The organism is Mesorhizobium sp. NFR06, assembly GCF_900115245.1.
Lineage (GTDB): Bacteria > Pseudomonadota > Alphaproteobacteria > Rhizobiales > Rhizobiaceae > Mesorhizobium.
The window spans coordinates 1-54,266 of the sequence record NZ_FOVT01000005.1 but is presented as its reverse complement, the minus strand read 5'-3'; the positions used below and the strand labels follow the sequence as shown (position 1 = coordinate 54,266).

59 protein-coding genes and 1 pseudogene (1 of these 60 running past the window's edge) are annotated in these 54,266 nt (G+C 63.9%); 22 read left to right on the top strand and 38 right to left on the bottom strand.

Annotated features, from left to right (window positions below; all coding sequences use genetic code 11):
* The 5 genes from aztB to F3H96_RS11070 all read left to right on the top strand — a co-directional run.
* Positions 1-557: the 3' portion of a zinc ABC transporter permease AztB gene (gene aztB / locus F3H96_RS11090; RefSeq protein WP_149801788.1), read on the top strand. 319 nt of this gene lie to the left of the window's left edge; the window shows 557 of its 876 coding nt (coding positions 320-876); the start codon falls outside the window, past its left edge; it ends in the stop codon at positions 555-557.
* Positions 558-583: 26 nt separating this feature from the next.
* Complete coding sequence (gene aztC, locus F3H96_RS11085; RefSeq protein WP_149801787.1) at positions 584-1,525, top strand: zinc ABC transporter substrate-binding protein AztC; 942 nt, start codon at positions 584-586, stop codon at positions 1,523-1,525.
* Positions 1,526-1,651: 126 nt separating this feature from the next.
* The gene (locus tag F3H96_RS11080; protein ID WP_149791989.1) at positions 1,652-2,074 is read left to right on the top strand and encodes a YeeE/YedE thiosulfate transporter family protein; all 423 of its coding nucleotides are present in this window, start codon (positions 1,652-1,654) and stop codon (positions 2,072-2,074) included.
* A gap of 3 nt (positions 2,075-2,077) precedes the next feature.
* Positions 2,078-2,515 carry a DUF6691 family protein gene (locus tag F3H96_RS11075; RefSeq protein ID WP_149791988.1) on the top strand — a complete coding sequence of 146 codons (438 nt, stop codon included), beginning with the start codon at positions 2,078-2,080 and terminating at the stop codon, positions 2,513-2,515.
* An 87-nt stretch (positions 2,516-2,602) separates the two neighbouring features.
* On the top strand, positions 2,603-2,941 hold the full coding sequence (locus F3H96_RS11070) for a TIGR01244 family sulfur transferase (RefSeq protein ID WP_149791987.1): 339 nt from the start codon (positions 2,603-2,605) through the stop codon (positions 2,939-2,941).
* Positions 2,942-3,039: 98 nt separating this feature from the next.
* On the opposite strand, the gene F3H96_RS11065 is transcribed toward F3H96_RS11070, so the two are convergent.
* Positions 3,040-3,507 carry an Lrp/AsnC family transcriptional regulator gene (locus F3H96_RS11065; RefSeq protein WP_149791986.1) on the bottom strand — a complete coding sequence of 156 codons (468 nt, stop codon included), beginning with the start codon at positions 3,505-3,507 and terminating at the stop codon, positions 3,040-3,042.
* A gap of 138 nt (positions 3,508-3,645) precedes the next feature.
* Between F3H96_RS11065 and hppD the strand changes: the two genes are divergently transcribed.
* Complete coding sequence (gene hppD / locus F3H96_RS11060) at positions 3,646-4,761, top strand: 4-hydroxyphenylpyruvate dioxygenase (RefSeq protein WP_149791985.1); 1,116 nt, start codon at positions 3,646-3,648, stop codon at positions 4,759-4,761.
* 138 nt (positions 4,762-4,899) lie between these two features.
* Here the strand turns inward: hppD and F3H96_RS11055 are convergent, their stop codons facing one another.
* Genes F3H96_RS11055 through hmgA form a run of 4 tightly spaced genes read right to left on the bottom strand, consistent with a single transcriptional unit; the run spans position 4,900 to position 8,668 of the window.
* Positions 4,900-5,436 (bottom strand): DinB family protein, encoded by a 537-nt coding sequence (locus F3H96_RS11055; protein WP_149791984.1) that lies wholly within the window; start codon positions 5,434-5,436, stop codon positions 4,900-4,902.
* A 9-nt stretch (positions 5,437-5,445) separates the two neighbouring features.
* Positions 5,446-6,459, bottom strand: a complete 1,014-nt coding sequence (locus F3H96_RS11050) for a fumarylacetoacetate hydrolase family protein (protein WP_149791983.1) — start codon at positions 6,457-6,459, stop codon at positions 5,446-5,448.
* Entirely contained in the window at positions 6,456-7,358 is a 903-nt protein-coding gene (locus F3H96_RS11045; RefSeq protein WP_149791982.1) for an MBL fold metallo-hydrolase, read from the bottom strand. Before F3H96_RS11045 ends, F3H96_RS11050 begins: the two co-directional genes overlap by 4 nt.
* Entirely contained in the window at positions 7,355-8,668 is a 1,314-nt protein-coding gene (gene hmgA, locus F3H96_RS11040; RefSeq protein WP_149791981.1) for a homogentisate 1,2-dioxygenase, read from the bottom strand. Before hmgA ends, F3H96_RS11045 begins: the two co-directional genes overlap by 4 nt.
* Before the next feature lie 129 nt (positions 8,669-8,797).
* Here hmgA and F3H96_RS11035 point away from each other — a divergent pair, with 129 nt between their 5' ends.
* Entirely contained in the window at positions 8,798-9,238 is a 441-nt protein-coding gene (locus tag F3H96_RS11035; RefSeq protein WP_149791980.1) for a MarR family transcriptional regulator, read from the top strand.
* Positions 9,239-9,717: 479 nt separating this feature from the next.
* On the opposite strand, the gene tdh is transcribed toward F3H96_RS11035, so the two are convergent.
* Genes tdh through F3H96_RS11020 form a run of 3 tightly spaced genes read right to left on the bottom strand, consistent with a single transcriptional unit; the run spans position 9,718 to position 12,458 of the window.
* Positions 9,718-10,752: an L-threonine 3-dehydrogenase gene (gene tdh, locus F3H96_RS11030; RefSeq protein ID WP_149791979.1), complete on the bottom strand. Its 1,035-nt coding sequence runs from the start codon at positions 10,750-10,752 to the stop codon at positions 9,718-9,720.
* Positions 10,753-10,798: 46 nt separating this feature from the next.
* Positions 10,799-11,242 carry an SRPBCC family protein gene (locus tag F3H96_RS11025; RefSeq protein ID WP_149791978.1) on the bottom strand — a complete coding sequence of 148 codons (444 nt, stop codon included), beginning with the start codon at positions 11,240-11,242 and terminating at the stop codon, positions 10,799-10,801.
* A gap of 28 nt (positions 11,243-11,270) precedes the next feature.
* Positions 11,271-12,458: a glycine C-acetyltransferase gene (locus F3H96_RS11020; RefSeq protein WP_149791977.1), complete on the bottom strand. Its 1,188-nt coding sequence runs from the start codon at positions 12,456-12,458 to the stop codon at positions 11,271-11,273.
* Between F3H96_RS11020 and F3H96_RS11015 the strand changes: the two genes are divergently transcribed.
* From F3H96_RS11015 to F3H96_RS11005, 3 genes are all read left to right on the top strand, one after another.
* Positions 12,446-12,694 (top strand): hypothetical protein, encoded by a 249-nt coding sequence (locus tag F3H96_RS11015; protein ID WP_149791976.1) that lies wholly within the window; start codon positions 12,446-12,448, stop codon positions 12,692-12,694. The two genes, F3H96_RS11020 and F3H96_RS11015, sit on opposite strands and share 13 nt — an antisense overlap.
* A gap of 64 nt (positions 12,695-12,758) precedes the next feature.
* A complete protein-coding gene (locus tag F3H96_RS11010; protein ID WP_149791975.1) occupies positions 12,759-14,828 on the top strand; it encodes an EAL domain-containing protein in 2,070 nt (689 codons plus the stop codon).
* A 260-nt stretch (positions 14,829-15,088) separates the two neighbouring features.
* Complete coding sequence (locus F3H96_RS11005; protein ID WP_149791974.1) at positions 15,089-15,814, top strand: polysaccharide deacetylase family protein; 726 nt, start codon at positions 15,089-15,091, stop codon at positions 15,812-15,814.
* Here F3H96_RS11005 and F3H96_RS11000 read toward each other — a convergent pair.
* The 3 genes from F3H96_RS11000 to F3H96_RS10990 all read right to left on the bottom strand — a co-directional run bounded on the left by F3H96_RS11000 (position 15,805) and on the right by F3H96_RS10990 (position 17,021).
* A complete protein-coding gene (locus tag F3H96_RS11000; protein WP_149791973.1) occupies positions 15,805-16,263 on the bottom strand; it encodes a type II toxin-antitoxin system VapC family toxin in 459 nt (152 codons plus the stop codon). The genes F3H96_RS11005 and F3H96_RS11000 overlap by 10 nt on opposite strands.
* A 15-nt stretch (positions 16,264-16,278) precedes the next feature.
* Positions 16,279-16,521 carry a type II toxin-antitoxin system Phd/YefM family antitoxin gene (locus F3H96_RS10995; RefSeq protein WP_149791972.1) on the bottom strand — a complete coding sequence of 81 codons (243 nt, stop codon included), beginning with the start codon at positions 16,519-16,521 and terminating at the stop codon, positions 16,279-16,281.
* Between the two features lie 68 nt (positions 16,522-16,589).
* Positions 16,590-17,021: a MarR family winged helix-turn-helix transcriptional regulator gene (locus F3H96_RS10990; RefSeq protein ID WP_149791971.1), complete on the bottom strand. Its 432-nt coding sequence runs from the start codon at positions 17,019-17,021 to the stop codon at positions 16,590-16,592.
* Positions 17,022-17,163: 142 nt separating this feature from the next.
* Between F3H96_RS10990 and F3H96_RS10985 the strand changes: the two genes are divergently transcribed.
* The gene (locus F3H96_RS10985; protein WP_149791970.1) at positions 17,164-17,571 is read left to right on the top strand and encodes a hypothetical protein; all 408 of its coding nucleotides are present in this window, start codon (positions 17,164-17,166) and stop codon (positions 17,569-17,571) included.
* A 121-nt stretch (positions 17,572-17,692) separates the two neighbouring features.
* Here the strand turns inward: F3H96_RS10985 and F3H96_RS10980 are convergent, their stop codons facing one another.
* The 8 genes from F3H96_RS10980 to F3H96_RS10945 form a co-directional block, all read right to left on the bottom strand.
* Complete coding sequence (locus tag F3H96_RS10980; protein WP_149791969.1) at positions 17,693-18,475, bottom strand: ABC transporter ATP-binding protein; 783 nt, start codon at positions 18,473-18,475, stop codon at positions 17,693-17,695.
* A gap of 13 nt (positions 18,476-18,488) precedes the next feature.
* The gene (locus F3H96_RS10975; protein WP_244619975.1) at positions 18,489-19,283 is read right to left on the bottom strand and encodes an ABC transporter permease; all 795 of its coding nucleotides are present in this window, start codon (positions 19,281-19,283) and stop codon (positions 18,489-18,491) included.
* 92 nt (positions 19,284-19,375) lie between these two features.
* The gene (locus F3H96_RS10970; protein ID WP_149802035.1) at positions 19,376-20,377 is read right to left on the bottom strand and encodes an ABC transporter substrate-binding protein; all 1,002 of its coding nucleotides are present in this window, start codon (positions 20,375-20,377) and stop codon (positions 19,376-19,378) included.
* 285 nt (positions 20,378-20,662) lie between these two features.
* Positions 20,663-21,394, bottom strand: coding sequence for a histidine utilization repressor (gene hutC, locus F3H96_RS10965; protein ID WP_149791967.1), 732 nt, complete (start codon positions 21,392-21,394; stop codon positions 20,663-20,665).
* Between the two features lie 42 nt (positions 21,395-21,436).
* Complete coding sequence (locus tag F3H96_RS10960) at positions 21,437-22,459, bottom strand: alcohol dehydrogenase catalytic domain-containing protein (protein ID WP_149791966.1); 1,023 nt, start codon at positions 22,457-22,459, stop codon at positions 21,437-21,439.
* A 13-nt stretch (positions 22,460-22,472) separates the two neighbouring features.
* Positions 22,473-23,795, bottom strand: a complete 1,323-nt coding sequence (gene hisD / locus F3H96_RS10955) for a histidinol dehydrogenase (protein WP_149791965.1) — start codon at positions 23,793-23,795, stop codon at positions 22,473-22,475.
* Between the two features lie 165 nt (positions 23,796-23,960).
* Positions 23,961-24,734 carry a glucose 1-dehydrogenase gene (locus F3H96_RS10950; RefSeq protein ID WP_149791964.1) on the bottom strand — a complete coding sequence of 258 codons (774 nt, stop codon included), beginning with the start codon at positions 24,732-24,734 and terminating at the stop codon, positions 23,961-23,963.
* Between the two features lie 199 nt (positions 24,735-24,933).
* On the bottom strand, positions 24,934-26,979 hold the full coding sequence (locus tag F3H96_RS10945; RefSeq protein ID WP_149791963.1) for an NADH:flavin oxidoreductase: 2,046 nt from the start codon (positions 26,977-26,979) through the stop codon (positions 24,934-24,936).
* A gap of 126 nt (positions 26,980-27,105) precedes the next feature.
* On the opposite strand from F3H96_RS10945, the gene queF reads away from it, so the two are divergent.
* Complete coding sequence (gene queF / locus F3H96_RS10940) at positions 27,106-27,567, top strand: preQ(1) synthase (RefSeq protein WP_112129828.1); 462 nt, start codon at positions 27,106-27,108, stop codon at positions 27,565-27,567.
* A 221-nt stretch (positions 27,568-27,788) separates the two neighbouring features.
* Here the strand turns inward: queF and F3H96_RS10930 are convergent, their stop codons facing one another.
* The 4 genes from F3H96_RS10930 to F3H96_RS10915 form a co-directional block, all read right to left on the bottom strand.
* Positions 27,789-28,385: a hypothetical protein gene (locus F3H96_RS10930; protein ID WP_149791962.1), complete on the bottom strand. Its 597-nt coding sequence runs from the start codon at positions 28,383-28,385 to the stop codon at positions 27,789-27,791.
* Positions 28,386-28,389: 4 nt separating this feature from the next.
* On the bottom strand, positions 28,390-28,863 hold the full coding sequence (locus F3H96_RS10925; protein ID WP_149791961.1) for a DUF3828 domain-containing protein: 474 nt from the start codon (positions 28,861-28,863) through the stop codon (positions 28,390-28,392).
* A gap of 90 nt (positions 28,864-28,953) precedes the next feature.
* Positions 28,954-30,603 carry an ABC transporter substrate-binding protein gene (locus F3H96_RS10920; protein WP_149791960.1) on the bottom strand — a complete coding sequence of 550 codons (1,650 nt, stop codon included), beginning with the start codon at positions 30,601-30,603 and terminating at the stop codon, positions 28,954-28,956.
* Positions 30,604-30,663: 60 nt separating this feature from the next.
* Positions 30,664-32,214, bottom strand: coding sequence for a trimethylamine methyltransferase family protein (locus F3H96_RS10915; RefSeq protein ID WP_149791959.1), 1,551 nt, complete (start codon positions 32,212-32,214; stop codon positions 30,664-30,666).
* Between the two features lie 89 nt (positions 32,215-32,303).
* On the opposite strand from F3H96_RS10915, the gene F3H96_RS10910 reads away from it, so the two are divergent.
* Both F3H96_RS10910 and mutL read left to right on the top strand, forming a co-directional pair.
* Positions 32,304-33,206 carry a LysR substrate-binding domain-containing protein gene (locus F3H96_RS10910; protein WP_149791958.1) on the top strand — a complete coding sequence of 301 codons (903 nt, stop codon included), beginning with the start codon at positions 32,304-32,306 and terminating at the stop codon, positions 33,204-33,206.
* Between the two features lie 115 nt (positions 33,207-33,321).
* Complete coding sequence (gene mutL, locus F3H96_RS10905) at positions 33,322-35,196, top strand: DNA mismatch repair endonuclease MutL (RefSeq protein WP_149791957.1); 1,875 nt, start codon at positions 33,322-33,324, stop codon at positions 35,194-35,196.
* A 21-nt stretch (positions 35,197-35,217) separates the two neighbouring features.
* Here mutL and F3H96_RS10900 read toward each other — a convergent pair whose 3' ends face one another.
* Both F3H96_RS10900 and F3H96_RS10895 read right to left on the bottom strand, forming a co-directional pair.
* On the bottom strand, positions 35,218-35,943 hold the full coding sequence (locus F3H96_RS10900; RefSeq protein ID WP_149791956.1) for a hypothetical protein: 726 nt from the start codon (positions 35,941-35,943) through the stop codon (positions 35,218-35,220).
* Positions 35,944-36,087: 144 nt separating this feature from the next.
* Complete coding sequence (locus F3H96_RS10895; protein ID WP_149791955.1) at positions 36,088-36,981, bottom strand: EamA family transporter; 894 nt, start codon at positions 36,979-36,981, stop codon at positions 36,088-36,090.
* A 90-nt stretch (positions 36,982-37,071) separates the two neighbouring features.
* Here F3H96_RS10895 and F3H96_RS10890 point away from each other — a divergent pair, with 90 nt between their 5' ends.
* A complete protein-coding gene (locus tag F3H96_RS10890) occupies positions 37,072-37,995 on the top strand; it encodes a LysR substrate-binding domain-containing protein (protein WP_149791954.1) in 924 nt (307 codons plus the stop codon).
* 6 nt (positions 37,996-38,001) lie between these two features.
* Here F3H96_RS10890 and F3H96_RS10885 read toward each other — a convergent pair whose 3' ends face one another.
* Complete coding sequence (locus F3H96_RS10885; RefSeq protein ID WP_149791953.1) at positions 38,002-38,613, bottom strand: hypothetical protein; 612 nt, start codon at positions 38,611-38,613, stop codon at positions 38,002-38,004.
* 113 nt (positions 38,614-38,726) lie between these two features.
* On the opposite strand from F3H96_RS10885, the gene F3H96_RS10880 reads away from it, so the two are divergent.
* The 3 genes from F3H96_RS10880 (at position 38,727) to F3H96_RS10870 (ending at position 40,911) form a co-directional block, all read left to right on the top strand.
* On the top strand, positions 38,727-38,960 hold the full coding sequence (locus F3H96_RS10880; RefSeq protein ID WP_149791952.1) for a DUF2093 domain-containing protein: 234 nt from the start codon (positions 38,727-38,729) through the stop codon (positions 38,958-38,960).
* 57 nt (positions 38,961-39,017) lie between these two features.
* Positions 39,018-39,860, top strand: coding sequence for a glycosyltransferase family 92 protein (locus tag F3H96_RS10875; protein WP_244619960.1), 843 nt, complete (start codon positions 39,018-39,020; stop codon positions 39,858-39,860).
* Between the two features lie 109 nt (positions 39,861-39,969).
* Positions 39,970-40,911 (top strand): UDP-glucuronic acid decarboxylase family protein, encoded by a 942-nt coding sequence (locus F3H96_RS10870; RefSeq protein WP_149791950.1) that lies wholly within the window; start codon positions 39,970-39,972, stop codon positions 40,909-40,911.
* A 94-nt stretch (positions 40,912-41,005) separates the two neighbouring features.
* Here the strand turns inward: F3H96_RS10870 and lpxK are convergent, their stop codons facing one another.
* The 6 genes from lpxK to F3H96_RS10840 all read right to left on the bottom strand — a co-directional run bounded on the left by lpxK (position 41,006) and on the right by F3H96_RS10840 (position 46,665).
* Positions 41,006-42,034, bottom strand: a complete 1,029-nt coding sequence (gene lpxK / locus F3H96_RS10865; RefSeq protein ID WP_149802033.1) for a tetraacyldisaccharide 4'-kinase — start codon at positions 42,032-42,034, stop codon at positions 41,006-41,008.
* 74 nt (positions 42,035-42,108) lie between these two features.
* Entirely contained in the window at positions 42,109-43,425 is a 1,317-nt protein-coding gene (waaA, locus tag F3H96_RS10860) for a lipid IV(A) 3-deoxy-D-manno-octulosonic acid transferase (protein WP_149791949.1), read from the bottom strand.
* Positions 43,422-44,201 carry a lysophospholipid acyltransferase family protein gene (locus F3H96_RS10855; protein WP_149791948.1) on the bottom strand — a complete coding sequence of 260 codons (780 nt, stop codon included), beginning with the start codon at positions 44,199-44,201 and terminating at the stop codon, positions 43,422-43,424. Before F3H96_RS10855 ends, waaA begins: the two co-directional genes overlap by 4 nt.
* A gap of 5 nt (positions 44,202-44,206) precedes the next feature.
* Entirely contained in the window at positions 44,207-44,452 is a 246-nt protein-coding gene (locus F3H96_RS10850) for a DUF4170 domain-containing protein (protein WP_149791947.1), read from the bottom strand.
* A 73-nt stretch (positions 44,453-44,525) separates the two neighbouring features.
* Positions 44,526-45,335, bottom strand: a complete 810-nt coding sequence (locus F3H96_RS10845; protein WP_149791946.1) for a 3'(2'),5'-bisphosphate nucleotidase CysQ — start codon at positions 45,333-45,335, stop codon at positions 44,526-44,528.
* Complete coding sequence (locus F3H96_RS10840; protein WP_149791945.1) at positions 45,322-46,665, bottom strand: TldD/PmbA family protein; 1,344 nt, start codon at positions 46,663-46,665, stop codon at positions 45,322-45,324. Before F3H96_RS10840 ends, F3H96_RS10845 begins: the two co-directional genes overlap by 14 nt.
* 186 nt (positions 46,666-46,851) lie before the next feature.
* Here F3H96_RS10840 and F3H96_RS10835 point away from each other — a divergent pair, with 186 nt between their 5' ends.
* Complete coding sequence (locus tag F3H96_RS10835) at positions 46,852-47,268, top strand: VOC family protein (protein WP_149791944.1); 417 nt, start codon at positions 46,852-46,854, stop codon at positions 47,266-47,268.
* Positions 47,269-47,292: 24 nt separating this feature from the next.
* Here F3H96_RS10835 and epmA read toward each other — a convergent pair whose 3' ends face one another.
* Positions 47,293-48,339: an EF-P lysine aminoacylase EpmA gene (gene epmA / locus F3H96_RS10830; RefSeq protein ID WP_149802032.1), complete on the bottom strand. Its 1,047-nt coding sequence runs from the start codon at positions 48,337-48,339 to the stop codon at positions 47,293-47,295.
* A 129-nt stretch (positions 48,340-48,468) separates the two neighbouring features.
* Here epmA and efp point away from each other — a divergent pair, with 129 nt between their 5' ends.
* Entirely contained in the window at positions 48,469-49,038 is a 570-nt protein-coding gene (gene efp / locus F3H96_RS10825; protein WP_149791943.1) for an elongation factor P, read from the top strand.
* A 131-nt stretch (positions 49,039-49,169) separates the two neighbouring features.
* Here efp and F3H96_RS10820 read toward each other — a convergent pair whose 3' ends face one another.
* Positions 49,170-49,892, bottom strand: coding sequence for a phytochelatin synthase family protein (locus tag F3H96_RS10820; protein WP_149791942.1), 723 nt, complete (start codon positions 49,890-49,892; stop codon positions 49,170-49,172).
* 172 nt (positions 49,893-50,064) lie between these two features.
* The gene (locus F3H96_RS10815; protein WP_244619974.1) at positions 50,065-50,229 is read right to left on the bottom strand and encodes a DUF1127 domain-containing protein; all 165 of its coding nucleotides are present in this window, start codon (positions 50,227-50,229) and stop codon (positions 50,065-50,067) included.
* 250 nt (positions 50,230-50,479) lie between these two features.
* On the opposite strand from F3H96_RS10815, the gene F3H96_RS10810 reads away from it, so the two are divergent.
* Positions 50,480-52,465, top strand: a complete 1,986-nt coding sequence (locus F3H96_RS10810; RefSeq protein ID WP_149791940.1) for a BTAD domain-containing putative transcriptional regulator — start codon at positions 50,480-50,482, stop codon at positions 52,463-52,465.
* A gap of 20 nt (positions 52,466-52,485) precedes the next feature.
* Here F3H96_RS10810 and F3H96_RS31045 read toward each other — a convergent pair.
* From F3H96_RS31045 to F3H96_RS10795, 3 genes and pseudogenes are all read right to left on the bottom strand, one after another.
* Positions 52,486-52,625, bottom strand: a pseudogene (locus F3H96_RS31045) (ArsR family transcriptional regulator); the annotation flags it as partial.
* 139 nt (positions 52,626-52,764) lie between these two features.
* The gene (locus tag F3H96_RS31605) at positions 52,765-53,067 is read right to left on the bottom strand and encodes a hypothetical protein (protein ID WP_149791939.1); all 303 of its coding nucleotides are present in this window, start codon (positions 53,065-53,067) and stop codon (positions 52,765-52,767) included.
* Positions 53,064-53,324 (bottom strand): hypothetical protein, encoded by a 261-nt coding sequence (locus F3H96_RS10795; protein WP_149802031.1) that lies wholly within the window; start codon positions 53,322-53,324, stop codon positions 53,064-53,066. The genes F3H96_RS31605 and F3H96_RS10795 overlap by 4 nt, the downstream gene beginning before the upstream one ends.
* Before the next feature lie 482 nt (positions 53,325-53,806).
* On the opposite strand from F3H96_RS10795, the gene F3H96_RS10790 reads away from it, so the two are divergent.
* Positions 53,807-54,124: a co-chaperone GroES gene (locus F3H96_RS10790; protein WP_149791938.1), complete on the top strand. Its 318-nt coding sequence runs from the start codon at positions 53,807-53,809 to the stop codon at positions 54,122-54,124.
* Positions 54,125-54,266: the final 142 nt, after the last annotated feature.

The following is a 54,266-nucleotide window of genomic DNA, read 5'->3' as shown; positions in this document are numbered from 1 at the left end:
ACCTGATCTCGCTTGCCGTCGGCGTGCTGATGGTGTCGATCCGCGGCTCCAGCGTCGATCTCATGCATGTGTTGTTCGGCACGGTGCTGGCGCTCAACAATGAGGCGCTGATCCTGATCGGCGGCATCGTGGTGGTGACGCTGGTCAGCCTCGGCATCTTCTGGCGCGCCCTGGTCGCCGAATGCCTCGACCCATTGTTCCTGCGCTCGGTGAGCCGCATGGGCAGCCCGGTGCATTTCATCTTCCTCGGCCTGGTCGTGCTCAACCTCGTCGGCGGCTTCCAGGCCCTGGGCACGCTGCTGTCAGTCGGGCTGATGATGCTGCCGGCCGCGGCCGCCCGCTTCTGGAGCGTACGGGTCGAGCCGATGTGCGTGCTGGCGGTGCTGATCGGCTTTGCCTCCTGTATCGCCGGGCTGCTCTTGTCCTACCACGCTTCGCTGCCGTCCGGCCCGGCGATCATCCTGTCGGCCGGCGTCGTCTATTTCTGTTCGATCCTATTCGGCACGCGCGGCGTACTGCGCGCCCGCATCGTGCATCACCGTCACCGGACCGCCTAACCCAATCCCCAAGCAAGGAGACCCCAATGCTGAAATCCTTCCGCGCCGCGCTGACGTTGAGTGTTATAACATTAAGCGCCTTGGCAACGTCTTCGGCCTTCGCCGCGCCGCTCAAGGTGGTGGCGAGCTTCACGGTGATTGCCGACTTCGCGAAAAATGTCGGCGGCGACCGCGTCAAAATCACCACTATCGTCGGACCGGACGGCGACGCGCATGTCTATGAGCCGAGCCCGGCCGACGCAGTGGCGATGGCGGGCGCCGATGTCGTGCTGGTCAACGGCCTGCATTTCGAAGGTTTTCTGCAGCGCCTGGTCGACGCCAGCGCCACCAAGGCGGCGATCGTGACGCTCACCAAGGGGGTGACGCCGATCGACTTCAAGCCGGAATTCGCCGATGCGGACGCGGCCGAAGGGGCCGGCACTGGCGGCGGCAAGACCGTCACCGACCCGCACGCGTTCCAGTCGATCGCCAATGCCAAGATCTATGTGAAGAACATCGCCGATGCCTTTTGCACGGCCGATAGCGAAGGCTGCGACAGCTACAAGGCCAATGCCGCCGCCTACACCACCAAGCTCGACGCGCTGGAGACCGAAGTGAAGGCGGCGATCCAGTCGATCCCCGAGGCGAAGCGCGTCGTCATCACCTCGCACGACGCGTTCGGCTATTTCGAGCACGAATACGGCCTGACGTTCCTGGCGCCGCAAGGCATCTCGACCGATTCCGAGCCGTCGGCGGCCGACGTCGCCAAGCTGGTCGAGCAGGTCAAGCAGGACAAGGCGGCGGCGATCTTCGTGGAAAACATCACCAATCCACGGCTGATCGAGCAGATCGCCGGCGAGACCGGCATCAAGGTCGGCGGCACGCTCTATTCGGACGCGCTGTCGCAGCCCGACGGCCCGGCCTCGACCTATATCGACATGATGCACAACAACATCACGCAGATCAAAGGCGCGATCCTGGGCAGCTGAGCCCGCTTCGTGAGCCTGCGGGGCGGGTAAGACGCCGGTGTCTCAATCCAGCCGGGCCAAGTTCCGGCTGGATTCCCAGGCGAAAATGTCTATCTGCTGAAAGATACTTTCGCGGATTGGCTTTCCATGACTGACTTTACGCCTCTGCAGTCCCTGCTTGGCGGTGCCGTTATCGGCCTGTCGGCAGTGTTGCTGATGGTATTGCACGGCCGCATTGCCGGCATGACGGGGATCCTGACGGGCATCCTTCCGCCGGTGTCCTCCGACTGGCCGTGGCGTGCCGCCTTCGTCGTCGGCGCGATTGCCGCGCCTTTGCTGATGCTACTTGCCGGCAGGGAAATCCCCTTCAGGGTGCCGGTCTCGACACTGGCCCTCGTTGCCGGCGGCTTCCTCGTCGGTATCGGCGTGCATTTTGGTGGCGGCTGCCCGAGCGGACACGGCATTTGCGGCATGGCGCGGTTGTCACCACGCTCGTTCGTCGCGGTCGTCACCTTCATGGCCACCGCCTTCGTCACCGTCTTCATCATCCGCCATGTGATGGGAGGCTGACGCATGAACAAACTCGTCTCCGCCTTCCTGGTCGGCGGACTTTTCGGTTTGGGCATCGCCGTTTCCGGCATGATCAATCCGGCAAAAGTGCTGAATTTTTTCGATGTCGCCGGAACTTGGGATCCGAGCCTGATCTTCGTGATGGGCGGCGGCCTGGCAGTCGCCTTTACCGGTTACCGCCTCGTGTTCGGCTTGCGCAAGGCGCCGGTGTTTGAGAATGGCTTTGCGTTGCCGACCAAACGCGCCATTGACCGGCAACTGGTCTGCGGCGCGGCTCTCTTTGGCATCGGCTGGGGCATTGCCGGGTTTTGCCCCGGCGCCTCAATCCCGGCGCTTGGCCTTGGCTATTCGGCAACGCCGATCTTTGTCGCGGCGGTCATCGCCGGCATCGTCGTGGCCCGCTTCGCCAGGACTCGGTTCGCTCAGCCGGCCGCAGTGTAGGAACCAACGGAAGCAACAGTTGCCGGGCCGCTCGAGGAGTGGCAAAACGTCGGCCAAGCCACTGGGCATCAACTTTGCGAGGACATCATGGAATACCGCCAGATCAGCGACGACTATTCGGTTTCCGGCCAGATCCAGCCTGAGGACATCGCCGCCATCAAGGATGCCGGCTTCAAGAGCGTGATCTGCAACAGGCCGAACGACGAGCAGCCGGGCCAACCCTCGGCCGAGAGCATTCAGACCGCGGCCGAAGCTGCAGGGCTTTCGTTCCGCTACATCCCGGTGATCAGCGGCCAGATCACCATCGGCAATGTCGACGACCAGGCCGCCGCGCTCGACGAGCTTGAAGGCCCGGTCTTTGCCTATTGCCGGTCCGGCGCGCGCTGCACCAACCTTTATGGGCTGATCCAGCAGCAGCGGGGGTGAAAGCTTAGCGCGGCACGCCAATTGCGCAGCTTGGGCGTTCCTCGCGCCTCCCTCTGTCCTGCCGGAAAGAGGGGGCGCTGTTCCACCAATCCGCGAAACTAAATCGGCAGCGCGCCGGTTTCCTTGAGCGTCTCCAGCACGATCGCCGTCTTCACATGCTGCACGGATTCGTGCGGCAGCAAAACGCCATTGACGAATTCCGACAGTGATTTGAGATCGGGCGTCACCACCTTCAGGATGTAATCCATCTCGCCGGTCAGGGCGTGCGCCTCCTGCACTTCGGGCAGGCGAGCGACCAGTTCGCCGAAGCGCCGCGCATTGTCGCGGTTGTGGGTGGCCAGGGTCACCGAGATGACGTTGACCAGGGAGAAGCCCAGGCGGTCGCGGTCGAGCACGGCGCGATAGCCCTTGATATAGCCATCGTCCTCCAGCCGCTGGCGACGGCGCGAGCACTGCGAGGGCGAGAGGTTCACGCGCTCCGAAAGGTCGTTGTTGGTGAACCGTGCGTCGTCCTGCAAAAGCGCCATTATCTTGCGGTCAAACTGATCAAGACGCGCATTGTCCATGGATATTCCTCCAGCGATGCACAATCTTCGCAGATAATGCGCATTTCAAGCGGTTGAATGCAAGCACCGTGCGGCAGTCCCGCGTTATCATGACGAAAGATGGCCAAGTCAGGCCGCAACAGCTTTTGGAGGACTGCCATGGGCCCCTTCCCGCACGACGCACCGCCCGCCAGGATCAGCAAGCAAAACCCGGCCGGCACCGACGGCTTTGAGTTTGTCGAGTTCGCGCATTCCGAGCCTGAAAAGCTCGCCGAACTCTTCACGCGCATGGGCTATGTCGCGGTGGCGAAGCACCGCGCAAAGGACATCACCGTCTGGCGGCAGGGCGACATCAACTATGTCGTCAATGCCGAGCCCGGCTCGCACGCGATGAAGTTCGTCGAAAAGCACGGCCCCTGCGCCGCCTCGATGGCGTGGCGCGTGGTCGATGCCAAGCATGCTTTCGATCATGCCGTGTCGAAGGGCGCCACGCCCTATGAAGGCAAGGACAAGGCGCTCGACGTGCCGGCCATCGTCGGCATCGGCGGCTCGCTGCTTTATTTCATCGAGGCTTATGGCGAAAAGGGCTCGGCCTACGACACCGAGTTCGAGTGGCTGGACGAGCGCGACCCCAAGCCGGAAGGCGTCGGCTTCTACTATCTCGACCACCTCACCCACAATGTCTATCGCGGCAACATGGACAAATGGTGGGATTTCTACCGCGATCTGTTCGGCTTCAAGCAGATCCATTTCTTCGACATCGACGGCAAGATCACCGGGCTGGTCAGCCGGGCGATCACCTCGCCCTGCGGCAAGATCCGCATTCCGCTCAACGAGTCCAAGGACGAGACCAGCCAGATCGCCGAGTATCTGAAGAAGTACAATGGCGAGGGCATCCAGCACATCGCGGTGGGCACCGACGCGATATACGAAGCCACCGACAAGCTCGCCGCCAACGGGCTGAAGTTCATGCCCGGCCCGCCCGACACCTACTACGAGATGTCGCACGAGCGAGTGCACGGCCATGACGAGCCGATCGAGCGCATGAAGAAACACGGCATCCTCATCGACGGCGAAGGCGTCGTCGACGGCGGCATGACCAAGATCCTGCTGCAGATCTTCTCGAAAACCGTGATCGGACCGATCTTCTTCGAGTTCATCCAGAGGAAGGGTGACGAAGGCTTTGGCGAAGGCAACTTCCGCGCGCTGTTCGAGTCGATCGAGCAAGACCAGATCAAGCGCGGCGTGATCAAGCTGGACGGCAAGGCGGCGTAGGGCCTAAAGCTCGTTTGCGGCTCGACCGACTTTAACCTAAGTTTCGGTCATGTGAGGTCGAGCCGTGAATGACTCCATAGCGGAAGCTAGGGCGAAACTGTCGGAACTCGTAAGGCGCGCGAAGGCCGGTAGGAAAAGTCAGAGCCCGAGCCGCTCGACCTCGTCCTTCCTCGGCTTAGCGTCGTAATCGAGTAAAAACTCATCCAACTGCGGTGGCGCGACCGAGGTACCGGAGAGCATCGCGTGCACCTGGCCGCGGTGGTGGATGTCGTGCAGGAAGACGTGGGCGAGGATGTCACCGATCCGTTCGGGTATCATGCCGTCCTCGCGCCGGTCGGTGATGACACGGCGGTCGAGATCGGCTTCCGAGAGACCGTCGCAAAAAGCAATCAGCCTGCGGTCGAAATCGGCCTGGGCCGCCGCCAGGCTCGCCGCATCGTCGAACGGCACGAAATCGTCATAGGCGGCGGCGGCGCGACCGCCATCGGTCAAAAAATCGAAATAGAGACGATCGACCGCGAGGATGTGGTTCAGCGTCTCCTTGATCGACGGGAAGAAGCTGGTGCGCTCGGCCTCGAACTCACCGGGCTGAAGCGCAACCACGGCGCGGTAGACACGATCGTTCGACCACAGACTGTTGCGCGCCATGCGGCGCAGGTGCTCGAGCAGGGTCATCGTTCGGCCTCACCGATCGTATTTTTCGACCTTCTGCTCGATGGCGCCGAAGATCGAATGTCCGGTTTTGTCCTTCATCTCGATGCGCAGCGTGTCGCCAAAATGCAGGAAGGGCGTCTTGGGCTCGCCGCCTTCGATCGTCTCGATCATGCGCAGTTCGGCGATGCAGGAATAGCCGGCGCCGCCCGCCGAAACCGGCTTGCCCGGCCCGCCGTCGAGCTTGTTGGAGACGGTGCCGGAGCCGATGATGGTGCCGGCGGCGAGCGGCCGGGTCTTGGCGGCGTGCGCGATCAGCGCCGGGAAATCGAAGGTCATGTCGATGCCGGCATTGGCGCGGCCGAACGGCTTGCCGTTGAGGTCGACCAGCAGTGCGAGGTTGACTTTGCCGCCGTCCCAGGCGTCGCCCAGTTCATCCGGCGTCACCGCGACCGGCGAGAAAGCCGAAGATGGTTTTGATTGGAAGAAGCCGAAGCCTTTTGCCAGTTCCGGTCCGGTGACGGCGCGCAGCGTCACGTCATTGACCAGCATGACGAGGCGGATCGCGTCTCTCGCCTCCTTGAGGCTCGCGCCCATCGGCACGTCGTCGACGACGATGGCGACTTCAGCCTCCATGTCGATGCCGGAAGCCTCGTCCGCCATGCGAATCGGATCGCGTGGCGGAATGAAGGAATCGGAGCCGCCCTGGTAGATCAGCGGGTCGGTCCAGAAACTTGCCGGCATCTCGGCGCCGCGCGCCTTCCGCACCAGCTCGACATGGTTCACATAAGCCGAGCCGTCCGCCCATTGATAGGCGCGCGGCAGCGGCGAATGCGCGTCATGCTCGTGAAAGCGCGCCGAAGGCACGGCGTTGGTCTCCAGCGATTCCGCCATCGCCGCCAGATGCGGCGAAATCCGCCGCCAGTCGTCGAGCGCCGCCTGCAGCGTCGGCACCAGAAAGGAAGCGTCGGTGAACCGCGTCAGATCGCGCGAGACCACGACCAGTTTTCCGTCGCGCGTCCCGTTCTTCAATGTGGCAAGCTTCATGCGGTTTCCTCTCCAGATACGGCTTTATGGCCGCTTAACCCCACAACAAGGCCATCGCGGGCGATCGTCAAGTCGCCGGCCCAAGTTTTCCTGACAGCAGCGGTCCAGTCGGTCTCGCCGACGGCGGGATCGTCGGCTGGAATGAGATGGTTGAGCACCAGACGCTTCACGCCGGCATCGCTGGCGATGCGGCCTGCCTCTTCAGCAAGGCTATGACTGGCGAGGAGATGCTCGCGCAGCCGCGCGCCGTTGCCGGTCCTGGCGATCAGCCTTTCCACGCCTTCCGCGAGCATGGCTTCGTGGACGAGCATGTCGGCGCCACCCGCAAACCCGGCCAGCGGAGGAAAGAACGCCGTGTCGGCGGAGAACACCACGCTTCTGCCGCCATGCTCGAAGCGCAGCGCAAAACAGTCTGTCACCGGCGGATGATCGACGCGCAGCGCCCTCACGTTCAGACCGCCCTCATCCAGCACCGATCCCTCGCCGAACTCCTCGACCGAGACCAAACCTCTGATATCCGGCCGGCCCTCGTCAACGATGCGGATTTCGATGTCGAATTCCATCGCCTGGCAGAAACGCTGCCAGTGGTGGCCGGTGCCAGGCGGCCCGTAAACGGTCACCGGCGTCGCCAGGCCGGCGGTCCAGGCAGTGTGGATCAGCGGCCCGAGTTCCAGGACATGGTCGGAGTGAAGATGCGTGATGAAGACAAGGTCGAGCGCTTTCAGGCTCACGCCGGCGTCGACCAGCCCACGTGTCACGCCAAGCCCGCAATCGACGACGATCGCGCGCCCGCCAATCTCAAGCAGCGACGAACTCGGCCACGGGCCACCCGGCCGCAACGCCGGTCCGCCCTTTGAGCCGAGCAGAACGAGGCGGTCCACGACCCCGCGGGCGCTCAAGACCAGTCGCCCTCGGGCGTGCCATTAAAGCGCTTCTTCAGGTCGGCCCAACAGTCGATGTAGTTCTCCTGCAAGGTGCCGAGCTCGGCGGCGTAGCGCGTCAGCATCTGGGGAAAGCGCGTTTCGAACATGAACGCCAGGGTGTTGTCGAGCTTGACGGGCTTCAGGTCCGTGCGCGTCGCCTTCTCGAAGCCGGACGCGTCCGGCCCATGCGCCAGCATCTGGTTATGCAGGCTGATGCCGCCGGGCACGAACCCTTCTTCCTTGGCGTCGTACTGGCCATGGATCAGGCCCATGAACTCACTCATGATGTTGCGATGGTACCAGGGTGGCCGAAACGTGTTTTCCGCCACCAGCCAGCGCGGCGGGAAGATGACGAAGTCGACATTGGCCGTGCCCTCCTCGCCGCTCGGCGCCGTCAGCACGGTGAAGATCGATGGATCGGGGTGGTCGAACAGGATGGCGCCGACCGGCGAAAACGTCGCTAGATCATATTTGTAGGGCGCGTAGTTGCCGTGCCACGCGACGACGTCGAGCGGCGAATGGCCGAGCTCGGTGACGTGGAAGGAGCCGCACCATTTGACGATCAGCCGGCACGGCGTCTCCTTCTCCTCGAACCAGGCGCAGGGCGTCTTGAAGTCGCGCGGATTGGCCAGGCAATTGGCGCCGATCGGACCGCGATCCGGCATGGTGAATTTGGCGCCGTAATTCTCGCAGACATAGCCGCGCGCCTCCTTGTCGGCGAGCTCGACCTTGAAGACGAGGCCGCGCGGCAGCACGGCGATCTCGCCGGGACGAAGCTCGATCACGCCCATCTCGGTGACGAAGCGCAGCGCGCCGACCTGCGGCACGATGAGCAATTCACCGTCGGCGTTGAAGAAATGGTCGTCGACCATCGACCGGTTGGCGACATAGACATGGGCCGCCATTCCGGATTGTCCGACCGCGTCGCCGGCCGTGGTCATGGTGTGCATGCCGGCGATGAAGTCGGTCGGCTCGGTCGGCATCGGCGTCGGATTCCACCGGTACTGGCCGAGCGCCAGCTCGTGGTCGCCAAGGTTTGGTCCTGTCTTCCACAGGGGGTAGCTTGCCCGCTTGAAGCGGCCGGTGTGTTTTACGCTGGGACGGATGCGATAGAGCCAGGAGCGCTCGTTGGTGCCGCGCGGCGCGGTGAAGGGCGAGCCGGAAAGCTGTTCGGCATAGAGGCCATAGGCCGGCCGCTGCGGCGAGTTGCGGCCCTGCGGCAGCGAGCCAGGCAGCGTCTCGGTCTCGAAGTCGTTGCCGAAACCCGGCATGTAGGAAAAGGCCATCCGATCCTCCCTGATCCCGGTCTGCCGTTCCTTGGAAAGCGCGGCTTGCCGGCGATGTTGACCAAACTGGTTTCATTTGTAACCATCGAAAATGTAACTATCAACGGCTGACGGGTTTGCGGTGCGCTCATGGAAATCCTCGAGCTTGAAAACTTCCTGCCCTACCGGCTCTATCGGCTTGCCGACACCGTGAGCCGCGAATTCTCAAAGATCTATAAGGATCGCCACGGCCTGACGCGGCCGGAGTGGCGCACGCTGTCAGGCCTCGGCCAGCGCAGCACGATGACGGCGACGGAGCTCGGCGAGCAGTCGGCGATGCACAAAACCAAGGTATCGCGCGCGGTGGCCGAACTGGAACGCAGGCGCTGGCTGACACGCATGCCGGACGAGAGCGACCGCCGCGTCGAGCACCTGACGCTGACCAAGGCGGGGCTTGCCGCCTATCGCGAGATGGTGCCGCTGGCGCGGGCGTTTGAACAGGATTTGCTGGCGAGGCTTAGCGTGGAGGAGCGGGCAGCGATTGTGAGTGGGGTGGCGGCGCTGGAGAGGGCTTTATCAGCTTCGTCGTGAAGGAACGCCGTCCGATTCCTTCGTCATTCTAGGGCGAAGCAAGGAGCGAAGCGACGCGCGCAGACCCTGGAATCCATGCCGTTACCTCAGCCAAGAATGCAACGGTCCAGAATAGCCGCCGCCAAAGATCCCCAGATGACCGCTACGTCTACATGACCGCAAGCCAGAGAGGCGGCACGATCTATCGGTGTTACGAGCGATCTCGCCCGTCGGATGTCGACTGAAGCGCTGGCCGCGCCGATGGTAGATCGATCTGACAGGGAGGACCATTCCGGAATGGTTCGAGCTATTTCGCGGAATTGGCTGGTGATCGTTCCGCACTGTCGCGGCGCTCATGCGTCGCGGCATGGATTCTAGGGTCTGCGCGCGTCGCTTCGCTCCTTGCTCCGCCCTAGAATGACGAAGGATAGGCTGGCGCCCCCCTCTGTCCGGCAGGACAGAGAGGGCGCGAAGGAACTCTACGTCTCTATCAACGCACCCTACCAATCCATCACCACCTTGCCGGAACTGCCGCTCCGCATCGCATCGAATCCCACCTGGAAATCATCGATGCCGATACGGTGCGTGATGAGGCCCGAAACATCCAGCGGCCCCTGCACCAGCGCGATCATCTTGTACCAGGTCTCGAACATCTCGCGGCCGTAGATGCCCTTGAGATGCAGCATCTTGAAGATGACCTTGTTCCAGTCGATCTCGAAGCCGGTCGGCGCGATGCCGAGGATGGCGATCTTGCCGCCATTGTTCATGGTGTCGATCATGTCACGGAAGGCGGGTGCCGCGCCCGACATCTCCAGGCCGACGTCAAAACCTTCGGTCATGCCGATCGACGGCATCACGTCGCGCAGCTTCTCCTTCGAGGCGTCGACGACATGCTGCACGCCGAGCTTGCGTGCCAGATCGAGCCGGACCGGGTTGATGTCGGTGATCACGACTTTGCGTGCGCCGACGCATTGGGCGACCAGCGCGCCCATGATGCCGATCGGCCCGGCGCCGGTGACCAGCACGTCCTCGCCGACCAGGTCGAAGGACAAGGCGGTGTGGACCGCATTGCCCAATGGATCGAAGATCGCCGCGATCTCGTCCGGCACGTCGTCGGGGATCGGCACGACATTGTGCTGCGGAATCACCATGTATTCGCCGAAGGCGCCAGGGCGGTTGACGCCGACGCCGAGCGTGTTGCGGCACAGATGCCCCCTGCCCGCGCGACAGTTGCGGCAATGGCCGCAAACGATATGGCCTTCGCCCGAGACGCGCTGGCCGACCTTGTATTCGGTGACCGCGGCGCCGAAATCGGCGACCGTACCGACGAACTCATGGCCGGTCACCATCGGCACCGGCACGGTCTTCTGCGCCCACTGGTCCCAATTGTAGATGTGGACGTCGGTGCCGCAGATCGCCGTCTTCTTGACCTTGATCAGCACGTCGTTGGGGCCGATCTCCGGCACCGGCACCTCTTCCATCCAGATGCCCGGCTCGGCCTTGGCCTTCACCAGCGCCTTCATCATGTTGGACATCAGACGCTCCTCAAAAAATCTTGCCTGTCTTGATGGATCGGTTTCATCAGTGCGCCGCCTCCAGAATGTTCTTCAGCCGGAGCAGGTCTCGATCGGTCGAACGCCGAACTGCCACGGCGATAAACGGGGCCACGAGACGGGAAAAGCCTGTCGGCGTGCCGCGGTTCCGGAGCGTCATATGGGTACGGCCTTCGCGGGTATCGCGCCATGCATAACTCGTTTCCATGGGAAACGGTCCTTCGGCAGTTCGCATCACGAGCCGCTCGCCCTGCACGAGATCGACAATTTCGTAGGTGTAAACAAGCCGTCGTCCGAGGAACTGCGCTACGAATGCAATTCTCGATCCTACCTGGGCCGGTCGGGGCGTGTTCCATTCGACCGATTTGATATTGACATACCAGCGGGGCACGTTGTCCGGATCAGCGGAAAAGGCGGCGACGACGGCGCGTGGCCTGGCGATCTCGATCCTGCTCGTGACATCGATCGTCATGGCCGACTTCTGTCTTCCTCGGCGTCGATCAAGCGATTACACCCAGCTCTTTTCCAACCTCGCCAAACGCCTCGACCGCGCAGTCGATATCGGCGCCGGAATGGGCGGCCGACATCTGCGTGCGGATGCGCGCCTGGCCTTTCGGCACCACCGGGAAAGAGAAGCCGATGACATAGATGCCGCGCTTCAGCATGCGCTGCGCCATCTCCTGCGCCAGTGCCGCGTCACCCAGCATCACTGGTATGATCGGATGGTCAGCGCCGGCCAGCGCAAAGCCCAACTTGCCCATCTTCGACCGGAACCTATCCGCATTGGCATATAGGCGCTGGCGCAGGGTGTCGCCATGGCGGATCAGGTCGAACACCTTGATCGAGGCACCGGCGATCGCCGGCATCAGCGTGTTGGAGAAGAGATAGGGGCGCGAGCGCTGGCGCAGCCAGTCGACCACCTGCCTCTTTCCCGACGTGTAGCCGCCGGACGCGCCGCCCAGCGCCTTGCCCAGTGTCCCAGTGATGATGTCCACCCTGCCCTCGACGCCGCAATGCTCGGCCGAGCCGCGGCCGTTTTTGCCGACGAAGCCCACCGCGTGGCTGTCGTCGACCATGACCATCGCATCGTATTTTTCGGCAAGATCGCAGACACCCTGCAAATTGGCGATGATGCCGTCCATCGAGAACACGCCGTCGGTGGCGATGAGCCGGAAGCGGCAATCCTTCGCCTCCTTCAGGCGGGCTTCGAGATCGGCCATGTCGTTGTTGGCGTAGCGGAAGCGCTTTGCCTTCGACAGCCTGACGCCGTCGATGATCGAGGCATGGTTCAGCGCATCGGAGATGACGGCGTCTTCCTCGCCGAGCAGCGTCTCGAACAGGCCGCCATTGGCGTCGAAGCAGGACCCGTAGAGGATGGTGTCCTCCATCCCGAGGAAGGACGAGATGGTCGCTTCGAGCTCTTTGTGCTCTTCCTGGGTGCCGCAGATGAAACGCACCGAGGCCATGCCGTAGCCGTAGCGGTCGAGCGCCTTTTTGGCCGCCGCGCGCAGTTCGGCATTGTCGGCGAGGCCAAGATAGTTGTTGGCGCAGAAATTCAGCACCTTGTCGCCGCCGACCTCGATCTCGGCCGACTGCATCGAGGTTATGACCCGTTCGGACTTGTAGAGCCCGGCCGATTTCAGGCCTTGAAGCTCGCTGTCGATGTGGGAAAGAAATGCTGCGCTCATGGTCCGGCTCTGTTCGGTTCGAGGCCGGACTGTCGCGCCGCGCGACCGAAAAATCCATCGCAAAAACGACTGCTTCGGTGGCGTTGCGCAAGCCGGATGGCAATCCTTCGCGACAAGGCGATGACGATGCGCTCAAATACAGGCCTCGCCCGAAAGAACATGATAACCATCTTATGAGCTTTGTCGCGCCGCCATGGCGGGCGCCCGGCCTGCTTGCCGACCTGTTAACCCTTTGACGTCAAGGGTCATCCCGCCACGAATCCATGGCAGGAATCCGCCGACCGGAGGGGTCAACCAGTTATGTCGCAGCAGCCAGTGCATAGCGTTTCGCGCAAGCTGATCCTGCTCATCAAGACCGGCTACTGGCTGGCGCTCGCGATCATTGCCGCCATGGTGGTGGCTTCCTTCATTCTGCTGCAGCAACTGATGGCGCAGCAGCAGCACAATGACGCGCTGCTCGACATAGTCTCGACTCAGAAGGCGCTGTCGCAGCGCATCGTCTTCCTTGCCAGCGCCACCGGCGCTGCCTCGCGCGACAAGCAGCCGGCGCTGGTCACCGCGCTCAAGCAGGCGACGGGCGAGTTCGAGACCAACTACGATCGACTGCTCAAGGAGACCGGCGCCGACCCGATGTCGCCGGCCCGCAACGATCCGAAATCGATCGAATACGTGCTGTTCAGCAAGCCGTTCCACCTCGATTACTTCTCCGTCGGCCTCGTCGCCAATGGCGGCAGGCTGGTCTCGTCCTTCGCCTCGCAGCTCGGCATGCAGAGCGATGGCTACAAGGGCGGCGGCGAGCGCGTCGGCCTGGACGCCTCGGTCGCCAACGCGACCATGTCCGGCTATGCCGCGCTCGGCCAGCGCATCAGCGCCTTCGCCGACGAAAAGTCCAGCAGCATTCTCGACCTGCACCGGACGCTGTTCTTCGCCACCCTCGCGGTCATCGTGCTGGTGGCCCTGTTCATCTTCCGGCCGATGTCCAACGCCATCCTGCGCAAGACGCGCGAGCTGGTCGACGCGCGCAATTCGATGGCCTTCATCGCCGTGCATGACGGCTTGACCGGCCTCCACAACCGCACCTTCCTAACCGACCATTTCGACACGCTGATCAAGGGCGCGCACCGCCGCCGCGAGCGTCTGGCGGTGATCCAGCTCGATCTCGACCGTTTCAAGCAGATCAACGACACGCTTGGCCACGCGGCAGGCGACTATGTGCTGGTGGTGACCGCGCAGCGCATGCGCGATTCCTGCCGGGCATCTGACCTGTGCGCGCGGCTGGGCGGTGACGAGTTCGTCATGATCCTCAACGGCGCCGGCGCCACCGACGACATCCATGAGCTGGCCAAGCGCATCCTTGGCGAAATCAACGAGCCGATCATGTTCCAGGGCGCGACCATCATGCCGGGCGCCAGCGCTGGCATCGCGGTCTATCCGATCGACGCCGACAATGCGCAGGACCTGCTCGTCCATGCCGACCTCGCGCTCTATTCCGCCAAGAAGCTTGGCGGCGGCAGCTTCTCCTTCTTCTCCGAGGAGCTGCGCCGCGAGCTCGACTATCGCAAGCAGCTCGAACAGGACATCCGCACGGCGATCGCCAACAAGAGCTTCGAGGTCTATTTCCAACCGCAGGTGTCACTGACCAGCGGCAAGATCAGCGGCATCGAGGCGCTGGTGCGCTGGAAGCATGCCGAGCGCGGCATGATCTCGCCCGGCGAGTTCATTCCCGTCGCCGAGAAATGCGGCTTCATGCCGGAAATCGGCCGCATCGTCATCGGCAAAGCGATCGGGGAAGCCGCCGAATGGGACCGCGCCGGCATCGATTTCGGGCGCATCGCGGTCAACGTCTCGGGCACCGAATTGCGCGAGCCGGACTTCGACACTTTCCTGTTCGGCACGCTGGAGCGGGCTGGGCTGGCACCGCAGAAGCTGGCGCTGGAGATCGTCGAATCCGTCATCCTCGACGACGAGAAGACCGGCATCGCAGCGAAGCTCCGTCAGATACGCGCCGCCGGCGTGCATCTCGAGCTCGACGATTTCGGCACCGGCTACGCCTCGCTCAGCCACGTCAATCCGAACGAGATCGACCGGCTGAAGATCGACCGCCGCTTCGTCCAGAACATCAACGAGAACTGCGACAACACAAAAATCGTGCGCGCCATTACCGAGCTTGCCCGCGGTCTCGGCATCTCGATCGTCGCCGAGGGCGCCGAAACCGAGGCAGAACTCGACTCGCTGATGGCGATCGGCTGTGATCAGGTGCAGGGCTATTCGATCGCCTTCCCGATGCCACAGGACAAAGCGCGCGAATGGCTGACGGCGCGCAGCCCGAAGAAGGCGAGGCTGAAAGTGCTGCACGGCAGCCTGGCTTGAGCTACACCGATATTGAGGTGAGGTCGGCCTGCGAATGACGGCTTTCCGCGCTTCCGGCCGAAGCGCTCATGGGTGGCGTGGCGGTCAAATTAAGGCTGCGGCCGGCGTAGGCTGGTCTCGCGTACGTTAAGCACGCTCTGCTCCGGTTCTTCAAAGCCACCATTCTCGGCTCGACCTGGCCCGAATCTCAACGCATCTCGGCACATCGCCATGCTTGACAGATTGGGATGGCCATGTCGGATTGCAACCGGATTGCATGGATGCGGCTTCGACTTCTCCTCCTGACCCTGCTGTTTGCCGCGTCGCCGGCTTTGGCGGCCGATCGCACCATATTTCTCACATTCGATGACGGTCCGCTGAACGGCACCAGCAACATCCTCGATGTGCTGCAGGCCGAGCAGGTGCCGGCAACGCTGTTCATGGTCGGCATGCACGCCGAGGCCAACCGGGCGCTGCTGCAGCGGGCGAAATCGATGCCGCTGGTGACGATCGGCAACCACAGCTACAGCCACGCCTACAATCACTACCGGCATTTCTACGGCGACACCGAAGGGGTGGTCGCCGATATGCTCAAGGCCAATGCGGTGTTGGGCTTGAAGCCCGCGGTGCACGCGCGGCTGCCCGGACGCGACGTGTTCAGATTGCCCAATTACTCGAAGGACGACAATTCGCTCGGCCTGGCAGAGGCGGGTCGCGAGGATCCGGATTACGAATTCGTCGCGGCGTCGGGCTTCTGGCTCTACGGGTGGGACCATGAGTGGGTGCATGAGGACAGCGGCAAGCCGGTGCAGAGCGTCGACCTTCTGGTGAGCGAGATCGACCATCTGTTCGGCTATGGCCATTTCGCCAAGCCGGGCAAGCTGATCCTGCTCATGCATGACGAGATGTTCCAGGACGTCTTTGACGGCAAGGCGAAGCTGACGGCGCTGATTGCGGCACTCAAGCTGCGCCGTTACGCCTTCGGGACGATACCGGATTACGACTGAACTGGCCACTGTCCGGGCAGCGCTGGTAGCACCTTCAGCGGATTGACCATCGGCACGCCGAGAGGTGCAAAATGGCGCTCATTGCTTGTAAGAATCGTCAAGCCATGCACTTCGGCTGTCGCGGCGATCGCAATGTCCTCGAATCCTGGCTGATGCGCGCGGGCACGATCAAGGATCAATCCTGCGGCATGCGCTGCGCGCAGATCGAGAGGCAGTATCCTTTCGCCATAAAGATGTTCAATTGCCTGCCACCATTGACGAAGTAGCGCTGTTTTCGTCGTTGCTCCCTCGCGTTCGGCTTTCGCGATCCCAGAGGTGATCTCCGATGCCGTGACTACGGACAAGAACAAATGGTCGCTGGACCGATCAAACCAATCAGCCAGTTCCGTCCGCTCATTCCTTTTGGACGGCGCCATTGCAGAAATGATGTTGGTGTCCAGCAGAAACATCGGCTGAAGGCCGCCTTACAGGTCAACCTTCCGGACGGGTTTGCGTATGCGAGGGGCAATGTCGCCTTCGCCCCCCGGAAACGCCGCCAGCAACCGTCCAAAGCTCGGCACGCGCGATAGTCTCTCGTATTCCTTGAACGATAGGATCACGGCTTGCTTGCGGCCATGTCGTGTGATGATGGCAGGCTCTCCCGCGACGGCCTCATCGACTACTGCCGAAAGCGTTGCCTTGGCATCCTTCAGTTGAATTTCTCGCATCGCCAAGCTCCGCTATATGACTAGTGTGGTCATATAGCATTGGCTGCCAATCGAATCAATGCAATCGGCTAGATGCCCCCCACATTCGCCCGCAACGCGGCCAGCATCTCGGCGAATTCCGCCAGCCTGCCGTCGGGAATACCGGCCCGCAGCCGCTTGTCGAAAGCGATCGCCGCGAGGCGAAGCTTTTCGAACAGCGCTTCGCCAGCCTCGGTCAGCGCCACCTGGTGGACCCTGCGGTTTTCCGGGTCGCGACGGCGTGTCAGCAACCCTTGCGTCTCCATGGCGTTGAGGTGATGCGTCAGCGTCGCGCCCTGGATGCCGATCATGCCGGCAAGCTCGCGCTGGTTGGCAAGCTCTTTCGACTTGACCGAGAGCAAGGTCAGCCAGATCGGCAGCGTGCCGCCGGCCTCGACCATGGCGGCATCGAAAGCCTGCGCCACCAATTTCGAGGTGCGGGCGAGGTTCATGCCGACGGGTGGCTGGTTAAACGGTGTCATGACCTGACAGTAGAGCAAGCAATGGCAAGGCGGAACTCGGCCTCATGCATTGACATCTAACCGTTAGATATCTAACTTTGTCTTATTGATGGCATCACAACACGGCTGCGATGCGCGGCGGGCGGCAGAGAGGAATGCGGTCATGCAATATGTCTATATCGTCGTCATCGGCCTGCACGTCATGGCCGGCGTCTTCTGGGCCGGCACGACCATAGCGGTTGCCCGCGATCCGGAGATCAAGGCGGAGCGTTTCATCCGGCCGCAACTCGGCGCTTCCGGCGTGGTTTTCCTGACCGGCATACTGCTCTGGTATTTCTTCCATGAGGGCGCGTTCGGCTCGATGGAGCAGGTGCTGGCGCTCGGCATTTTGACGGCGCTGATCGCCGCCGGCGTGCAGGGTGCCCTCGTGGCCTCCGCCAGCAGGCAGTTGGCTGGCGCCGACCAAGCGACCCAGACCCAGCTGCGGGCGAAAATGAACAGGGGCGAACGCATCGCCGGCGGGCTGCTGGTCCTCACCGTGCTGTGCATGGCGACGGCCAGAATGTTCTGAACCGCACGGCCGGCCAAACCGACCGAGCGCGGCGCGCAACGGACCAGAGCGGCAGGTGGCTCTCCTTGCAAAGGTCCGTTGCGCGCCACAAGCCGGCGGACCGAATGACGAAAGGAACCGCCTACGCCATTTCGGGGTGCCTGGAGGCCTCGCGAATGGCCTTGTGGACATTGCGCTGCAGGTCCATGAAAGCGGCGCTCTCCATGACCTCTTCGCGGCGCGGGCGCTCGATGTCGACGTCAAAAGTCCGCATGATACGCCCCGGCCCGATGCCCATCACGACAATGCGGTCCGACAGATAGACAGCCTCTTCGACGTCGTGGGTGACGAAGAGCACGGTGAGCCTGTGCTCCTCCCAGATCTGGGTCAGGAGTTCCTGCATCTGATGCCTGGTCAGGGCATCGAGCGCGCCGAAAGGCTCGTCCATCAGCAGCATCTTGGGGCGGTAGGAAAGCGCGCGCGCAATGGCGACCCGCTGCTTCATGCCACCCGACAACTCGGATGGATAGAGATTGGCCGACTGCGGCAGCTTGACCAGATCGAGATGCTCAAGCGCGATCCTGCGGCAGGTGGCGCGGTCGTGGCCGGCGGCCTTGAGGGCGAACTCGATGTTCTGCTGCGCCGTCAGCCAGGGCAGCAGCGTATAGGACTGGAACACGACGCCGCGGTCGAGACCGGGCTTCAGGATCGGCGAGCCGTCTATATCGAGATCGCCCGAGTCGAAATCCTGCAGTCCGGCGACGATCGACAACAGCGTGCTCTTGCCGCAGCCCGACGTGCCGACCAGCGACACGAACTCGTTGTCGGCAAGGTCGAGATTGATGTCGCGCAGCACTTCAGTGCGCCGCGCTCCGGTGCCGAAGCTCTTGTGGAGACCTTTGATCCGCAGTTTGGGGGAATTCATCGGCCTTACCTCATCATGAACGGCTGTCCTGGCGGAACAGCACCTTGCCCAGCGCCTTCATGACCTGGTCGGTGATCAGGCCGAGCATGCCGAGCAGGAGGATGTAGCCGATGATGGTGTTGGTCTGGAAATAGCGCTGCGAGACGGTGATGCGATAGCCGAGCCCGGACGTCGCCGCGACGAGCTCGGCCAGCACGAGCCAGGTCCAGGCCCAGCCCAGGCTGATGCGCAGCGTATCCCAGATGCCCGGCAAGGCGCTGGGCACCACGATACGCGTCAGGATCTTGCGGTCCGGCAGGCCGAGCGTCCTGCCGAGGCCGACGAAGTCCGCCGGCACGCGCTTGACGTTGTCCATGATCATCAGCACCTGCTGGAAGAAAGTGCCGATGAAGATGATCAGGAATTTCTGGGCGTCGCTCGTCCCTGCCCACAGGATGGAGAGGGGCACGAAGGCGACCACCGGCATGTAGCGGATGAAATCGACCAGCGGCTCGATGGCCGCCTCCCAGGTCCGGAAGCTGCCGATCAGCACGCCGATCGGAATGGCGAGCACCGACGCGATGAGAAAGCCGACCGAAATACGATATATCGAGGCCTTGAGATCGATGAGCAGCGTGCCGTCGGTCCAGAGCTTGCCGAGCTGAGTTGCCACGCTGGCGGGCGACGGCAGGAAGATCGGCTTGACCAATTCGAGCCCCGTCGCCGCCCACCATGCGAGGCCGAGGCCGGCGAAGACGGCCACGGCGATCATCAGGAAGCGGGAGCGCGCGATGGGGGCGCCGATCCCGGAGGATCGGCGGCGGCGCATCGCCTGCCTGGCAGCCGGTCCGGTTGCCGTACCGGACGGGCTCGCTTTGACGGCAGGCTCGTCGGACATCCCTGCGGCCGCCACGGCCCGGCCTACTGCGCGGCCTTGACGAAGGCCGGATCGATCATCTGTTCCGGCGTCACGTCGGCCTGAAGCAGGCCGGCATTCTTGGCGGCGGCCTCGACGTCGGCGAATGTCTTGGTGGAAAACTCGCCGGTGAGGGCGTCCTTGTTTTCGGCAAGCGAATAGTAGCGCACGCCGTCGAAGGCGGTGTTGAGGTCCTCGACGCTCGAGCCGACCGCCTTGGAGATGATGGCGCGGCCGCCGGGCGTGTCGGCATTGTAGGCCTTGAGCGCGGCATCCCAGGTCTTGATCATCGCGAGCACCTGGCCGGGCCGCGACTTGATGACCTCGTCGCGCACCACCAGCACGTCGCTGATCAGGCCGGGATCCTCGCCGGCGGTGAAGAGAAGCTTGACGTCCTTGTTCTGTGCCCTGGCCGTGGTGAGATACGGCTCATAGGTGACCGCGACCGGGACGCGGCCGGCGATCAGTGCGCTGCCGGCATCCGCCGCCGGCATCGGCACCGGCTGGACGTCGGCGATCGACATGCCGTTCTTGGCGAGCGCGTATTTCAGCAGGATGTCGCTGGTCGTGCCTTCCTCGAAGGCGACCTGCTTGCCCTTGAGATCGGCGATCGAGTTGACGTCCTTGCCGGCGATCATAGCGTCGGCCGTCATCGAGACGTCGAGCAGCAGCACGATCTTGACCGGAAGGCCGGCCGCAACCATGCCCATCGCGGTGTGGGTGGCGATGTTGGCCGCGTCGAGCTGGCCACTCGCCAGGGCGGCGTTGATGTCCTTGTCCTCGGTGAAGTTGACGATCTGGACATCCGACAGCCCGCTTGCCTTGAACAGACCCTTGGCCTCGGCAACATGCCACTGGCCGTAGCCGAGCCACGGCTCGATGCCGATCTTGAACGATCCCGCCTCAGGCGTCGCGGGAATGGCCGCGTCGGCGGCATGGGCCAGCGGGGTGAAGCCGACGGCGGCCGCCACCACGAGCGCACGGAATTGTCCTGTGAGGTTACGCATCATCTTTGTTCCCCTTGATGATTCAGACCGCTTTTTTGAACCAAACTTCCTGTCTGGTGAGAATGCGGCTTCTGCTTCTTGCGGCACTGTGCCTCGGCGTCTTACCCGCCACGTCGACGGAAGTGAAATGATATTCAACGTCGGCGGCAATGGATGTCAAGGCTAAAATACATACATGCATATACAAGTTGGAGAGGCAGATTTCCGGGCCTTGGCGGCATTTGGACAAGCTGATCCCGAGCTCTTTCACGACTGGCGCCAGAGGCCCGAACAGTTCCAACCGTTTCAGGTCTTGCGGGACGGAGAATAGCGGCTGCCGAGCGAGTAGCGGCTGCCGACATAGGTCAGCTTGCTGATGGTGGCGACGACCGCGCCCGTCCATGTCCGGCGATGCAGGAGAAGGCAGCAACTGCCGATATCGATGGCGAGGTGCCGCGCCGTCTCGGCATGGGCCGGGACAGCGGAAATGATGTGTTCGACCTCGGTCACCGGCGTCTTCTGCATCAGGTAATCATAGGTTGCCGTCTTCGAGAAATCCTGCTTGTCATAGTCCGGTATCAGGCTCGGATTGACGAAGCGCTCTTCCAGTTGCACGGGCAGGTCGTTCTCGAAGTTGACGACCACCGAATGATAGATCGCCGCGCGCTTGGCGAATTCGAAGGACAGCGAGAGCTCCTTTGTCGACGTGATCCTTTCGAGGACGAGGACCTCGGAGCGATGCCTGTTGCCGCGCGCGACGATCTCGGCCGCGATGTTGTTGATCTCGATCAGCGTCGACTGCGGTCTGGGCGGCGCGATGAATGTCCCCACGCCCTGCAGCCGGATCAGGAAGCCGGCCGAGGTCAATTCCCGCAAGGCGCGGTGAACGGTCATCCGCGACACGCCGAGCGCCGCCACGAATTCATTCTCGGACGGCAGCTTGCGGTCCTTGCTCCATTTGCCAGTTCCAATGTTGGCCAGGATGTAGTCCTTGACCTTCTCGTAGAGAGGGCTGGCCGTATCGGGCAAAGTATTCATGTTTCACAAGTCCTTCCGGCAAGCTATCGGCACTATCGGCAATCACGGGCCGGCGGGCTGTCGCACCCGGATGATGGTTTTCAAGCCGTCGCCCTGCCCCGCCAGCAGGCGCTCATAGGCGATGGGAACGTCGTCCAGGACGATCTCGCGATCGATCAGGCTGATCAGCGGCCCGGACAGATCCGCCAGCATGCCGATGGCGTCGGGCAGTTCATCGGCAAAGGCATGGCATCCCAGCAACGCGATCTCGCGCTCGACCAGCATGTTGGGGTCGATATCGAGGCGACCGTGGAAAATGCCGACCAGCGCCACGGAGGCACCGGAGCCCAGAACACCCAGCAACTGGTTGAGCGCAGCGATGCTGCCGGTGGCCTCGACGGCTGCAAGCAAAGGCGCTCCGGCGGTCGCGGCGGCAATGGCGTCGCGGTCGAGATCGACGATGGTGGCGCCGGTCACCCGAGCTACACGCTCACAGCGAGCCTTGTTGCGATCGGCGATCAGCACCTTGCCTGAGAACGTCCGCGATAAGAGCAGCGCCGCCAGGCCGCCGATGGTGCCGCAGCCGACGACCAGCACGCAATCCGCCGTCTTCGGCAGGCGCCGCACCGCGTGCAGCGCGACGGCGAGCGGCTCGGCCATCGCGGCCACCCTTTCGTCGAGCGCGGCGTCGATGACATGCAGGAGACGCGCCGGCAACACCGTTTCTTCGGCAAAGCCGCCGTCGCATATTTCGCCGACGAAGCCCAGCGAGACGCACAGATGCCGTCTGCCCGCGCGGCATTGCGCGCATTCTCCGCACCAGAAACGGGAATCGGCGACGACCCGGTCGCCCACGGCGACGGTGTCGACGTCCTCGCCGACCGCGACCACCGTGCCGGTCAGTTCGTGGCCGGCCGTCGACGGCGCGCGGCTTATCCATTGGCCGGTGCGGAAATTGTGGAGGTCGGAACCACAGATGCCGGCGGCATCGACACGCAGCTTCACCCAGCCCGCCTCGGGGGCCCCTGGCGCGGCGATATCCTCGACGCGCAGGTCGCCGGGTCCATGGAGTCTGGCGGCCTTCATCGCGAAAGATCTGTCAGCCGCCGAGATAGCGGTCGCGGATTTCCGAGACCGCGTTCTCGTGCGAGCTGAAGCCTTCATAGCGGGCTAGCCTGCGGGCATGCCCGGCAAGTTCCGGATAGGCGGCCGAGGTCACATAGCCGATCGACGAGCGCTTGAGGAAATCCGTCACCGAAAGCGGCCCGTAGGTGCGCGCCCAGCGGCTGGTCGGCAGCACCGCATTGGGGCCGAGGACGAAATTGGCGAGCGTTACCGGCGTGTGCGGACCCATGAGGATTTCGGCCGCCTCAGTGATGTGGCCGAGATGCGCGAACGGTTCCCGCGACAGGATCTCGAGATGCTCAGGCGCATAGTCGTTGATGAAGCGATAGCTGTCCTCCAACGAGGCGGTCAGCGCGATGCCGCCGCGCTTGCCGGTCAGCACCGCGCGCGAAAACTCGACCCGCTGCTCGCTCATGCGGGACCAGTGCTCGGGCAGTGCTGCCAGGGCGGCGTCGGCGACCTTGCGGCTGTGCGTCACGAGATAGGCGGAAGAATCCGGGCCGTGCTCGGCCTCGATCAGAAGGTCGAGCGCGGCGAGGCCGCCGTCGACGCTGTCGTCGGCAAAGATGATCGCTTCCGACGGGCCGGCCGGAAGGCCGGTATCGATGATCGAGGACAGCAGGCTCTTTGCCGCAACCACCCAGGGGCTGCCCGGGCCGACGATCTTGAGCGCGGGCCTCACCGTCTCGGTGCCATAGGCGACAGCCGCGATCGCATGCGCGCCGCCGCATTTGTAGACGGTTTCGACCCCGGCCAGGCGGGCGGCGACGAGGGTCGCGGCATCGACGGAACCGTCCGAAGTCGGCGGCGTCACGATGGCGATCTGCGGCACGCCGGCGATAACGGCCGGAACCGAGGTCATCATGGTCACCGACGGGAAGGCGCCCTTGCCGCGCGGCACATAGAGCGCGACGGAGGCGATCGGCGTGTACCGGTCGCCGGCATAGGCGCCTGGCCGGATCTCCTTGAGCCACATCGTCTCCGGGCGCTGCTCCTCATGGAAGTGCCTGATGTTCTCGATGCCGAAGCGGATGCTGTCGACGACGTCCTTCTCGATCTTGTCGAAAGCCGCATCGAACTCCGCTTCCGAGACCTTCAGATTGCCAGCGGCCACATCGGCCTTGTCCAGGTCCCTGACGAAGCGGAGCAAGGCCGCATCACCTTCGGTCCTGACCGCCTCGATGATCGGGCGGACCTTCTCGACGAAGACCGACAGGTCCGCTTCGGCGCGCTTCAGCAGGTTCGCCCGCTGTTCGGCGGTGGCGGATGACAGGTTGTGGAAGGTGATGTCGGACATGGCTGCTCCTCAGAGACGCGGCGACGTTAGACAATTCCGGAACATGCCGGGATTTCACATGGCAAGGATCACACGCACATTGGTTCCTAAAAGTATATACATGTATGTATAACTGTCGCCAGCATTTTCTGTGCCCTGCCACCAGGCTGGCCACCGCAAGCCGCGTCAGATCGAGGCAAGAAAGCCCCCGTCCACCGGAAAGGACTGACCGGTGATGTAGGCCGAGGCGTCCGAGGCCAGGAACACCGCGATGCCGTGCAGATCCGAAAGGTCGCCGAAACGGTGTTGCGGAATCTTGGCAAGCATCGATTGCCGCCACGCCTCGTCGGCGTAGAACACCTCGGTCATCGCCGTCCTGAAATAGCCGGGAGCGATGGCATTGACCCTTATCCCCAGACCGGCCCATTCCGCCGCCAGCGCCCGCGTCATGCCGAGCAGGCCCGACTTAGACGAACCGTAGGGCACGGCCGTGGGGATGCCGACTTCGGAGGTCAGCGAGCACAGATTGATGATGGCGCCGGGCCGCCCGGCATCACGCATGTGGCGGGCGGCTGCCTGAGCGCAGAAGAAGGCACCCTTAAGGTTGGTGTCGACGATCCGGTCCCACAGCGCTTCGTCGACGTCGAGCGAAGGCCTGACCTCTTCCATGCCGGCATTGTTGACCAGGATATCGAGGCCGCCGAGCAGGCCGGCGGCCTCGGCGGTCGCGGCGCGGCAGCGGGCGACGTCGGTGACGTCCAGGGCAACGGCATGCGCAACCCCTCCGTTGGCCCGGATCGCTGCCGTCGTCTCCCCGAGCGCGGCGAGGCTGCGTGCCGTGACGGCGACCGCGGCGCCGGCCGCGCTCAGCGCCTCGGCGATGCCGCGCCCAATGCCGCGGCTCGCGCCGGTGACGAGCGCCTTCCTGCCCGACAGGTCAAAGAGGGAAGCATTGCGCATGTCGATCCTCCTTGGCCTTGCCGGCCTGTCATCCCCGGCAAGACTACCGATCATTGGTTATACATACAAGCATATACAAATGATTTGAGCGCCGTAGCGAAACGGGCTGACCGCGGGGAGCGTGCAACCCCGGAGACGACACCGCAATCCTAACCGGCGCTTTCCTGCCGTCGCGATTTCGCGCGCTGCGATCGGTGGGTCAGATCCTGATCCCGAACCGGATGCCGTCATAGATGGCGGCGTGGATGTTGCGCGAGGCGACCGCGTCGCCGATGCGCAACAGCACGAAGCCGCCTTCGGGATGGCGCGACGGGAAGATGTCGCCGCCGCTCACCAGCCGCTCATAGTCGACCGCGCCGCCATTCTTCGACAGCGGCTTCAGCGCAAGGTAGAGGTCGTCGAGGGGCGCGGTGCCGTGCTCGACCACCACCTGGTCGACGCGCCGCTCGCCGCGCCAACCATCCGCAAAGTCCGACGCCAGCTCGGCGACGAGCTGGTTGCCGTCGCGCCGCACCGAACGCAGCCTCGTGTTGATGGTGACGATGACGCCCTTTTCGTGGAAGGCGCGCATATAGGGTACGTGGTTCAGGCCGCCCATTTCCGGCGCAAAGAAGCGCTCGGGCGAGACCAGCTCGAGCTTCGAGCCGCTGTTGGCTATGAGTTCGGCGGCACCCATGCCCTGATGGCCACCATTGTCGTCGTAGAGAAGCACTTTCTCGGCCGGCTTGACGCTGCCGGCCATGATGTCCCAGCTTGAGGTGACAAGATTGTCGCCGGCCGTCAGCGGCGGGTTCTGCGGCAAGCCGCCCGTCGCCACGATCACCACATCCGGCGACAGCGCCAGCACGTCGTCCTTCTCGGCCCACGTGTCGTAGCGGATCTCGACTCCGAGGCGGTCGAGTTCGGAGAGCCGCCAGTCGATGATGCCGATCAGTTCCTTGCGGCGCGGGTTCTGCGTGGCGAGCCGAACTTGGCCGCCCGCCTGGCTCGACGCTTCGAGAACCGTCACCTGATGACCGCGTTCGGCCGCGACGCGGGCGGCCTCCAACCCGCCTGCCCCGGCGCCTACAACGAGCACGCGCTTGCTCGGCCCGTCACTCTTCTGGATGACATGCGGGATGGTCGCCTCGCGGCCGGTCGCCGCGTTGTGGACGCACAGCGCCTCGCCGCCTTCATAGATGCGGTCCAGGCAATAGGTGGCGCCGACGCATGGCCGGATTTCGTGCTCGCGGCCCTCCATAATCTTCAGGATGATATGCGGGTCGGCGATATGGGCTCGCGTCATGCCGACCATGTCGAGCTTGCCGGTGGCGATCGCATGGCGCGCCGTGGCGACGTCGGAAATACGCGCCGCGTGGAAGGTCGGGAATTTGGTTGCCGCCCTCACCTCGCCGGCGAAATCGAGATGCGGCGAGGAACGCATGCCGGTCACCGGGATGACCTTGGTCAGCGACGCATCGGTCTCGATCGTGCCGCGGATGATGTTGAGGAAATCGACCTTGCCGGACTTGGCGAGCCGCCTGGCGATCTCGATGCCTTCCTGCTTCGACAGGCCTTTCTCCATATCCTCATCGGCGACCATGCGTATGCCGACGACAAACTTGTCGCCGACGGCGGCGCGCACGGCGTCCAGCACCATGTCGGTGAAGCGCAGGCGGTTGTCGAGCGAACCGCCGAACTCGTCGTCGCGGTGGTTGGTCAAAGGCGACCAGAAGCCGTCCATCAGATGCCCGTAGGATTCGAATTCGATGCCGTCGAGGCCCGCTGCCTGGCAGCGCTGCGCAGCCGAAGCATAGTCGGCGACGATGCGCTCGATGTCCCACTCCTCGATGGTCTTGGGGAAGGCGCGGTGCGCCGGCTCGCGCACCGGCGAGGCCGACAGCACCGGCAGCCAGTCGGCCTTGTTCCAACCGGTGCGCCGGCCGAGATGGGTGATCTGGATCATCACCTTGCAATCATGCTCGTGGCAGGCGTCGGCGAGCTCGGCGAGCCACGGCACGATCCTGTCGTCATAGACATGCAGATTGCCGAAGGCCGCCGGGCTGTCGCGCGAGACGATCGCCGAGCCCGCCGTCATGGTCAGCGCCATGCCGCCCTTGGCCTTCTCGGCATGGTAGAGCCGGTAGCGTTCCTTCGGCATGCCGTCCTCGGAATAGGCCGGCTCATGGCTGGTCGACATCACCCGGTTCTTCAGCGTCAGGTGCTTGAGCTGATAGGGTTGGAGAAGCGGGTCGTTGCTGGTCATCGTCTTCCTGCCGTTTCAAATTGTGCTAATGAGTGCCCAAACGCGCTGCGCTCGTCGTGGCGCATGTCCAACTTCGTTTTGAGTCTGCCGCCCCGGGAGCCTTTCGGCGGCAGCAAGGAGCCGCCCATGACCGACGCCAAGAACCTCACCCAGCTCGGCAAGCACGTCGAGACGCCACAGAGCCCCGAACAGGCGGTCCTGGAGACCGTGCCGTTCCAGCGCGGCGACGGCCCGCCGGCGATCGTGCGCTTCACCTGCCCGGAATTCACCTCGCTCTGCCCGGTCACCGGCCAGCCCGACTTCGCCCACATCGTCATCGACTACGCCCCCGACCAGACGCTGGTGGAATCGAAGTCGCTGAAATTGTTCATGACCTCGTTCCGCAACCATGGCGCCTTCCATGAGGAGTGCACCGTGATGATCGGCCGCCGCATCGTGGAGGCGACCAAGCCGCTGTGGCTGCGCGTCGGCGGTTACTGGTTCCCGCGCGGCGGCATCCCCATCGACGTCTTCTGGCAGACCGGCGCGCCGCCCAAGGACGCCTGGCTGCCCGACACCGGTGTCGCGCCTTATCGCGGCAGGGGCTGAGCTTCGAACCGGAACGTCGGCGGGACAGTGCCCCCCTCTGTCCTGCCGGACATCTCCCCCACAAGGGGGGAGATTGGCAGCTTCAGCGCCCCGCTTATCCTGCAACGTTGGAGATTGGCGAAAGCCGGCGTGACATCTGATCTCCCCCCAAGTGGGGGAGATGGCCGGCAGGCCAGAGGGGGGCGCGAAGGATCGCCGACCCTGATCTTCGATCCCCATCATCATTCGCACTGGTACTGGCTGAGCGCCCATTCGCCGGTCACCGACAGAAGGTCGGAGACCTTCCAGTCGCCGCCGACCTTCTTCAGCTTCCATTCGAGACGATGCTTGTTGCCCTCGACGACGAAGGCGACGACCACCTTGGCCTCGTCGCCGTTGACGGCTTCGACGGTGCGCAGACTCCGATCGATGGCGAGCTTGTCATAATCGGCATTGTCGAGCGCCATGTTGGGGTCGAGGCATTCGCCCTGCCCCGAGGCGCGCAGCGCATCGCTTTTGTCGAGCACGGTCTTAGCCGGGTCGATGAAGTTCTTGCGCTGGGCCGGATCCAGTTCCAGCCCGAGATGCTCGTAGAAGGGCTTCACCACCGCGGTCGGCGACCCAGGCAGAACGGGCGCCAGCGGCGGCAATTCGGCTGGCGCGTTTTGCGGCGCCGACGTTGCGGCGGGCGGGGCCGTATTGTTGTCCGAAGGCTCACTGCCGCCGGCTGGCGCGTTCGGCGGCGGCGAGCCGAAGAGGCCCTGCGCGCAGGCGCCGGCGTTCAGCCCCGCGGCCAGCATCGACAAGCTCGACAGCGCAAGCACGAGACGGCGAAGCACGGCATCACTCCGTCGAGGCGCCGCATTCCAGCGCGCTGAGCTTCCAGTCGCTGGTCTTGGAGGCGATGTCGGCGATCTTCCACTTGCCGTCCACTTTCTTCAGCGACCACACCATTTCGCGTTTGGAGTCATCGCCTTCCGGGAAAAGATTAAAGCTTGCCGTCACCTCGGCGGTATCGCCATCGACAGCCTCGGTGAGCTTAAGCGTCTTCGACAGGGTCTTCTGATCGAAATCCTGGGCGTCGTTGCCAGGGTCGAAATCGATGCAGGATACCTCGTCGGGCTTCTCCTTCTGCGCCTTGTCGTTAAGCTCGAAGAGCTTGGTGACCGGTTCGGTGAAACGGTCGCGGTACTTCGCGTCCGCCTCGAACTTCACTTCGGGCACGTAGAAGAACTTCACCGCGTTGGACGCCGGCCCGGCAAGCGCGGCGCCGGGCAAGGCTATCGACATGGCAGCGGCAAACGCTATCGGCTTCATGCGGGACCTCCGGAATTCGGTGCGTGGTGGCAAGATCGCCACCACGCATCCTGCATACCGGCTTTTTCGCGGCTCATGAAGTCCGGGCGCTCAGGCCTCCAGCCAGACGTTCTGGAAGTCCATTTGATAGGTCTGGTGCATCGAGTAGTTCTTCACCTTCTTGCTCATGTGACAGTAGAGCTTCTGCCAGAACGGTTGGATGATGACGCCGGAATCCTGCAGGATCTGTTCGACGTCCTTCATCACCTGCTTGCGCTTGGCGACGTCGATCTGCGACAGCGCCTCCTTGAGCTTGGCGTCGAACTCCGGATTGGAATAGGCCGTCTCGTTCCAGGCCTCGCCGGTGCGGTAACCGAGCGCCAGCACCTGCACGCCGAGCGGGCGCATGTACCAGATGGTCATGGAATAGGGATATTTCGTCCAATCGTTCCAGAACGTCGAGCCCGGCAGCACGGTGCGCTTGACCTTGATGCCGGCGTCGCGCAGCTGGCCGGCGATGGCATCGCCGGTGTTCTTCTGCCATTCGTCCTCGACGGTGATCAGCTCATGCTCGAAGTCGGCCTGCCCGGCCTCCGCCATCAGCTTCTTGGCGCCGGCGGCATCGCGCTCCTTCTTGGGCAGCGGGTAGTATTCGGGATGGATCGGGCTGACGTGATGGTTCTCGCCGACCGTGCCGCGGCCATTGTAGCCGAGCTGCATCACCTGGCTGTTGTCGACCGCCATCTGCAGCGCGTTGCGCACCCGTTTGTCATCATAAGGTTTATGGGTGACGTTGGTGCGGGCAACGAGCGTCGTCGCCGTCGCGACCTCCGATTTCACCAGATCCATCTTGTCGAGCGGATCGATGTAATCGGCCGGCGTTTCGAAATCGAGGTCGATCTCGCCGGAATCAAAGGCATTCAGCGTGGCGTTGAAGTCGGTGCCGTAGTCGATGAACTCCACCCCGTCGAGCGGCGCTTCGCCGCCCCACCACTTGCCGTTCTCGCGCCGCTTGACGACGGCCTTCGACCCGACCGCATAGGACACCAGCTCGAACGCCCCGGTACCGATCGGCTTCTTGATCGGATCGGCGCCATCCTTGTCGAAATCGCGATGCACGACCAGCGCCGGATAGTCCGTGAGGCCGGGTATGATGGCGATATCGGCTTCGTTGAGCTTCAGCTTGACCGTGTGGTCATCGACCTTGGTGATCGCGCCATCCTTGGCCTTGCCGGTCTTTGCGTCGATCAGCGCGCCGACGCGAGCGGCCATGGAATTGCCGGATGCCCCCTTCTCGCACCAGCGGTTCAGATTGAACACCACGTCATCGGCGTTGAAGGCATCGCCATTGTTCCAGGTGACGCCCTTGCGCAGATGCAACGTGTATTCTGTGGCGTCGTCGTTGACCTCCCAACTTTCGAGCAGCACCGGCTCGAAGGTGAACTGGTGCGTGTAGCGCACCAGCGGCTCCAGCCAGCAGCGGGTGACGTTCGCCATCTCCGTCCAGTCATAGGTGCGCGGATCCTTCTGCGCCTTGACCGACATCGCGACATGCAGCGTTCCGCCCTTTTTCGGCTCGTCGGCCAGGGCCTTGGTCGGGACGGCAAGGCCGATCATGCCATAGGCGAAAGCCGTCGATGCCCCGAAAGCGCTTGCCAAAGCCAGGAATTCGCGCCGGTCGACGCGGCCCGCGCGCGCTTCTGCGGCCATCGCCTCGATTGCGGCCGGGACCCGGTCGCCATTGCTTCTGAAAAGTGTCATTCTCGTTCTCCCATTGGTTTGATCGGGTTCTTTTTGCCCGTTAGCTTGACCTGCCATCCATTAACTAACGCTGTCCGGCAGCTTTTCCTCACGCCGCGCGATCAAATCCCTGAGACCCTCGGCAACGCCTTCGTCGAGCTTCGGCTCCTGGTAATCGGCCAGCATGCTGCGCGCTTTCTCGCGGCCGCGCGCATCGTGGTCCTTCGCGCCTTCAGCGCTCCACTGCTCGAAGGAATTGAAGTCCATGATGCTCGGCATGAAGAAGGCGCTCTCGAAATGCTCGAGCGTATGCTGCGTGCCGAGGAAATGCCCCTGCGGACCGACCTCGCGGATCGCCGCCATGGCCTCCTTGAAGTCGTCGAAAGACACGCCGCTGGCATATTTGTACCAGCCGACGAGCTGCTCGCAGTCGGTGGCGAATTTCGAATAGCCGCAGGTGAGGCCCGCCTCGAGCCATCCTGCCGAATGCCAGATGTAGTTGGCGCCGGAAAGGATCGCGGCGTGCATCAGCATGTTCGCCTCGTAGCCGGCCTGGGCGTCGTTGAGCTTCGAGCCGACATGGAAGCCGGAGGTGCGCCAGGGCAGTTTGTATTTCCTGGCCAGCGCGCCCATCAGATACATCATCTGCGCTGCTTCCGGCGTGCCGCCCATCGGCGCGCCGGTCTTCATGTCGACTGTCACCATGAACTGGCCGTAGAGCTGCGGCGAGCCGGGACGGATGAGCTGGGTCAGGGCCACGCCTGCAAGCGCCTCGGCGTTGACCTGCGCCACTGCGCCGACGGCGGATGCCGAGGTCGATGCACCGCACAGCGCGAACGGCGCCAGGATCAGCGGCTGATTGTGGCTCGCATAGACCCGCATGGCGTCGATCATGGTGGCGTCCCACACCAGCGGCGAATTGCAGTTGGTGATCGCCACCAGCACCGGATTGTCGCGCACGAACTCCTCGCCGAAGACGATTGCAGCCATCGCCATCGTGTCTTCGGCCCGCTCCCTGGAGGTCACGATGCCCATGAACGGCTTGTCGGAATGCTTCAGCGCCGAATGGATGATGTGCAGATGCCGCTTCGGCACGGCGATTTCCATCGGCTCGCAGATGACCGAGCTCGACGAGTGCAGCGCCGGCGCCATGTAGGCCATCTTGTGGAAATTGTTGAGGTCGGCGAGCGTGCCGTAGCGCCGCTTGTTGTCGAGGTCGCGGATATAGGGCGCGCCATACATCGGCACGAAGATGGAGTTCTTGCCGCCGACGCGCACGGTGCGCTCGGGATTGCGCGCATGGAGCGTGAATTCCGGCGGAACCTTCGAGACGAGTTCCATCAGCAACGCACGGTCGATGCGGACGCGCGTCTCCCTGACGTCGGCGCCCGCCGCCTTCCAGAGCTCAATCGCTCCATCGTCGCGGAATTCGCAACCCACCTCCTCAAGGATCTTGAGCGATTCCTCGTGGATCAGCTCCACAGCCTCATCGGGCACGATCTCGTAGACGGGGATCTGCCGGACGAGTGTCGGGAAAGACGCGATCGGCGCGCTTCTGAGCGCCTTGCGGCCAAGGCGGCCGCCGCCTCGGCGATGGGTCTGTTCGGTCAATTCAACGGCCGGTGCGTTCATGGAGGCTCCTTCTTCCCGCCGCCCAAGTTAGCGAGCCAAAATATGCCTGTGACGCTGGAAAATCCTGATCTTCAGTATAAGCTGCGCTTATGCGAAGCCTCCGCCACCTGCTGCCCTCGGCCGGCAGCCTGATCGTCTTCGAGGCGGCAGGCCGGTTATCCAGCTTCACCGCCGCCGGACGCGAGCTCGGCATGACGCAGGCGGCCGTGTCCTACGCCGTGCGCGGCCTGGAGGAGCAGCTCGGCGCGAAGCTCTTCCAGCGCCGCCACCGCCAGGTGCTTCTGACGGAAGCGGGCGAGCGCTTCCATGCCGACGTCTCGCTCGGCCTGTCGCATATCCGCAAGTCGGCGGAAGACCTACGCCTGCAGGCGACGGGCGGCCATGTGACGCTTGCCGCCTCGACCGCCTTCGGCTCGTTCTGGATGATGCCGCGCCTGCAGCAGTTCCGCGACGAACTACCGGGCATCGACCTACGCATCCAGACCGCCGACCGCGACCTCGACATCATCGCCGAGGGCATTCCGCTCGGCGTGCGCGGCGGCGTGCCGCGCGACTGGCCGGACTACCACTCGCTGTCGCTTTCCGAGGAAGAGATCTTCCCGGTCGCGGGGCCGAGCTATCTCGCCAAATTCGGCATGCCGAAGACGGTCGAGGAACTGGCCACGCACCGGCTGATCCATCTCGAGGAACCCTATCGCGAGGCGCCGAACTGGGACGAATGGTTCGCGTCGGCCGGAACCAGCCTGCGCAACGCCGAGCGGGGCTTGCGCATCAACGACTACGCCCTGGTGATCCAGGCGGTGATGGAGGGCCAAGGCATCGCGCTTGGATGGCGGCACCTGGTCGAGCGGCTCATAGGGTCCGGCCTGCTGGTGCCGGTGACCAATCATGTGATGAGAACCGGCATTGCGTTCTACGTGATCTGGCCGAAGAACCGCGAGCTCAGCGACAATGCGCGCAGGGTAAGGGATTGGCTGGTCGCCCAGGCCTAGGTTTCACTCGTTCGGTGATGCAGGCAACGCTGGCGCGAAGGATCGCGGCATTGGCTGTTGCCAACATCATTCCACCCCCTCCCCCTCACCGTTCGAATCCGCCTATAATCGCCGCATGCCCATCCGCCAGCTTTCCGAAACGATGATCAACCAGATCGCCGCCGGCGAGGTCATCGAGCGTCCGGCGAGCGTGGTGAAGGAGCTGGTCGAGAACGCGCTCGACGCCGGCGCCTCACGCGTCGAAATCGTCACGGCGGGCGGCGGACTGAACCTGATCCGCGTCACCGACGACGGCTCGGGCATTGCCGAGCGTGAACTGGCGCTGGCGATTGCGCGGCACTGCACCTCGAAGCTCTCGGACGACATCCACGACATCCGCTCGCTGGGCTTTCGCGGTGAAGCCCTGCCTTCGATCGGCTCCGTGGCCCGGTTGTCGATCCGCTCGCGCACGGCATCCGGCGACAGCGCAGCCGAGATCGGCATCGAAGGCGGCCGCGTCTCGGCGGTGAAGCCGGCGGCAGCCAATCGCGGCACCACGGTGGAAGTACGCGACCTTTTCTTCGCCACGCCGGCCAGGCTCAAATTCATGAAGGGCGAGCGTGCCGAAAGCTCGGCCACCGGCGATGTCGTGAAGCGGATTGCGATCGCCTTCCCCGCGGTGCGCTTCACGCTGGCCGGCCCCGACCGCTCGACGCTGGAACTGCCGGCGACGGACGACACGCCGGAAGGCCGGCTGGCGCGCGTCGCGCAGGTGATGGGCAAGGATTTCCCCGACAATGCCATTGCCATCGATGCCGTGCGCGACGGCGTGCATCTTGCCGGCCACGTCTCGATCCCGTCCTACTCGCGCGCCAACGCGCTGCAGCAATACGCCTATGTCAACGGACGCCCGGTGCGCGACAAGCTGATTGCTGGCGCGATCCGCGGCGCCTTCGCCGACGTCTTGCCGCGCGACCGGCATGCGGTAACCGTGCTTTTCCTGTCGCTCGATCCTTCGACCGTCGACGTCAACGTCCACCCGGCCAAGGCGGATGTGCGCTTCCGCGACCCGGGCCTGGTGCGCGGGCTGATCGTCGGCGCCATCCGCGAGGCGCTGGCTGGCGCCGGCATCCGCGCCGCGACCAGCGGGGCCGCCGGCATGATGGCGGCGTTCCGGCCGGGCGCGGCAGCCTATTCCCATCCCGGCCCGGCCAACGGCCACCGCAGCTATGAGGCGGCCTATCGGGCTTCCGGCTCCAGCGGTTTCGATCCGACACGTTCGCCGCAGCGGCCGCTCGACTTGGGCTATGGCGAGTCCGGGTTGCGATCCAATGGTTTCGCCGAAAACGAGCAGGCCGCCTTCGACACCGGACCGCTCGCCAGCGCCGACGCACGCGCCGGCGTGGCCGAGCCGGCCGAAGCGCTGCTCGGCATGGCATTGGGCGCGGCGCGCGCGCAGGTGCATGAGAACTACATCGTCGCCCAGACGAGGGACTCGCTCGTCATCGTCGACCAGCACGCCGCGCATGAGCGGCTGGTCTACGAAGCGCTGAAGAACGCGCTGAACTCGCGCGCGGTGCCCTCGCAGATGCTCTTGCTGCCCGAGATCGTCGACCTGCCGGAAGAGGATGCGGAGCGGCTGGCGATGCATTCGCAAACGCTGGCCAAATTCGGCCTCGGCCTGGAGCGCTTCGGGCCAGGCGCGGTGGCGGTGCGCGAAACGCCGTCGATGCTCGGCGAAACCAACGTGCAGCAGCTGGTGCGCGACCTTGCCGACGAGATCGCCGACAATGACACGGTCGAGACGCTGAAGGGACGTCTCGACAAAATAGCCGCGACAATGGCCTGCCATGGCTCCGTGCGCTCAGGACGACTGCTCAAGGCCGAGGAGATGAATGCGCTGCTGCGGCAGATGGAGGCGACGCCTGGCTCCGGCACCTGCAACCATGGCCGCCCGACCTATATCGAGCTCAAGCTCGCCGATATCGAGCGGCTGTTCGGACGGCGGTGAGGGTCTGCCCTACACTCTCCGTCATTTCCTCTTCCGGTATTTCCTGGCCTTGGAATTGAAGACGTAATCCTCCGTGTAGCCAGCGCCGCCACCTCGAAAATTCACGGAAATGATGTCCTTGCCGCCCTCCATCCATTTCTGGACGTTCATATAGATCGTGGTCATCAGCATGCCGGCGTTGCAGTCCGGGTCATCGAAGCCGATTTCCTGAACGACCTTGCCCTTCTTCTTGTTGATGACCTGCATCTTCGTCATGCAGATGCCGGCGTCGGATTTCGTGTAGATGCCGGCAAACCGGGCGGTCGGCGTCACAGCCCAAAAGGGAATCTCGACGGTTCCGTCGATCTTCAAGTCGCCGGTATCGTCGAAGCTCGCGACCTTCTTCAGCGTGACGGGGAATTTGTCGGCACCCTTGCTCCAGCTTCCCGTCGCGGCATTCTCATCGATCTCGAGCGAGAACGGGCACCGGGTGGTGTCGACAGGCGTCTTCGACCCCATCACCAACACGCGTTCAAACTCCTTGTCGTCCGTGATTTCGCACAGCGTGAGCCTCGAGCCGTCGGCTTTGCCGTAGATGGCTATGGGGCTTTGCCTGGCGTCATGGAAATAGCTTCCCTCGACGGTGATGCCGCTGCCGAAGCCGGCATAGCGCTGCAGGGAGAAATGGACCGGGTTCGGTCCGATGGAGCCTTCGTAGTTTTCGACCTGATACCAGCCGGCAAAGGCTTTTCCGCTCAGCATGAGCAAGCAGAAAACCGCGGCAATCAATCCTCGTCCCATCCCGATCCCCTTCAAGGCGGACCAAGATAGCCCGTCTTATCTCTGCGTCACAGGGGGGCGATGGAACGCAACCTACCAATTCGAGACCGGAAATGGCTTCAACCTTTTGATTTACCGCTTCAAATTCACCACGATGACGCCACCCAGCGCCAGCGCGCCGCCGAGGATGCCGAGCAGGGTCGGCACTTCGCCCAGCCAGAAGAAGCCGATCAGGGCGGAGGTCGGCGAGACGAGATAGAGGAAATTCGAGGCGCGCGCCGCAGGCAGGCGCGAGAGCGCGGTGGCCCAGGCCGCGTAGGCGATGAGGCTCGGCACGATGCCGAGATAGATGACGGCGCCAAGTCCTGCCGTGTCGGCGACAGCGGCCTGCCTGAAGGCTTCCGGCAGGAAGGGCGACAGGCAGAGCGCGCCGAGCACCATGTTGGAAGCTGAGATGGTCAGCGGGTGATGGCGGGCAAAGAGCGGCTTCTGGACGATGGTGTTGACTGCCGAGCAGAGTGCCGAGCCCAGCACCAAAAGCGCGCCGGCGTTGAAATGCAGGCCGTGCCCGTCGGCGACCGCGATGATGCCGATGCCGGTGAAGGAAATGACCGTGCCAAGCCAGGCCATGCCGGAAAAGCGCTCGCCGAGCAGCGCCATCGCCATGATCGCGGTGAAGATCGGGCTGACATTGATGATGAAGCCGGCGGCACCCGCCGAGACGGTCAGCTCGCCGAAATTGAGCATGGCGGTATAGAGCGCGACGAAGATCGCGCCGCCAAAGGCAAAGCGCCACAATTCATCGACCCTCGGCAGAGCGGGACGCCTTACGGCAAGATAGATGGCAGCCGGGACCGCCGCGATGGCAAAGCGCAGCGCGCCGAGCTCCAGCGGCTGGAAGGCGGCGAGGCCGGCGCGGATCGCCGGGAAAGCCGAGGCCCAACCGATGACGGTCAGCGTCACCGCGATCGCCGCGGCGGTGTCCATGCGCTGTGTCTCATTCAACGTGCCCGTGTAAGCGCTCATCGCCATGCCCTCGTCTTTCTGTGTCATGGACGCAGAAAACGGCATTACCGGCCGGTTGACAAACGACCAATTCGAGGGTCAGCTGTGAGCATGGATCACAGCTCGGAACAGATACTGCCGCTGGAAACCTTGCGCGCCTTCGATGCGGCGGCGCGCACGGGGAGTTTCTCCGCCGCGGCCGAAAAGCTCAACCTCACCCATGGCGCGGTGAGCCGTCAGATCGCCAAGCTGGAAGACTGGCTGGGGCTGAAAGTGTTCGAGCGCAACGCGCGCGGCGTGACGCTGACCAATGAGGGCAACCGGCTGCATCTTCGCACCACCGAAGCGTTTGCGCTGATCTCGGTCAATTCGGACCGGTGGGTCGAGCCGCGCGGCACCGCCGTGGTGCGGTTGGCCTCGATCCCGTCGGTGAGCGGCCTGTGGCTGATGCCGCGCATGGCCGCGCTCGAAAACAACCCGACAAGGTTGCGCATCGTGCTCGATGTCGACAACCGCCAGGCCGACCTGGCCGACGAGGGCATTGACCTTTCGGTGCGCTGCGGGCGCGGCCGCATTCCGGGCCGCGTCTCGGTGCAGCTTTTCGAGGAGCACATCTTCCCGATCGCCTCGCCCGGTTTGGCCAGGGAGATCGGACGCGGCGACCCGGCCCGGCTGCTGAAGTTCCCGCTGATCAACGATTCCGACGCGTCCGGCTGGCGCGCCTGGTTCGCGGCACAGGACATGGACTATCGCCCGCGCCCGCAGGACAGGCGCTTCGAGGACTATAATCTGGTGCTCGACGCGGCGGCGCATGGGCTGGGCATCGCGCTGGCGCGGCCGCCGCTGACCAAGGATCAGTTGCAATCGGGACGCATCGTCACCGTCGACGAGCGCGTCACGCTCAATCCGGTGTCCTACTGGCTGGATCGTCCGGTCGGCCGGCCGCGCACGGCGGCCGCGGATCTTGCCAGACGCATTGCCGACCAGGCAGGGCTCGCCGCGGAGAAGCTGGACGCCTTTCTGCAGGACGACTGAGTTCCGTCAGCGAAGCAGCAAGACCATGGTCGTGGCAGTCACAGCCGAGACGACGGCCGTGACGACCGATATCGTCCACAGCGATACCGGAACTGAATCGGATCGCGGCGCATGGCCGGCAGGGCGGCCGCCCGCGCCATGAGGCTGCGGCGCGTTGGCATTGGCGGCAATCAGCGCGGGCGGAGAGAGCATGGCGGCCGCAACCGATGACTGTGGCTGCATTACAGGCGCGGCTCCGGCCGCGCTGCCGGCGATGAGCGGCTGGGCCGTGGCGCTGGCGCGTGGACCGTGGTCGGCACCAACGTCGGCGACCGTCCTACCCTGCGGCGTCCCACCCGGGGTATCCCCGGGGTCGGTATCCGGTTCCATCATCGCCCGGTAGGCGTCTTCGACCGGACTGGAGGATGCGCCCTGCGAGGATCGGGCTGGCGGCACCTGCAAGGAGTTGGTCAGCGCCTGGGCCGCGAACTGGGCTGTTTGCGCGCTTGGCGGCGCAGGCGGCTGGACCAGCGCCCTGATCAAGGCTGTCGTCGCCGGATCCGCCTTGGGCGACGTCACCGGCTGCGGGGTGAGAGCTCCATTGATCAGCGCGTTCAAGCGGGTCGAGGGGATGTCCATGCCGGCTTCCGGAAACCATTTCGCCGCTCAGCCCTACCGCATGAGCATTGCGCCAAGCTTGACGTTGCTTGCGATTTGTGGCGATTGAACCCGATGAACTCAAGCGTCCTTTCATGATGAACCGTTTCGAAGGCCCGGGGGGCAGGGAAGCCCGGATCCGTTATCTCGACGGCGACTTCCAGGTCACCAGTCCCGGCTCGTTCGTGCGCTGCGCGGTGACGGGCGAGAGCATTCCGCTGGACGAGCTCAAATACTGGAGCGTCGCGCGCCAGGAGCCCTATGTGAACGCGGCGGTCTCGCTTGCCCGCGAGATCGAGATGCATCCGGAATTGCGCAAGCGGGGATAGGCCATGCGAGCCAATGGCGCCGTGGCGGCCAACCTCGATCGCGCCTAGGGTACCGCATTGAAAAACTTCAAGAAATCTCTCAAGACCTTTATTCGCATGCCGCTTATCACGCGTGCGAGATTGCGCGATCGGGCAGTATCGAAAGCCCCACGATTCCACCTGACCGCTTGCGCCATCTTCCGCGAGGAGGCGCCGTTCCTGGCCGAATGGATCAGGTTCCACCAGAACGTCGGATTTGAGCACTTCTATCTCTACAACAACTTCTCGACCGACGATTTCAAAGTTGTATTGCACCCGTTCATCCAGGAAGGGCTGGTTACGCTGGTCGATTGGCCGCGGCCGGTGGGGCAGCTGTCGGCTTATAAGGACTGCATCCGCAGGCGCTGGCGTGAAGCGTTGTGGATCGGATTCTTCGACATCGATGAGTTTCTTTTCGCCCCCGACGGACGTGACGTGCCCTCGGTTCTCAGGGACTATCGGGACCTTCCGGGTGTTTGCGTCTGGCAAGCGTTCTATGGCTCTTCCGGCCATGTCGAGCGACCGGAAAGTCCGGTGGTCGAGGCCTATACGATGCGAGCTGGACCGGACATCACGACGGTTAAGACAATCCTCAACCCCCGCATGGTCTACAAGCCGGGCGTCCATCAGTCGAAATTCCTGTCCGGTGAAGGGATGGACACCCATCGACGGACCATCGTGCCGGGCATGCCCCCCAAGCTCGATATCCTGAGGATCAATCACTACTGGTCGCGATCGCTTGCCGATCTCGACCAGAAAATCCGGCGCGGCGACGCCTCGACTTCCGCGCTGCGCGACAGGGATTGGCATTTCGACTTCGAAAGCAAGCTCAACGTCGAGCGCGACGAGGCGATCCTGAAGGTGATGCGGCGCGCAGGATAGAAGCGGCCACCTCTTCGCCTCGCCCACGACGGTCCCAGACCGTCATTTCAGTGCTGACACTTTCGCGTTTCGGGGGGTATAGACACCAAAGGGCGATGGTACGAGGCTTATCGTGAAGGTTCTTGTAACGGGTGGAGCCGGCTTTATCGGCTCGCATCTATGCGACCTGCTGCTGACACAAGACCGGCAGGTAATATGCGCCGACAACCTTTCAACCGGCTCGGAGGAAAACATCCGTCACCTTGTGGGCAACCCACATTTCGAGTTTCTGAGGCACGACGTTACCGTGCCTCTCAAAGTCGAAACGGATGAGATCTTCAATCTCGCCTGCCCGGCCTCGCCCGTTCACTATCAGCGCATTCCGATCGAGACGACCAGGACCTGCGTCTACGGAGCGATCAACATGCTCGATCTGGCAAGCGCTTCCGGGGCGAGGATCCTTCAGGCATCGACATCCGAGGTCTACGGCGATCCGGAAGTCCATCCTCAGACCGAGGCCTATTGGGGCCGCGTCAATCCGATCGGCCCGCGCAGCTGCTACGACGAAGGCAAGAGATGCGCCGAGGCGCTGTTCTTCGACTACTGGCGTCAGTCGAAATTGCCCATCAAGGTGGTGCGCATATTCAATACATACGGGCCGCGCATGCACCCGTCGGACGGACGGGTGGTCAGCAATTTCATCCTTCAGGCCTTGCGGAACGACCCCATAACCATCTACGGCGACGGAAGCCACACGCGCAGTTTCTGCTATGTCGACGACCTCGTCGACGCGATGGTTCGGATGATGGCTACGCCCGACGATTTCGTGGGCCCCCTCAACGTTGGAAACCCGACGGAAGTCACGATCCTGGAACTGGCCGAACTTGTATTGGGCCTTGTCGGCGGCAAGTCCAAAATCGAGTTCAAGGCTCTCCCGCAGGACGATCCCCGCCAGCGTCAGCCCGACATTGATCTGGCACGATCGACGCTGGACTGGTCCCCTCGCGTCGCTCTCGAGGATGGGCTCGGCGAGACGGTTCGCTACTTCCGCCAGCTTATCAACGGCAATTGACGCCAGGCGCGGGACAAGCCGTCTCTAGATCAAAGAGATAGAGCATGATGTCCTCCGAAGGCCGCTACACAGTCTTCGGCATCATGCTCGAAGCTCAGCCCCGCATCTTCCTCTGACGCCAGGCATCCAGCGTCTCGCCGATGATGCGCTCCGGCACGTGTTCGAGCTCGAACACCGCCTCGATGTCGAGCAAGTCCAGCTGATCGAGGAAGCCGGCGGGTGCTGCGCCGTGGCGCAGCCGCGCGGCGTCCTTTGCGGTGGTGACAAGGCGCAGGCCCTCGCGCTGCGCAAGCGCCAGCAGGTCGCCCAGTTCGTCCGCGGCGTAGAAATGATGGTCGGGGAAGGGCCGCGACAGCACCACCTCGGCGCCGGCGCCGCGCACCGTGTCGAAGAACTTTTCCGGATGGCCGATGCCGGCAAAGGCGAGGTAGCGGCCGCCGGCGAAACGTGAGGGGTTCGCCGGCTCGACATGGGCCAGGAAGATCGGGCGGCCGGCGCGCGCCGCCTGGCGCACGACGCCATCGGCAGCGGCCCCCTCGCCCATCCTCAGCAAGCCGCTGGTGAAGACCAGTTGATCGACGACCTTGGCGCGGAGCGGTCCGCCCGGAATGACGCGGCCGTTGCCGATGCCGAAGCGGGCATCGACCACCACCAGCGCGTAGTCGATATGGACGCGCGCCGACTGGAAGCCGTCATCCATGATCAGGAAGTCGCAGCCATGTTCCTCGACCAGCAGCTTCGCGCCGGCGGCGCGGTTCGCCGTCACCGCCACCGGCGCATGCTCGGCCAGAAGCAGCGGCTCGTCGCCGACATGCTTGGCGGCGTCGTGATGGGCGTCGACGACGTGCGGCTTGGCAAACGAGCCGCCATGGCCGCGCGACAGGAAGCCGGGGCTAAGCTGCATGCGCCTGGCCTGTTTGGCCAAAGCAATAGCGACCGGCGTCTTGCCGCTGCCGCCAACGGTGAGGTTGCCGACGCAGAGCACCGGCGCCGCGACCTTCTCGCGCGGCGCGTGGCGCATGCGGCGGCCGGCGACCAGCCCGTAGAGCACCGACACCGGCGACAGCGCCAGCACGCGCCAATCCGGCTTTTCCCACCAGAAGGGCGGCGCTTCGCTGGTCATGGCGCCAGTTCCGCGCTTTTTGACCTTGCGCATGACCCGTTCCGAAAATCGTTTCCGATTTCTGGGGTCATGCGTCAGCGCCCGTTGGCGCCTTTCAGGCGCGACTTGACGACCAGCGGCTGGATGTAGGGCTCCAGCGATTTCAACGTGCGGGCAAGCGCGCCGCGCATCTCGTCGACGGTGGCCGCACCCGCCGCCATCATTTCGTGGCGCGCCGCTTCGTTGGTCAAAAGGAAATTGACGGCGCCGGCCAGCATGTCGCGGTCGCGCACCAGCTTGGCGCCGCCGCTGTCGAGCAGGCGCTGATAGGCCTCGCGGAAATTCTGCACGTTGCGGCCGGCAAGCACGGCGGTTTCCAGCATCGCCGGCTCGAGCGGGTTCTGGCCACCTTGCGAGGTCAGCGAGCGGCCGACGAAAGCGATTTCCGTCAGTCGCAGGTAAAGCCCCATCTCGCCGATCGTGTCGCCCAGGAGGATATCGGTGTCCGACGAGATGCGGTCGCCCTTGCTGCGCCGCGCGACCGACAGCCCCATGCCGGAGATCTGCGCGGCAAGCGCATCGGCGCGGTCGGGGTGGCGCGGCACGATGATGGTCAAGAGCCCATGATGGCGCCTGTGCAGGGTGGCATGGACCTCCGCGGCCACCACCTCCTCGCCGTCATGGGTCGAGATCGCCGCCCAGGTCGGCCGATTGCCGATCTGGCGCTGCAGGATGGCCAGCACGCGCTCGTCGACGGGCGGCGGGTTGGTGTCGACCTTGAGATTGCCGGAGACCGTGACCGGCCGGGCGCCGAGCGCGCGGAAGCGTTCGCCGTCGACATCCGACTGGGCGATGACATGGGCGAGGTTTTCGAACAGCGCTTCGGCGACGCTGGCGCGCTTCTTCCATGAGATGAAGGAGCGGTCTGACAACCGGCCGTTGACCAGGACCTGCGGCACGTTGCGCGCGCCAAGCTCGAGAATGGTCATCGGCCAGATTTCCGATTCGGCGATGATCGCCAGTTCCGGCCGCCAGTGATCGAGGAAGCGGCTCACCGCCGGCTTGAGATCGAGCGGCACATATTGATGGATGATTCGGTCGCCGAGGCGCTCGTCGGCAACCTTCGCCGATGTCACGGTGCCGGTGGTCAAGACGATGTTGACGCCATAGTCGAGGATGCTCTCGACCAGCGGCACCACCGCGATCGTCTCGCCGACGCTTGCGGCATGGATCCAGATCACCGGCCCTTCCGGCCGGGGCCGACCAGCGACGCCGTAGCGCTCGCGACGGCGCGCGCGATCCTCCTTGCCGCGCGAGGCGCGAAAGGCGACATAGGGACCGATCAATGGATAGGCGACCGCCCCCGCATAGCGATAGGCGGTTAGGGCCGCACGCGCCCAGCGCTCGCTCATTTGCCGCCATCCACGAGGCGATAGACCTCAGCCGTGGCGGCGTTGAGGGAGGCGGTTACCTCCTGGCGCTTGCGCTCCATCTCGGCTTCATCGGCATCGGCCGGCACGAAGACCGGCGTGCCGACGATGACCGCGGAGCGCCCGAAAGGCAGGTTGATGGTGGTCTTGTCCCAGCTGCCCTCCAGCACCTTGCGGCGGCTGGTGGCGATGGCCGAGGGCAGGATCGGCCGGCCGGAAAGCCTTGCCAGAAGCACGATGCCAAGCCCGGCGTCGCGCGGGGTGCCGTGCGGAATGTCGGCGATCATGGCGACGTTCTTGCCGGCGACCAGCGATTTCTTGAGCGCTATCAAGGCTTTGGCGCCACCTTTGTCGAGATGCCTCGAACTGTCGCGGCCGCCGGAGCCGCGCACCGCCTCGATGCCGAACTTCTCGATCATCAGCGCCTGGAGCTCGGCGTCGGCGCTGCGCGACACCATTGCCACCAGCGGCCGGCCCTTGGGGTAAAAAGCAGGCGTCAGAAGATGCTGGCCGTGCCACAGCGCGATGATGCCGGGCTCCAGATGCGCATAGGCGCCGCCGGCAACCTGGGTCGAGCCTTCGACCAGCGGACTGGTGAGGCGAATCAGGCGCACGAACCAGGCGAACAGGCTGGCGATGAAATTCTTGACGAAACTGGACTGCGCCAACGGCTCGCGGATGCGCCGCCACAGCGTGCGCGTTCCGCCGCGTCTGGCAGCGCGCCGCCCGGTCGCCCCTTTCACCGCCTCATGCTCCATCGACGTCAACCGCCGACCTTCGATTCTGGATCGAGCAAACGGTGCAGATGAACGACGAAATAGCGCATATGGGCATTGTCGACACTGGCCTGCGCCTTGGCCTTCCAGGCGCCAAGAGCGGTTTGATAGTCGGGATAGATGCCGACAATGTCGAGAGCGTCGAGATCGCGGAACTCGGTTCCACCCAGCTTTTTCAGCTCGCCGCCGAACACCAGGTGCAAAAGCTGCTTCTTTCCGTCTTCCACGGCCATGCCGATCCTTCGCATATTCATGAATTGTGACAGGTCTAGACCAAAGCGGTCGGTTTTGGAACTATGGACGGCCTCACCCTCCGTCAGCTCCGGCGATGACACCGGCAAGGACAGCCAGAAGTTCGCCGCTGCCGGCGGCGAGCGCACCGTGATTGATGACCTCGCCGGCATAGCGAGGCGGCTTGCCGTCGCGGTCGAGCAACGCGCCGCCGGCCTCGCTGAGAATGAGATCTGCGGCGGCGATATCCCAGTCATGCGCGCTCGGCTTGACGAAGGTCGCGTCGAGCTTGCCGGCGGCAATCATCGCCAGACGGTAGGCGAGCGAAGGAATGTAGGCTGTCCGCCGCAGCCTGTCCTGCCAGGCTTGCGGCATTAGGTCGACGAGCGGCTTGGGACCGCCGATATCGATGCTTTCGCCAAGCGGACGCACATGGATGCGCTTATCGTTGAGATAGGCACCCTCGCCCGGCAGCGCCCAATAGGTCTCGTGCTTGGCCGGGCATTCGAGCACGCCGGCCAGCGAGCGGCCGTCCTCGACCACGGCGACGCTGACGCACCAGGAATGCAAGCCGTCGAGAAAACCGCGCGTGCCGTCGATCGGATCGACGACGAAAGTGCGGCGGGCCGACAGCCTGGCATGATCGTCGGCGGTCTCCTCCGACAGCCAGCCATAGTCCGGACGCGCGCTGAGCAAGGTTTCGCGCAGATAGGCGTCCGCCGCATGGTCGGCCTCGCTCACCGGCGAGGTGCCGCCCTTCATCCAGACCTGAGGGTTGTTGCCGAAATAGCCCATGGCGATCGCGCCGGCCTCGCGGGCGGCCTCGCGCAGCAAAGCAAGGTCTTCGCGGGCGGCGCTCGATGTCAGTTGGTCAAGCGCCGGCAAGGGTCATCCCTTCGATCAGGAGCGTCGGCGCCGCCGTGCCGAAATTGCGGTCGAGGTCGCTCGCCGGCACCATGTTGAGAAACATGGTCTTCAGGTTCGAGGCGATCGTCACCTCGGCCACCGGATAGGCCAAGGCGCCGTTCTCGATCCAGTAGCCGGAGGCGCCGCGGCTGTATTCTCCGGTCACCAGGTCGACGCCCTGGCCAAACACCTCGGTGACATAGAAGCCGCTCTTCAACGACGCGATCAAATCTTCCGGCGAGCGCTCGCCGGGCTCGATGGCAAGGTTGGTCGAGGACGGCGAAACGGACGAGCCGCTGCGCGAACCGCGCCCGTTGGTGGTGAGGCCGAGCTCGCGCGCGGCCGAGGTCGACAGGAACCAGTGGTTCAAGATGCCCTTCTCGACCATCAGCAGCTTTTCGCCCTCGACGCCTTCGCCATCGAAGGGGCGCGAGGCCTGGCCGCGCCGCCGCAAAGGCTCGTCGGTGACGGTGATCGAGGCCGAGGCCACTTGCTTGCCCATCATGTCGCGCAGGAAGCTGGTCTTGCGGGCGACCGCGGCGCCGTTGATGGCGCCGGCGAGATGGCCGGCGATGCCGCGCGCTACACGCGGATCGAACACCACATCGACCGGGCCGGTCGCCGCCTTGCGGGCGCCGAGCCGACGCACCGCACGCTCGCCGGCCTTGCGGCCGATGTCTTCCGGCGCGTCGAGATCGGCGAAATGCTGGCGCGAGGAGAATTCATAGTCGCGCTCCATCGCCGTGCCCTCACCGGCAATGACGCTGGTCGAGCGCGAGAAACGCGAGGCGACATACTGGCCGAGAAATCCATGCGAGGTGGCGAGAACCAGGCCGCCGAGGCCGGCGCCGGCGCTGCTGCCCGCCGAATTGGTGACGCCCTTGACGGCCAATGCAGCCGCTTCTGCGGCAAGTGCGGCTTCCTTCAACTGGTCGGCCGACACCTCGGTCGGGTCGAAGAGGTCGAGGTCGCGCAGATTGCGGGCGAGCAGCGCCGGATCGGCGAGGCCCTGGAACGGATCCTCCGGCGAGACCCTGGCCATCGCCACCGCACGCTCGGCAAGCGCCTTCGGGTCGGAAGCAGCTGTGGCCGAGACGCTCGCCACGCGCTGGCCGACGAAGACGCGCAGGGAGACATCCTCGCTCTCCGACGATTCGGTGCCCTCGACCTTGCCCAACCGCACCGACACGCCGGCCGAGCGGCCGCGCACCGCGACAGCGTCGGACGCGTCGGCGCCGGCGCGCTTTGCGGCCTCGACGAGCGCTGCGACGCGATCGGTCAATTTCGCTGCGTCGAGCTTGTCGGTCATGCGGTTGTTCCTGTTTGTCCAAGCGGCCCTGGAGGAAGGACGCTGCCGCACCATCTATTGTTCCGTCGTCGCTTGTGCAATGGGCGCTTGTGCAATGGGCGAAGGCCAATCAGGATGCCGCGACCAAATCGCCCCAAAGCGGCTGGAACGGCCGCTTGCAGCACCTTGTCTATCCGGAGTTCTCGCATGACGCTCTTCCACCTCGCCTTCCCGGTCCGTGATCTCGACGAAACCCGTGCTTTCTATGGCGAGGTGCTGGGCTGCGCGATCGGCCGCTCGTCCGCGACCTGGGTCGATTTCGACCTCTTTGGCCACCAGATGTCGGCGCATTTGCGGCCGCAGGCGGCCGAGGCTGCCCATGACGGCAAGGTCGACGGCGTTGCGGTGCCGATTCCGCATTTCGGCGCTGTGCTTTTGATGGATGAATGGGAACGGCTCGCCGCGCGGCTCGAAGCCCACTCCGACATAGACTGGTTGGAGCGGCCGATGGTGCGCTTCAAGGGCGAGCCCGGCGAACAGGCGACGCTTTTCATCCGCGACCCTTCGGGCAACGCCCTCGAATTCAAGGGATTTCGATCGCTGGAGCAGGTGTTCGCGCATTAGGTCGCACCTGCTGGCGGCCGGCAATTAGGGCTCTGCCACGGGTGCCCAGATCACATCTTCGATTCTGGTGGCGCCCGTCGCCAGCATCACCAGCCTGTCGAAGCCGAGGGCCGAGCCACTGGACTGCGGCATGATGGCAAGAGCGGCGAGGAAATCCTCGTCCAGCGGGTAGCGCTCGCCATAGATGCGCTCCTTCTCGTCCATCTCGGCGATGAAGCGGCGCCGCTGCTCGGCCGGATCGGTGAGCTCGCCAAAAGCGTTGGCGAGCTCGACGCCGCAGCAATAGAGCTCGAAGCGCTCGGCAACGCGCGGATCCCGCGCGCTCGGCCGGGCCAGCGCTGCCTCCGAAATCGGGTAGCCGTAAAGAATGGTGGCCCGCCCCTGCCCGAGCGCCGGCTCAATTTTCTCGACCATCACCCGGCTGAACAGGTCGGCCCAATTGTCGTCGGGCGCGGCGCGCAGTCCGGCACCGCGCAGCGCGTCGTGAAGCGCGTCGCGGTCTGTGCCGCCATCGACCGACACGGTCGCCAGGAGGTCGATGCCGGCATGGCGCGTAAAGGCTTCGGCCACGCTCAGCCGCTCCGGCTCAGCGAACGGGTCGGCCTCGCGACCACGAAACCGGAAGCTTCTGGCGCCGGCCTTTTCCGCCGCGAACGCCAGGAATTCGGCGCAGTCATCCATCAGGCGCTCGTAGGTCTCGCCGACGCGGTACCATTCGAGCATGGTGAATTCGGGATGGTGCAGCGGGCCACGCTCGCGGTTGCGCCAGACTGCGCCGAGGCTGAAGATGCGTTCCTCGCCGGCGGCAAGCAGCTTCTTGCAGGCGAATTCCGGCGAGGTGTGGAGATAGAGCGGCCGGCGCGACGCGTCGGGGCCGATCGCCTCGGTAGCGAAGGCGGCGAGATGCGCCTCGTTGCCGGGCGAAACCTGCAGCGCGGAGGTCGTCACCTCGACGAAATCGCGTTCGGCGAACCAGCAGCGAAGGGCGGCGGCGATGGCGTTGCGCGCCATCAGCCGCGGGCGGCGATCGGCATGGACGTGAGGCGTCCACCAGGGCGAAGCGGCGGTCATGGGCAGGAAAATCGCGCCGAACACTGGCGGTTCGATGCAAGATGCGCTAGGGCGCAGGCGATAGCCGCCGTCGCCGCTTCGCGGAAATCGACGCCTGCAGGCCGAAAAACTCGAATGGGATAGAATACCGTGGTCAAGGTCATCGCCAGTTCCTTACGCAAAGGCAACGTCGTCGATAAGGACGGCAAGCTCTATGTCATCCTCTTTGCCGAAAATATCCACCCTGGCAAGGGCACGCCGGTGACCCAGCTCGACATGCGCCGCATCGGCGACGGGGTGAAGGTTTCAGAGCGCTACCGCACGACCGAAATGGTCGAGCGCGCCTATGTCGAGGAGCGCGAGCACACCTTCCTCTATTCCGATGGCGAAGGCTTTCATTTCATGAACCCGGAAAGCTACGACCAGGTCGTGGCCCCGGAAAGCGTGGTCGGCGACATGGCGCCCTATCTTCAGGAAGGCATGGCCGTGCAGCTGGCGCAGTTCAACGGCGTGCCGATCTCGCTGGTGCTGCCGCAGCGCGCCACCTTCGAAGTGGTCGAGACCGAACCGGTCACCAAGGGCCAGACCGCGTCTTCCTCCTACAAGCCGGCCTTGCTTTCCAACGGCGTGCGCACCGCCGTGCCGCCGCATATCTCCGCCGGCACCCGCGTGGTGGTGATGACTGCCGACGGCTCCTATGTCGAGCGCGCCAAGGACTGAGGCTTATGGCGGCGCAATTGCCACAGCTCGCCTGTGATCGGGCGGGCTACACCGCGAACGCGCCCATCGACTTGCGCAAGGTATGAGAGGCGTGTCCGCTTCGGGCGCTGTCCGCGGCAGGTTCGGTTGAATTACTGTCCCGAAGGGGACGATATCAGCACGTATCCGCGGGTTCTGTTCTGGTTGTCGCTGTCGACCGTGTTCATCGCTGCGAACAGGTCGGCCGTTTTCACCCACACCGGCGGATATTTGTAACGAGCGACATCGAGGATCAGGAACCTGTCCGCTTTCTCGTCGTAAGCGGCTAGCGGGGATATATGCCCGCCCTTTTCCTGGCCCATCGCCTTGCGCAAATAGTTGACGATGACGAAGTGTCCGGGTTTGGAAAGGAAGGCACTGGCCTGGGTCCGGAACTGCTCAGGGCCGACCTCCGACGCATGGCGGACCTCGGCCTTGATCGGCTGCGTGGAAAGGATGGCCCCGATCTGGTCGAGCGTCATCCCCTGCTTGTCCAGGACCTGGCGAGGAAGAATGGCCTCCGTGCGCTCGTTCAGGACATTATCCTGTGTGAACGTTCTATAGGGTTCGTATTCGGGCACCGCGGGCGCCGGAACGTTGAGCGCATTCAGCACCATGACGATGCTGGCCACGCCGCAATAAGCCTGCGTCTTTTGTGTGAGAAAGTTGCTCGCGAGAGGAAAATAGGCTTCCTTCGCCGTGCTCTCGGCAAGAAAACCCTCTCCGGAGGGGGAACTGAATCCGGTCAGGTTGTCCGGAAGCTTCAGCGTCTCCGAGAAGGCGCTGGATGCCGCCAAAAGAAATATCAACAAGAGCGAATACAAACGCGCAGACATTTTGACCCTCCGCCCGGTTAAGAAAGCGTCGAGGAACATACCAGCTTGTCGATGCGGTGGCACGTTCGAGTTCGATGCTGCCGGCACGCCGCCACAAGCCTTGCGCCCTACCCCCGACGCCGATCCGAAACCGGCGTCGGGACGCGGCGCCGCGCAAGCGGTCGTCTCGTTACTACCTCATTGACATCAGGTCGGTCATCAGCCCGACCCTGAGGAATAACGTAGGTCTGGCTGGCTCCGGACAGCCGATGTCCTTCAACTGATCGGGTGTCATGTCTGCCAACGCCCTGCGTCCTGCAGCGGCCGTCCGCCAGGCCGTGAAGGCAGCCACCACCATAGCCATGCCTTGCGACGCTGCCTCGAGCGGCCAGGGTTTCCATGCATTGGCCTTAGCGTGAGTTTCCGTGCGAGCCATTTTTGCTCTCCCGTTCCAGGTTACGCCCGGAGCTTGCCACTGCGGTGATTTGCAGTTGTTCAGACAGGCGTTAACCGTCGAGGAGACGGCCGGCCGACCGCCGTTAAATCCGCGTTAAATCGACCGGCAAAAATGTTATTGTGCCGATGCGTTCGAAATTCGGAGGGGCGTCGTGCGCATCCGGTTGCTTGGCGGTCTCGAAGTGACTTCGGCGGATGGGCAGCCTGTCCGGTTCGCAACACGCAAATCCGCGCTGCTCTTTGCCGCCCTGGTCCTGGCGGGCCGCCGGGGCCACCATCGCGAATTGCTTGCCGAAGGGTTTTGGCCGGGACGAGGCGACGCGCAGTCGCGAAACAGCCTGCGCCAGGCCCTTGCCGACATCAGGCGATGGTTTCCCGCCGGTGGCAATGCAGCCATTTCCCTCGAGGGAGATCAAGAAACGGTCGCGCTGACTGCAGGCCCGGACGAAGCCGATCTCTGGCTCTTCGAGCGCAAGCTCGCCGAGAGCGGAACGGCGGACCTCGCCCTCGCCGCCGAGCTTTACCGTGGCGACGTCCTTGCGGGCGAAGTCATTCCCGACGGCCTGGATGAATGGTTCAGCCCATATCAGGTCAGGTACCGGCAGAAGGCGCTGCAACTGGTGGAACGCCTGAGCCTCGCGCTGCCCGAAACTGGATCCGCGGATGAAGCGGCCTGCGAACGGCTCGCGGAAAGGCTGCTCGCCTCGGATCCGACCGCGGAGCCGGCCCATAGGACATTGATGCGCATCTACGCCGCCCGGGGCCACGAAAACGCGGCCCTACGCCAGTTCGAATCCTGCCGCGCGCTGCTGAGGAAGCACCTGGCTGTCGAGCCCGAGGCACAGACCAACGCGCTGGCGGCGGCGCTGCAAACGCGCGGTGGGCATCGCCTGACCGCGTCGGCGCAAGCGCCGCATCAGCCTATCTCCATGGCGGCGCGGCCGCATGACCAGCCCTCGGTGGCGGTGATGCCCTTCGACAATCTTGGCGGGGCGGACGACGAGTATTTCGCCGACGGCGTCGTCGAGGAAATCACCGCCGCGCTTTCGCGCGTCCGCGCCTTCTTCGTCATCGCGCGGCAGTCCGCGTTCACCTACAAGGGACGCTTCGTCGACGTGCGTGAGGTGGGCAGGGAACTCGGCGTCAATTACGTCGTCGAAGGCACCGTTCGGCGGGGCGGCAACCAGCTGCGCATTTCGGTCCAGCTGGTCGATGCCGAGACGCGGGCACAATTATGGTCCGAGCGCTACGAGGGCGCGATCGAAGCCGTTTTCGAGTTTCAGGACAGGATCGCGGCGCAGGTGGCGGGCGCCATCCATCCAGCCATCCGCGGTGCCGAAATCGAGCTGGCCAAGCGCAAGCCGCCAACCAGCCTGCGGGCCTACGATATCGTCATGCGCGCCTATCCGAACATTTGGGGCCGCCGCAAGGACACCAACGACCAAGCGATAGAGCTGCTCAAGAAAGCGATCGCAGTCGATCCGTGCTATGGACGCGCCCATGCGCTGCTGGCCTGGTGCCACGCCTCGAACGCCGCATATCTGTGGGCGGAGCACCCGGAAAGCGAACTGAAAAAAGCGCGTGCGGCTGTCGAAGCAGCGGGCTCGATCGGCGATGATCCAACCGCGTTGACCGCTGCCGGCTCGGCATTGAGCATGTGCGGCGACCAGGAACGCGCCGCCACCTTCATCGAAAAGGCGCTCACGCTCGATCCGAACAATGCATGGGCATGGGCACGGCGTGGCTGGATCGCGATTTACACCGGCGAAGCCGCCAGCGCGCCGGAACGGTTCCAGCGGGCGATGACATTGAGCCCGATGGATCCGTTCGCATTCGCGATGCGACTGGGAATGGCATCCTCGATGGCCATGGCGGGTTCTCTCTCCCGGGCCGTGGCGATCGCGCGCGAGGTTATCGCAGCCCATCCCGACATCATCATGTCCTATCGGTATCTCACAACATGGGCGGCGATGAGCGGCGACCTGGAGACCGCCCGGTGGGCCGCGCAAAAGCTGCTCACCGCCCAGCCCGATTTCACGATCGAGCGATATAGGTCGCTGCCCGTCTTTCGGCACATGCCGGACTGGGCAGACCGGGTCGTCGAAGCCCTGAAGCTGGCGGGATTGCCCGAGCGCTGATTATGCGTTTAGCCACACGATCAGGCGGCCATTTCCACCGGCAGGCGCTGGCCGCTTTCCATTCCGGCATGCCGTCTTCCAGCCTGCGCGCAGCATGCCCAGCAGAGCGCAGCGCCGCGACCGCCTCGAAGGACATCACGCACCGCGGGCCGCGGCAGTAGCGTCAATGCCTGCCTTTGCCAACCGGAGCGTTGGCGTTCGCGGCAAGCTTGGTTGTGTTACCCAGTCCGCTTTCAGGCTTGGCCGGTGTCTTTTCCTGTTTCGGCTTCCTGATCTCGCGATTGCTGCGTTTTTGTCCCTTAGTCATGGCCGAATGTCCTTTCGATCAGGGTTGCATGGTCACCGGACTGCGAAGGCCGGACCGGTTCGAGGCTGTCCTGTGTCGTCACCCGCTCATGACGTTCACCGGCGTTTCGGATGCGGTATTGCGGAGAACCTCCCCTCGGCGGGAGCGTACCGGTGATGCGGTAGACTTCCGCCGTCGTCGGGAATGTACCGAAGTTGCCGCGCAAGCGGACAGCTTGCCCTACCGCAAAAACGTGGGTTGCCGCGGCAGGCCGAATGGAGCGGGCGCCGGGTTGGCGGGCGCTTGCATAAGTCATAGTTGTTTATCCTTTTCGAGTGCGGCATCGAGATCCGCCGAATCGATAGGCACCATCTGCCGCGTGGGTCCGCGCATTCCGATGCCTGGCAAGTGAACGAAAGCGCCGACACGTCGCCATGCAAGCCAGGAGGCACCCTCGATCGCTTCCTCATCATGCTCGACGCGATAGTCGCCGGCCGCTTGCACCGTATCGAAACCCGGCAACCTGAACGGTGCGGAGAAATGGACGACGGTCTGTGTGGTACGGCTGGCCATTTTTGCGATTTCCGCAGGAGCAGGCGGATGCGCCTCCTGCATCATTCCCATCCGAACCGGAACGATGCCGATGCCGCCAGTACATCCGTGGTCAGCGCCGGCGTTCATTCCAGGTTTGAACGGAGCAGCATACGCGCCGGATTGGCGCAATGGAGCCGCTATTCGAGAATTCGGGGTGAATGGCGGTCTCTGACCACCGCAAAAAGCCAAATCAACGAGCTATTCATATGCGCTTCAATCAAGTTTGGAACAAGGTACGGCATGAATTTTATTTTCAGCATCGATTTAAAACTCAGGTATGAAGCGATAAACAATCGTTTGAAACCAACGATACAATCTCCCATCTCTCCGCCTCGCATGACATAATCGGCAAAATAGTTAGTGGCATCCACGTAATTATTTTTGGCACTCCTATCATTCGAGTGCCAAACGGGCTATGTTGGTGACGTGGCAGCCCTGTGCGCTGCCGCAGAAAGACCCCAATGAAATTCCGGCCACTTCATGACCGCGTCGTCGTCCGGCGCGCGGAAAGCGATTCGAAATCCAAAGGCGGGATCATCATTCCCGACACCGCGAAGGAAAAGCCGCAGGAAGGCGAGGTGATCGCCGTCGGTCCAGGTTCGCGCGACGAAAGCGGCAAGCTGGTTCCCCTCGACGTCAAGGCAGGCGATCTCATCCTGTTCGGCAAATGGTCCGGGACCGTGGTCAAGATCGACGGCGAAGACCTCCTGATCATGAAGGAGAGCGACATCATGGGCATCGTCGAGAAGACCGGAGCAGCTACAAAAAAAGCCGCCTGACCATACCCTGCGCCTCCCACTCTCAACACAGGACTGGACGAACATCATGTCTGCCAAGGAAATCAAATTCGCCGGCGATGCGCGCGACCGCATGCTGCGTGGCGTGGAACTCCTCAACAACGCGGTAAAGGTGACTCTCGGC

Excerpts from the sequence above, each read along its gene's own strand:
- aztC (WP_149801787.1), top strand. The coding sequence starts at position 584 with ATGCTGAAATCCTTCCGCGCCGCGCTGACGTTGAGTGTTATAACATTA.
- F3H96_RS11080 (WP_149791989.1), top strand. The coding sequence starts at position 1,652 with ATGACTGACTTTACGCCTCTGCAGTCCCTGCTTGGCGGTGCCGTTATC.
- F3H96_RS11075 (WP_149791988.1), top strand. The coding sequence starts at position 2,078 with ATGAACAAACTCGTCTCCGCCTTCCTGGTCGGCGGACTTTTCGGTTTG.
- F3H96_RS11070 (WP_149791987.1), top strand. The coding sequence starts at position 2,603 with ATGGAATACCGCCAGATCAGCGACGACTATTCGGTTTCCGGCCAGATC.
- F3H96_RS11065 (WP_149791986.1), bottom strand. The coding sequence starts at position 3,507 with ATGGACAATGCGCGTCTTGATCAGTTTGACCGCAAGATAATGGCGCTT.
- hppD (WP_149791985.1), top strand. The coding sequence starts at position 3,646 with ATGGGCCCCTTCCCGCACGACGCACCGCCCGCCAGGATCAGCAAGCAA.
- F3H96_RS11055 (WP_149791984.1), bottom strand. The coding sequence starts at position 5,436 with ATGACCCTGCTCGAGCACCTGCGCCGCATGGCGCGCAACAGTCTGTGG.
- F3H96_RS11050 (WP_149791983.1), bottom strand. The coding sequence starts at position 6,459 with ATGAAGCTTGCCACATTGAAGAACGGGACGCGCGACGGAAAACTGGTC.
- hmgA (WP_149791981.1), bottom strand. The coding sequence starts at position 8,668 with ATGGCCTTTTCCTACATGCCGGGTTTCGGCAACGACTTCGAGACCGAG.
- F3H96_RS11035 (WP_149791980.1), top strand. The coding sequence starts at position 8,798 with ATGGAAATCCTCGAGCTTGAAAACTTCCTGCCCTACCGGCTCTATCGG.
- tdh (WP_149791979.1), bottom strand. The coding sequence starts at position 10,752 with ATGTCCAACATGATGAAGGCGCTGGTGAAGGCCAAGGCCGAGCCGGGC.
- F3H96_RS11025 (WP_149791978.1), bottom strand. The coding sequence starts at position 11,242 with ATGACGATCGATGTCACGAGCAGGATCGAGATCGCCAGGCCACGCGCC.
- F3H96_RS11015 (WP_149791976.1), top strand. The coding sequence starts at position 12,446 with ATGCTGCGCTCATGGTCCGGCTCTGTTCGGTTCGAGGCCGGACTGTCG.
- F3H96_RS11020 (WP_149791977.1), bottom strand. The coding sequence starts at position 12,458 with ATGAGCGCAGCATTTCTTTCCCACATCGACAGCGAGCTTCAAGGCCTG.
- F3H96_RS11010 (WP_149791975.1), top strand. The coding sequence starts at position 12,759 with ATGTCGCAGCAGCCAGTGCATAGCGTTTCGCGCAAGCTGATCCTGCTC.
- F3H96_RS11005 (WP_149791974.1), top strand. The coding sequence starts at position 15,089 with ATGCGGCTTCGACTTCTCCTCCTGACCCTGCTGTTTGCCGCGTCGCCG.
- F3H96_RS11000 (WP_149791973.1), bottom strand. The coding sequence starts at position 16,263 with ATGTTTCTGCTGGACACCAACATCATTTCTGCAATGGCGCCGTCCAAA.
- F3H96_RS10995 (WP_149791972.1), bottom strand. The coding sequence starts at position 16,521 with ATGCGAGAAATTCAACTGAAGGATGCCAAGGCAACGCTTTCGGCAGTA.
- F3H96_RS10990 (WP_149791971.1), bottom strand. The coding sequence starts at position 17,021 with ATGACACCGTTTAACCAGCCACCCGTCGGCATGAACCTCGCCCGCACC.
- F3H96_RS10985 (WP_149791970.1), top strand. The coding sequence starts at position 17,164 with ATGCAATATGTCTATATCGTCGTCATCGGCCTGCACGTCATGGCCGGC.
- F3H96_RS10980 (WP_149791969.1), bottom strand. The coding sequence starts at position 18,475 with ATGAATTCCCCCAAACTGCGGATCAAAGGTCTCCACAAGAGCTTCGGC.
- F3H96_RS10975 (WP_244619975.1), bottom strand. The coding sequence starts at position 19,283 with ATGCGCCGCCGCCGATCCTCCGGGATCGGCGCCCCCATCGCGCGCTCC.
- F3H96_RS10970 (WP_149802035.1), bottom strand. The coding sequence starts at position 20,377 with ATGCGTAACCTCACAGGACAATTCCGTGCGCTCGTGGTGGCGGCCGCC.
- hutC (WP_149791967.1), bottom strand. The coding sequence starts at position 21,394 with ATGAATACTTTGCCCGATACGGCCAGCCCTCTCTACGAGAAGGTCAAG.
- F3H96_RS10960 (WP_149791966.1), bottom strand. The coding sequence starts at position 22,459 with ATGAAGGCCGCCAGACTCCATGGACCCGGCGACCTGCGCGTCGAGGAT.
- hisD (WP_149791965.1), bottom strand. The coding sequence starts at position 23,795 with ATGTCCGACATCACCTTCCACAACCTGTCATCCGCCACCGCCGAACAG.
- F3H96_RS10950 (WP_149791964.1), bottom strand. The coding sequence starts at position 24,734 with ATGCGCAATGCTTCCCTCTTTGACCTGTCGGGCAGGAAGGCGCTCGTC.
- F3H96_RS10945 (WP_149791963.1), bottom strand. The coding sequence starts at position 26,979 with ATGACCAGCAACGACCCGCTTCTCCAACCCTATCAGCTCAAGCACCTG.
- queF (WP_112129828.1), top strand. The coding sequence starts at position 27,106 with ATGACCGACGCCAAGAACCTCACCCAGCTCGGCAAGCACGTCGAGACG.
- F3H96_RS10925 (WP_149791961.1), bottom strand. The coding sequence starts at position 28,863 with ATGAAGCCGATAGCGTTTGCCGCTGCCATGTCGATAGCCTTGCCCGGC.
- F3H96_RS10920 (WP_149791960.1), bottom strand. The coding sequence starts at position 30,603 with ATGACACTTTTCAGAAGCAATGGCGACCGGGTCCCGGCCGCAATCGAG.
- F3H96_RS10915 (WP_149791959.1), bottom strand. The coding sequence starts at position 32,214 with ATGAACGCACCGGCCGTTGAATTGACCGAACAGACCCATCGCCGAGGC.
- F3H96_RS10910 (WP_149791958.1), top strand. The coding sequence starts at position 32,304 with ATGCGAAGCCTCCGCCACCTGCTGCCCTCGGCCGGCAGCCTGATCGTC.
- mutL (WP_149791957.1), top strand. The coding sequence starts at position 33,322 with ATGCCCATCCGCCAGCTTTCCGAAACGATGATCAACCAGATCGCCGCC.
- F3H96_RS10895 (WP_149791955.1), bottom strand. The coding sequence starts at position 36,981 with ATGAGCGCTTACACGGGCACGTTGAATGAGACACAGCGCATGGACACC.
- F3H96_RS10890 (WP_149791954.1), top strand. The coding sequence starts at position 37,072 with ATGGATCACAGCTCGGAACAGATACTGCCGCTGGAAACCTTGCGCGCC.
- F3H96_RS10885 (WP_149791953.1), bottom strand. The coding sequence starts at position 38,613 with ATGGACATCCCCTCGACCCGCTTGAACGCGCTGATCAATGGAGCTCTC.
- F3H96_RS10880 (WP_149791952.1), top strand. The coding sequence starts at position 38,727 with ATGATGAACCGTTTCGAAGGCCCGGGGGGCAGGGAAGCCCGGATCCGT.
- lpxK (WP_149802033.1), bottom strand. The coding sequence starts at position 42,034 with ATGACCAGCGAAGCGCCGCCCTTCTGGTGGGAAAAGCCGGATTGGCGC.
- waaA (WP_149791949.1), bottom strand. The coding sequence starts at position 43,425 with ATGAGCGAGCGCTGGGCGCGTGCGGCCCTAACCGCCTATCGCTATGCG.
- F3H96_RS10855 (WP_149791948.1), bottom strand. The coding sequence starts at position 44,201 with ATGGAGCATGAGGCGGTGAAAGGGGCGACCGGGCGGCGCGCTGCCAGA.
- F3H96_RS10850 (WP_149791947.1), bottom strand. The coding sequence starts at position 44,452 with ATGGCCGTGGAAGACGGAAAGAAGCAGCTTTTGCACCTGGTGTTCGGC.
- F3H96_RS10840 (WP_149791945.1), bottom strand. The coding sequence starts at position 46,665 with ATGACCGACAAGCTCGACGCAGCGAAATTGACCGATCGCGTCGCAGCG.
- F3H96_RS10835 (WP_149791944.1), top strand. The coding sequence starts at position 46,852 with ATGACGCTCTTCCACCTCGCCTTCCCGGTCCGTGATCTCGACGAAACC.
- epmA (WP_149802032.1), bottom strand. The coding sequence starts at position 48,339 with ATGACCGCCGCTTCGCCCTGGTGGACGCCTCACGTCCATGCCGATCGC.
- F3H96_RS10820 (WP_149791942.1), bottom strand. The coding sequence starts at position 49,892 with ATGTCTGCGCGTTTGTATTCGCTCTTGTTGATATTTCTTTTGGCGGCA.
- F3H96_RS10815 (WP_244619974.1), bottom strand. The coding sequence starts at position 50,229 with ATGGTGGTGGCTGCCTTCACGGCCTGGCGGACGGCCGCTGCAGGACGC.
- F3H96_RS31605 (WP_149791939.1), bottom strand. The coding sequence starts at position 53,067 with ATGACTTATGCAAGCGCCCGCCAACCCGGCGCCCGCTCCATTCGGCCT.
- F3H96_RS10795 (WP_149802031.1), bottom strand. The coding sequence starts at position 53,324 with ATGGCCAGCCGTACCACACAGACCGTCGTCCATTTCTCCGCACCGTTC.
- F3H96_RS10790 (WP_149791938.1), top strand. The coding sequence starts at position 53,807 with ATGAAATTCCGGCCACTTCATGACCGCGTCGTCGTCCGGCGCGCGGAA.